50 protein-coding genes and 1 tRNA gene (2 of these 51 cut by a window edge) are annotated in these 57538 nt (G+C 54.7%); 19 read left to right on the top strand and 32 right to left on the bottom strand.

Annotated features, from left to right (window positions below; translation table 11 throughout):
- The 5 genes from G0Q06_RS13970 to G0Q06_RS13950 all read right to left on the bottom strand — a co-directional run.
- Positions 1-2655, bottom strand: the 5' portion of a protein-coding gene (locus G0Q06_RS13970; RefSeq protein ID WP_163967274.1) for an FAD-dependent oxidoreductase. The gene continues 468 nt to the left of window position 1, outside the view; the window shows 2655 of its 3123 coding nt (coding positions 1-2655); it begins with the start codon at positions 2653-2655; the stop codon falls past the left edge of the window.
- A 3-nt stretch (positions 2656-2658) separates the two neighbouring features.
- Positions 2659-3204, bottom strand: coding sequence for an NADH-quinone oxidoreductase subunit NuoE family protein (locus tag G0Q06_RS13965; protein ID WP_163967272.1), 546 nt, complete (start codon positions 3202-3204; stop codon positions 2659-2661).
- 176 nt (positions 3205-3380) lie between these two features.
- Entirely contained in the window at positions 3381-4634 is a 1254-nt protein-coding gene (locus G0Q06_RS13960; protein ID WP_163967269.1) for an NAD(P)/FAD-dependent oxidoreductase, read from the bottom strand.
- Between the two features lie 22 nt (positions 4635-4656).
- Positions 4657-6291: an endonuclease/exonuclease/phosphatase family protein gene (locus G0Q06_RS13955; RefSeq protein WP_163967267.1), complete on the bottom strand. Its 1635-nt coding sequence runs from the start codon at positions 6289-6291 to the stop codon at positions 4657-4659.
- Positions 6292-6352: 61 nt separating this feature from the next.
- Positions 6353-6673, bottom strand: a complete 321-nt coding sequence (locus G0Q06_RS13950; RefSeq protein WP_163967265.1) for a SlyX family protein — start codon at positions 6671-6673, stop codon at positions 6353-6355.
- A gap of 17 nt (positions 6674-6690) precedes the next feature.
- On the opposite strand from G0Q06_RS13950, the gene G0Q06_RS13945 reads away from it, so the two are divergent.
- Together G0Q06_RS13945 and G0Q06_RS13940 are read left to right on the top strand one after the other, a co-directional pair.
- Positions 6691-7959: a BaiN/RdsA family NAD(P)/FAD-dependent oxidoreductase gene (locus G0Q06_RS13945; RefSeq protein ID WP_163967263.1), complete on the top strand. Its 1269-nt coding sequence runs from the start codon at positions 6691-6693 to the stop codon at positions 7957-7959.
- A gap of 185 nt (positions 7960-8144) precedes the next feature.
- Positions 8145-10925 (top strand): Ig-like domain-containing protein, encoded by a 2781-nt coding sequence (locus G0Q06_RS13940; RefSeq protein WP_163967261.1) that lies wholly within the window; start codon positions 8145-8147, stop codon positions 10923-10925.
- Between the two features lie 45 nt (positions 10926-10970).
- On the opposite strand, the gene G0Q06_RS13935 is transcribed toward G0Q06_RS13940, so the two are convergent.
- Complete coding sequence (locus tag G0Q06_RS13935) at positions 10971-11834, bottom strand: LpxI family protein (RefSeq protein WP_163967259.1); 864 nt, start codon at positions 11832-11834, stop codon at positions 10971-10973.
- Positions 11815-14403, bottom strand: coding sequence for a leucine--tRNA ligase (leuS, locus tag G0Q06_RS13930; protein ID WP_163967257.1), 2589 nt, complete (start codon positions 14401-14403; stop codon positions 11815-11817). Before leuS ends, G0Q06_RS13935 begins: the two co-directional genes overlap by 20 nt.
- A gap of 63 nt (positions 14404-14466) precedes the next feature.
- Between leuS and G0Q06_RS13925 the strand changes: the two genes are divergently transcribed.
- Together G0Q06_RS13925 and G0Q06_RS13920 are read left to right on the top strand one after the other, a co-directional pair.
- Complete coding sequence (locus tag G0Q06_RS13925) at positions 14467-15816, top strand: trypsin-like peptidase domain-containing protein (protein WP_163967255.1); 1350 nt, start codon at positions 14467-14469, stop codon at positions 15814-15816.
- A 59-nt stretch (positions 15817-15875) separates the two neighbouring features.
- The gene (locus tag G0Q06_RS13920) at positions 15876-16706 is read left to right on the top strand and encodes a rhomboid family intramembrane serine protease (protein WP_163967253.1); all 831 of its coding nucleotides are present in this window, start codon (positions 15876-15878) and stop codon (positions 16704-16706) included.
- Here the strand turns inward: G0Q06_RS13920 and G0Q06_RS13915 are convergent.
- On the bottom strand, positions 16703-17011 hold the full coding sequence (locus G0Q06_RS13915; protein WP_163967251.1) for a ribonuclease III domain-containing protein: 309 nt from the start codon (positions 17009-17011) through the stop codon (positions 16703-16705). The genes G0Q06_RS13920 and G0Q06_RS13915 overlap by 4 nt on opposite strands.
- Before the next feature lie 97 nt (positions 17012-17108).
- Between G0Q06_RS13915 and G0Q06_RS13910 the strand changes: the two genes are divergently transcribed.
- On the top strand, positions 17109-18473 hold the full coding sequence (locus G0Q06_RS13910; protein ID WP_163967249.1) for a TrpB-like pyridoxal phosphate-dependent enzyme: 1365 nt from the start codon (positions 17109-17111) through the stop codon (positions 18471-18473).
- A gap of 6 nt (positions 18474-18479) precedes the next feature.
- Here the strand turns inward: G0Q06_RS13910 and G0Q06_RS13905 are convergent, their stop codons facing one another.
- The gene (locus G0Q06_RS13905) at positions 18480-20873 is read right to left on the bottom strand and encodes a GEVED domain-containing protein (protein ID WP_163967246.1); all 2394 of its coding nucleotides are present in this window, start codon (positions 20871-20873) and stop codon (positions 18480-18482) included.
- Positions 20874-21138: 265 nt separating this feature from the next.
- Between G0Q06_RS13905 and G0Q06_RS13900 the strand changes: the two genes are divergently transcribed.
- Positions 21139-22299, top strand: a complete 1161-nt coding sequence (locus G0Q06_RS13900; protein ID WP_163967244.1) for a CAP domain-containing protein — start codon at positions 21139-21141, stop codon at positions 22297-22299.
- A gap of 188 nt (positions 22300-22487) precedes the next feature.
- Entirely contained in the window at positions 22488-24029 is a 1542-nt protein-coding gene (locus G0Q06_RS13895; protein WP_163967242.1) for an endo-1,4-beta-xylanase, read from the top strand.
- A 29-nt stretch (positions 24030-24058) separates the two neighbouring features.
- On the opposite strand, the gene G0Q06_RS13890 is transcribed toward G0Q06_RS13895, so the two are convergent.
- A tRNA-Pro gene (locus G0Q06_RS13890) sits at positions 24059-24135 on the bottom strand.
- Between the two features lie 241 nt (positions 24136-24376).
- Here G0Q06_RS13890 and G0Q06_RS13885 point away from each other — a divergent pair.
- A complete protein-coding gene (locus G0Q06_RS13885) occupies positions 24377-26059 on the top strand; it encodes a DUF2339 domain-containing protein (RefSeq protein ID WP_163967240.1) in 1683 nt (560 codons plus the stop codon).
- 32 nt (positions 26060-26091) lie between these two features.
- Here G0Q06_RS13885 and G0Q06_RS13880 read toward each other — a convergent pair whose 3' ends face one another.
- Positions 26092-26433, bottom strand: coding sequence for a c-type cytochrome (locus G0Q06_RS13880; RefSeq protein ID WP_163967238.1), 342 nt, complete (start codon positions 26431-26433; stop codon positions 26092-26094).
- An 82-nt stretch (positions 26434-26515) separates the two neighbouring features.
- Between G0Q06_RS13880 and G0Q06_RS13875 the strand changes: the two genes are divergently transcribed.
- From G0Q06_RS13875 to dsrP, 3 genes are read left to right on the top strand one after another with little or no spacing between them, the layout of a single operon-like run.
- Positions 26516-27055 (top strand): hypothetical protein, encoded by a 540-nt coding sequence (locus G0Q06_RS13875; protein WP_163967236.1) that lies wholly within the window; start codon positions 26516-26518, stop codon positions 27053-27055.
- Positions 27052-27966, top strand: a complete 915-nt coding sequence (locus tag G0Q06_RS13870; protein WP_163967234.1) for a 4Fe-4S dicluster domain-containing protein — start codon at positions 27052-27054, stop codon at positions 27964-27966. Before G0Q06_RS13875 ends, G0Q06_RS13870 begins: the two co-directional genes overlap by 4 nt.
- Before the next feature lie 19 nt (positions 27967-27985).
- Complete coding sequence (gene dsrP / locus G0Q06_RS13865; RefSeq protein ID WP_163967232.1) at positions 27986-29233, top strand: sulfate reduction electron transfer complex DsrMKJOP subunit DsrP; 1248 nt, start codon at positions 27986-27988, stop codon at positions 29231-29233.
- Here dsrP and G0Q06_RS13860 read toward each other — a convergent pair.
- The 10 genes from G0Q06_RS13860 to mbhE form a co-directional block, all read right to left on the bottom strand.
- The gene (locus tag G0Q06_RS13860; protein ID WP_163967230.1) at positions 29180-30460 is read right to left on the bottom strand and encodes an SAM-dependent methyltransferase; all 1281 of its coding nucleotides are present in this window, start codon (positions 30458-30460) and stop codon (positions 29180-29182) included. The two genes, dsrP and G0Q06_RS13860, sit on opposite strands and share 54 nt — an antisense overlap.
- The gene (locus G0Q06_RS13855; RefSeq protein WP_163967228.1) at positions 30447-31259 is read right to left on the bottom strand and encodes a DUF1365 domain-containing protein; all 813 of its coding nucleotides are present in this window, start codon (positions 31257-31259) and stop codon (positions 30447-30449) included. Before G0Q06_RS13855 ends, G0Q06_RS13860 begins: the two co-directional genes overlap by 14 nt.
- Positions 31240-32517, bottom strand: a complete 1278-nt coding sequence (locus tag G0Q06_RS13850; RefSeq protein ID WP_163967226.1) for an NAD(P)/FAD-dependent oxidoreductase — start codon at positions 32515-32517, stop codon at positions 31240-31242. The genes G0Q06_RS13855 and G0Q06_RS13850 overlap by 20 nt, the downstream gene beginning before the upstream one ends.
- 103 nt (positions 32518-32620) lie before the next feature.
- On the bottom strand, positions 32621-32917 hold the full coding sequence (locus G0Q06_RS13845; RefSeq protein WP_163967224.1) for a cation:proton antiporter: 297 nt from the start codon (positions 32915-32917) through the stop codon (positions 32621-32623).
- Positions 32914-33195, bottom strand: a complete 282-nt coding sequence (locus G0Q06_RS13840; RefSeq protein WP_163967222.1) for an MrpF/PhaF family protein — start codon at positions 33193-33195, stop codon at positions 32914-32916. Before G0Q06_RS13840 ends, G0Q06_RS13845 begins: the two co-directional genes overlap by 4 nt.
- Positions 33192-33671, bottom strand: a complete 480-nt coding sequence (locus G0Q06_RS13835) for a Na+/H+ antiporter subunit E (protein ID WP_163967211.1) — start codon at positions 33669-33671, stop codon at positions 33192-33194. The genes G0Q06_RS13840 and G0Q06_RS13835 overlap by 4 nt, the downstream gene beginning before the upstream one ends.
- Entirely contained in the window at positions 33668-35167 is a 1500-nt protein-coding gene (locus G0Q06_RS13830; protein ID WP_163967210.1) for a proton-conducting transporter transmembrane domain-containing protein, read from the bottom strand. Before G0Q06_RS13830 ends, G0Q06_RS13835 begins: the two co-directional genes overlap by 4 nt.
- 15 nt (positions 35168-35182) lie before the next feature.
- On the bottom strand, positions 35183-35512 hold the full coding sequence (locus tag G0Q06_RS13825) for a sodium:proton antiporter (RefSeq protein WP_163967208.1): 330 nt from the start codon (positions 35510-35512) through the stop codon (positions 35183-35185).
- The gene (locus G0Q06_RS13820; RefSeq protein ID WP_163967197.1) at positions 35509-36042 is read right to left on the bottom strand and encodes an MnhB domain-containing protein; all 534 of its coding nucleotides are present in this window, start codon (positions 36040-36042) and stop codon (positions 35509-35511) included. Before G0Q06_RS13820 ends, G0Q06_RS13825 begins: the two co-directional genes overlap by 4 nt.
- A complete protein-coding gene (gene mbhE / locus G0Q06_RS13815; protein WP_163967179.1) occupies positions 36035-38392 on the bottom strand; it encodes a hydrogen gas-evolving membrane-bound hydrogenase subunit E in 2358 nt (785 codons plus the stop codon). The genes G0Q06_RS13820 and mbhE overlap by 8 nt, the downstream gene beginning before the upstream one ends.
- Before the next feature lie 214 nt (positions 38393-38606).
- Here mbhE and G0Q06_RS13810 point away from each other — a divergent pair, with 214 nt between their 5' ends.
- Together G0Q06_RS13810 and G0Q06_RS13805 are read left to right on the top strand one after the other, a co-directional pair.
- The gene (locus G0Q06_RS13810) at positions 38607-39662 is read left to right on the top strand and encodes a DUF481 domain-containing protein (RefSeq protein WP_163967177.1); all 1056 of its coding nucleotides are present in this window, start codon (positions 38607-38609) and stop codon (positions 39660-39662) included.
- A gap of 40 nt (positions 39663-39702) precedes the next feature.
- The gene (locus G0Q06_RS13805; protein WP_163967175.1) at positions 39703-40524 is read left to right on the top strand and encodes a mechanosensitive ion channel family protein; all 822 of its coding nucleotides are present in this window, start codon (positions 39703-39705) and stop codon (positions 40522-40524) included.
- Positions 40525-40601: 77 nt separating this feature from the next.
- Here the strand turns inward: G0Q06_RS13805 and G0Q06_RS13800 are convergent, their stop codons facing one another.
- Positions 40602-41339 (bottom strand): LytR/AlgR family response regulator transcription factor, encoded by a 738-nt coding sequence (locus G0Q06_RS13800; RefSeq protein WP_163967173.1) that lies wholly within the window; start codon positions 41337-41339, stop codon positions 40602-40604.
- The gene (locus G0Q06_RS13795) at positions 41336-42850 is read right to left on the bottom strand and encodes a sensor histidine kinase (RefSeq protein WP_163967171.1); all 1515 of its coding nucleotides are present in this window, start codon (positions 42848-42850) and stop codon (positions 41336-41338) included. Before G0Q06_RS13795 ends, G0Q06_RS13800 begins: the two co-directional genes overlap by 4 nt.
- A gap of 114 nt (positions 42851-42964) precedes the next feature.
- Here G0Q06_RS13795 and gdhA point away from each other — a divergent pair, with 114 nt between their 5' ends.
- Complete coding sequence (gene gdhA, locus G0Q06_RS13790) at positions 42965-44317, top strand: NADP-specific glutamate dehydrogenase (protein WP_163967168.1); 1353 nt, start codon at positions 42965-42967, stop codon at positions 44315-44317.
- Here gdhA and G0Q06_RS13785 read toward each other — a convergent pair.
- The 6 genes from G0Q06_RS13785 to dtd all read right to left on the bottom strand — a co-directional run bounded on the left by G0Q06_RS13785 (position 44314) and on the right by dtd (position 50623).
- A complete protein-coding gene (locus G0Q06_RS13785; protein WP_163967158.1) occupies positions 44314-44721 on the bottom strand; it encodes a gamma-glutamylcyclotransferase family protein in 408 nt (135 codons plus the stop codon). The genes gdhA and G0Q06_RS13785 overlap by 4 nt on opposite strands.
- 24 nt (positions 44722-44745) lie before the next feature.
- Entirely contained in the window at positions 44746-46476 is a 1731-nt protein-coding gene (locus G0Q06_RS13780) for an NADPH-dependent assimilatory sulfite reductase hemoprotein subunit (RefSeq protein ID WP_163967156.1), read from the bottom strand.
- 64 nt (positions 46477-46540) lie between these two features.
- Positions 46541-47149, bottom strand: a complete 609-nt coding sequence (locus tag G0Q06_RS13775; RefSeq protein ID WP_163967154.1) for a riboflavin synthase — start codon at positions 47147-47149, stop codon at positions 46541-46543.
- 51 nt (positions 47150-47200) lie between these two features.
- The gene (locus G0Q06_RS13770; protein ID WP_163967151.1) at positions 47201-48784 is read right to left on the bottom strand and encodes a carbon starvation CstA family protein; all 1584 of its coding nucleotides are present in this window, start codon (positions 48782-48784) and stop codon (positions 47201-47203) included.
- A 46-nt stretch (positions 48785-48830) separates the two neighbouring features.
- Complete coding sequence (gene dgt, locus G0Q06_RS13765; RefSeq protein WP_163967149.1) at positions 48831-50120, bottom strand: dGTP triphosphohydrolase; 1290 nt, start codon at positions 50118-50120, stop codon at positions 48831-48833.
- A 47-nt stretch (positions 50121-50167) separates the two neighbouring features.
- Positions 50168-50623 carry a D-aminoacyl-tRNA deacylase gene (gene dtd, locus G0Q06_RS13760; RefSeq protein WP_163967148.1) on the bottom strand — a complete coding sequence of 152 codons (456 nt, stop codon included), beginning with the start codon at positions 50621-50623 and terminating at the stop codon, positions 50168-50170.
- Between the two features lie 189 nt (positions 50624-50812).
- Here dtd and G0Q06_RS13755 point away from each other — a divergent pair, with 189 nt between their 5' ends.
- The gene (locus G0Q06_RS13755; RefSeq protein WP_163967146.1) at positions 50813-51400 is read left to right on the top strand and encodes a response regulator; all 588 of its coding nucleotides are present in this window, start codon (positions 50813-50815) and stop codon (positions 51398-51400) included.
- A 93-nt stretch (positions 51401-51493) separates the two neighbouring features.
- Here G0Q06_RS13755 and galE read toward each other — a convergent pair whose 3' ends face one another.
- Complete coding sequence (gene galE / locus G0Q06_RS13750; protein WP_163967144.1) at positions 51494-52483, bottom strand: UDP-glucose 4-epimerase GalE; 990 nt, start codon at positions 52481-52483, stop codon at positions 51494-51496.
- A 178-nt stretch (positions 52484-52661) separates the two neighbouring features.
- Here galE and G0Q06_RS13745 point away from each other — a divergent pair, with 178 nt between their 5' ends.
- Genes G0Q06_RS13745 through G0Q06_RS13730 form a run of 4 tightly spaced genes read left to right on the top strand, consistent with a single transcriptional unit; the run spans position 52662 to position 56425 of the window.
- The gene (locus G0Q06_RS13745; protein WP_163967143.1) at positions 52662-53912 is read left to right on the top strand and encodes a beta-ketoacyl-[acyl-carrier-protein] synthase family protein; all 1251 of its coding nucleotides are present in this window, start codon (positions 52662-52664) and stop codon (positions 53910-53912) included.
- 27 nt (positions 53913-53939) lie between these two features.
- Positions 53940-54197: an acyl carrier protein gene (locus G0Q06_RS13740; RefSeq protein WP_163967141.1), complete on the top strand. Its 258-nt coding sequence runs from the start codon at positions 53940-53942 to the stop codon at positions 54195-54197.
- 33 nt (positions 54198-54230) lie between these two features.
- Positions 54231-55658 carry a phytoene desaturase family protein gene (locus tag G0Q06_RS13735; protein ID WP_163967139.1) on the top strand — a complete coding sequence of 476 codons (1428 nt, stop codon included), beginning with the start codon at positions 54231-54233 and terminating at the stop codon, positions 55656-55658.
- An 11-nt stretch (positions 55659-55669) separates the two neighbouring features.
- On the top strand, positions 55670-56425 hold the full coding sequence (locus tag G0Q06_RS13730) for a methyltransferase domain-containing protein (RefSeq protein ID WP_163967137.1): 756 nt from the start codon (positions 55670-55672) through the stop codon (positions 56423-56425).
- Between the two features lie 25 nt (positions 56426-56450).
- Here the strand turns inward: G0Q06_RS13730 and G0Q06_RS13725 are convergent, their stop codons facing one another.
- Together G0Q06_RS13725 and G0Q06_RS13720 are read right to left on the bottom strand one after the other, a co-directional pair.
- Positions 56451-57149, bottom strand: a complete 699-nt coding sequence (locus tag G0Q06_RS13725) for a hypothetical protein (RefSeq protein WP_163967135.1) — start codon at positions 57147-57149, stop codon at positions 56451-56453.
- 71 nt (positions 57150-57220) lie between these two features.
- Positions 57221-57538, bottom strand: partial view of an ABC transporter ATP-binding protein gene (locus G0Q06_RS13720; RefSeq protein ID WP_163967133.1) — the end only. It continues 495 nt past the right edge of the window; the window shows 318 of its 813 coding nt (coding positions 496-813); its start codon lies off the right edge, out of view; the stop codon is at positions 57221-57223.

Here is a 57538-nt window from a genome sequence, read left to right as displayed (position 1 = left end):
GATCGGACGCCTGCGGCCTGAGCGGTCGAAGTCTCCCAGTTTCATCTGCAGGCATTCCACCGCGACAATTTTTCCATCTTCCCGGATGATTTCCGTGGGATTGGTGAGCGTGTGAATCCTGACGCCTTCCTGGAGGGCCTGATCAATCTCTTCCGCATAGGCCGGCATCTCGGCCTGGGAGCGCCGGTAGACCAGATCCACTTCGGCACCGAGGCGGATGGCTGTGCGAGCCGCATCAGTAGCGCAGTTTCCGCCCCCGACAATAACTATTTTAATTCCGACAGGCGCGGATCCGCGCTGGTTGTATTCCTTCAGGAAATTGAAACCATCGATCACACCGGGTCCTTCGCATCCCGGTAAATCAAGCTGGACGCCACCCGGGACACCAATGCCCATGAAGACACATTCAAATCCGTCCTCGTGAAGGCTTGAAAGTGTGAAGTCCTTGCCAAGGCGTTGCTGTGTCCGGATATCAACCCCCATTTGCTCGATCATGCGAATTTCGCGGGCCACCGTTTCCCTGGGCAGGCGATAGGCGGGGATGGCTTGCACGAGCATTCCGCCCGGCCGGGCCTCTGCTTCAAAGACAACCGGCTTGTAACCAAGGCGTGCGAGAAAGTAGGCGCAGGAAAGGCCGGCTGGACCGCCCCCGACAATCGCCACTTTGCGTTTGGCATTGTTCGGGTTCTCGTGGATCTCAGGCATTTGGACGGTGATCTCCTGATCAACCATGAAGCGCTTGATACCGCGGATGGAGACCGCATCGTCAAGGCTGGAGCGACGGCACATGCTCTCGCACGTATGAAAGCATACGCGCGCACAGATCGCGGCGAACGGATTGCGCTCACGATGAAGCTGCAGTGCCTCGGCATACCGCTTTTCCCCGGTCAGGGAAACAAAACCCGGGATGTCGACATTGGCCGGACAGGCGCACTGGCACGGTGCCCGGACAAGCGCGGCACAGGTTCCCGAGCGGCAGAATTTCTGATGAATGTGTTCCTCATATTCCTCGCGGAAATGCCGGATTGTCGAGAGCACGGGATTGGGCGCGGTCTGTCCAAGGCCACACAGGGAAGTGTCCTTGATCTGCTCGCCCAGCTCGATCAGTTTTTCAATATCCCCTTGCTCGCCCTCTCCGGCGCAGATGCGCTCCAGTATTTCCAGCATGCGCTTGGTCCCGACACGGCACGGGACACATTTGCCACAGGACTCTTCCTGCACAAATTCAAGGAAGAACCGCGCCACATCGACCATGCAGGTATCCTCATCCATGACGATCATGCCGCCAGAGCCCATGATGGCCCCGAGCTCTTGCAGGCTCTTGTAATCCAATGGCACGTTGAGGTGCTGACGCGGAATGCATCCCCCGGATGGCCCGCCCATCTGGGCCGCCTTGAAAGGCCGGTCATTCTTTGTCCCGCCACCGATGTCATAGACCAGCTCCCCGAGCGATGTACCGATCGGCACTTCGACAAGGCCGGCGTTTTGAATGGAACCGGCGAGGGCGAATACTTTCGTTCCTTTGCTCTCCTCCGTTCCACGGGAGGCGTACCAATCACTTCCATGCAAAAGGATTGCCGGAATGTTGGCGTAGGTCTCGACGTTGTTGAGGACAGTCGGCGCGCCCCATAAACCCTTTTGTGCAGGGAAGGGCGGGCGAGGTCTTGGCTCCCCGCGACGACCCTCGATGGATTCAATGAGGGCGGTTTCCTCACCGCAGACAAAGGCCCCGGAACCCATCCGGATCTCAAGGTTAAAATCAAAGCCGCTTCCAAGGATGTTCTCACCCAGCAACCCGCGCTCCTTCGCTGAATCAATCGCGGCCTGGAGGCGCTCAACGGCAAGCGGATATTCCGCCCGTACGTAGACAAAGCCTTCCTTCGCCCCAATCACGAAGGCGCCGATCAGCATGCCTTCAATTACGGAAAAGGGATCTCCCTCCAAAACACTGCGATCCATGAAGGCGCCCGGATCACCCTCATCCGCGTTGCACAGGATGTATTTGGTTTCTCCTACAGCCCTGCAGGCCAGCTTCCATTTCATGGCAGTCGGAAATCCCGCACCGCCGCGCCCGCGCAAGCCGGCATCCTCGACCACCTCGATGACCTCTTCCGGTTTCATTCCGGAAAGCACCTTGGCAATTCCGAAAAAGCCATCCACACTGATGTAGTCCTCAATCGATGTTGGCGGGATTTTTCCACAATTGCGCAGAACAATCTTGTCCTGCCCCTTGAAGAAATCGATGGAGGCCTCCGTGGCTTGGGCCGATCCATCCTGTCCTTTCCATAAAAATTCCTCGACGGGCTCACCCCCGAGGATGTGGCGCTCGACAATTTTCTCCACGTCCTTCGGGCTGATTCCCCTGTAAAGTGTTTGGTCCTCATCAAGCGCCAGAAGCGGACCGCCCGAACAGGGACCCATGCAACCGCACTCCATGACCTCCACATCGAGCAACAATCCACGCGAGGAGAGGGCCGTCTTGAGCGCACTGACGATTGAGCTCGATCCGGATGAAAGGCATCCTCCGCCCATGCAGACACGAACCAGTCTTTTAGCCTTTCCGGATTCGAGTGTGCGTGAAGAAAGTACCCGCGCCTTGATGGCTTTCAGTTCAGCGGAATTGTGAATCGGATTTTTTTGTAGTTGCTGAATCATGACTTAGGCTCCTTTTCCGGTTTCTCTTTCGTCGTCTTCGTATTTCTTCAGGATTTCCCCTATCTTGGATGGCTTGACCCGCTGATGGACATCCACGTCAGCCATCAGCACCGGTGCCAGGCCACAGGCCCCGAAGCAGCGGCCTACCTCAAGTGAGTAGCAGCGATCCGGGGTTGATTCACCAATGTCGATTCCCAGCTCTTTCTTGAGCGCGCCCAGGACCTCCTTGCCACCGCGGACATAGCAGGCTGTTCCGAGGCACACCCGCATCTGGTGCCGTCCTTGTGGCGTTCGCGAGAAAAAGGAATAAAAGCCGATGACCCCAGCCACTTCGCTGAGGGGTTTTTCGAGCTTCTCCGCTACGCGGCGGATGACACTATCCGGGAGGTAACCGAACAGACTTTGTGCCATTTGAAGGATCGGGATTAACGAGCCCGGCTTGCCGGCGTATTGCTCGATGATTTCATCCAGTTCGCAAAGCAGGCTTTCCTCGCTGGGTTCGTTTGTAATCAGAGGTTCTTCGATCGGGGCAGCATCTTGTACAGGCATCTGTCTTCGCTTTCGAATGGGGTTAAACTCGAGGAATTTTTTGAATGTTGCCCCGAGTTTATGGCATTCCCCGCGGAAGCTAAAAGATTAAAATTAGATAAACTAATTCTATAAGCGCACAGAATGACAGAAATTAATAGCAAACCTCCTGAGAATTGCCTGCTTCGGCCAGTTCCTCAGCGGGAACCGGGAGCACCAATCTGGAGGATCGCCTTGGCGGTTTGAGCACCGCTGGCGAGTGCGGTATCGAGGGACGCGACACCGGTATAGTCCCCGCAACGGAAGAGACCCGGGGCAAGCTGGATGGCTGGCGGCCTGAATTGGCCCTGTGCCGGGACGGCTTCCGGGATTTGGTAGGTGCGGAGGTGATTCCAATTTTGGGCGCCTTGACCAAACCATGCGGCAAGCTGCTCGCGGACCTGTGATTCGAGTTTATCTGACGCGATTGCGACCCGATCGACAACGCTGACTGAAATCAGGTGCCGTCCTGCAGGCGCGTATTCAGGCGAAACGCTGGTCATGACGGTGAGATTATTGATGGGGCCGTGCCCTTCGCCATTGAGGACCAGCAAGGGTCCCGTTGGCGGCGCGACGGGTGCATCGAAGTAGAGGCATGCCACCTTGTTGACCGGAGCGGGCGGGGTATTCTCTCCAAGCAGTTTCTGAGCGGCCCGAATATCCGTGGCAATAACCGTGATTTTTGGCTCGAGCTTCGTCCCATCTTCCAGATGGACGGCACCATCCTCGAGTGCCGTGGCCCGTTTTCCGAACTGGATTGATTCTGCAGGCAAGTCACCGGCAAGCTGTAACGGGATCTCCTCCATTCCCCGTGCGGGGATTGCCGTGTCTCCCCGGGCAAAGTTTTGCAGGACATCCTCCATCTTGCGAACCGTTGTCTCCAACTTTGTTTCAAGGAAGACACCGCCCAGGAACGGGCGGAAAAAACGCTCAATCATGGATGCGGAGAAACCCTCTGCTTGGAGCGCTTGAAGGGCACTTGTCGAATCCGGGTATTTTGCAAAGCTAAACCCACTTAACCGCAGACGCCCGACGCGGAGCTTGTCGGCGATGGATCCTATCGGGTTGAAGGCGCCCCGGACTCCATCCAAGGGATGCCGGAATGGGTCGGCTACGCGGTGCCATGCATTCCCATGGCGAACCAAGGCCCCTGGATAGATCTTCCTCAAGTCCAGTTTCTTGTAGTCCAGCTGTCGCTGTGCCTCAGGATAAGCCGTGAGCAAGACCTGAAATCCACGGTCAAGCCGGAATCCGTTCACGGTATCGGTTGCCACGCGCCCGCCCACGCGATCGGAGGCCTCCAGGACGGTGACATTCTCCCCGGCCGCACGAAGCGCCCTTGCGCAAGCCAAACCGCTCAGGCCAGCACCGATAACGACAATGTCCGGGGAAGACTGAAATGGCTGTGGCATATTACCTCAATCGTTGCCTGGATTATTTTGAATTATTCCGGTGCAGGTGATCGTACTGCCATTCCTCTCCGGTGACGGAATAAAACCACGGGTAGATTTCCGGGCCAGTCCAGAACCAGGAGCCATCTTCATCGGCGTACCAGAAGCCCTCCGCTGTTTCGTGGAGGCGCAGCCACCCAAGGCGCTCGTGAAGGACGACCGGATAAATAAAGCCATTCAATTTGCCCCACCAACTTGAAAGGCAATCGCCATTGGCAAGCATTGGCGTGGCCTGTAATGCAGAAGGCAGGTGACGTGATGACAAGTCCAGGACCAGCGGCAGGTGATCGGAGACAAAGGTGTCATTTGCCTGGAGGCCCATTGCGGTCAATGCGCTCTGCGGGAGCAGGTCGGTGTCGAGCGTGTAGGCCTTTTGGCGAAAGACGGTTGCTGGATCGAAGAGAAAAAAGTCCAGTTTGCTCGAGCCAAATCTGGACAAGCCGTCGCTACCCCAGCTGTATTGATCGTACTGATACACATGGCGCGGGCTGGCCATCTCAAGAGGCACGATGGTAGTGGTCAAGTCGATCAGCTCGGGGGCAAGCCCGCCCGAGTTAAGATCGCCACCGATAATGATGGACTGTGGGGCAGGAGTTGGGTCGTTCAAGCGGACCTCAATCAAATTGAGTATGTTGGCGCTTTCCTCGATGCGGCCGTCTTCACCACTATTGCAGCACGGGAGATGGGCATTGGCGATGAGCAGACGATAGCCCAGTACGTCCTCTGTTGCATGGCGGCTGACAAGATTGCCATCGACCGACCAGCTTCCTTCAGTGGGGTAGCGGCTCACGGTGATACAGTCGTTGTTGCGGGTGATTGACCATTCTTCCCCAATCGGGATTTGCATGTTCTTCTGGAAGAACTCGAGGACCGTATTGGTCGGGGTATCGTAAATTTCCTGAAGGATGGCGATGTCGGGATTGATTGCGAAAAGGACCCGGCGGAACGGCTCCAAGTTATTTCCTTCAAACGGTGCATCGCGTAAAACATTCCAACTCACAATGCGGACAGAGCGCCGCGACTTTTGCGTGACAATGGGCATTGGCTGGACCGAGAGGGGTCCTGAAAAATTGTAGGCAAGGGATGACCCGATGTCTGGAATCCGGTCCAGGCTATTTTCCTCAATAAGCGCTATGTGAACTGGCTCGCCTGAGCGCGCGGCCGGCAAGGCTTCCAGGCTGACGGCAATTTCATGAATTGTGGAGGAACCCTCCGGAGCAAGCCGCTCGATAAAATTCCCGCGACCAATATCGCCACGGTCGGTAAGGGTACTCGTGCCCCGGTTTAGGTCAAAGTCCCAGCTGAAGTCCATGCCTCGACCGCTGTAAGTGGTGCCCGTTGAAGGGTTATTGTCCGCGTCGATGTAGAGGCGCAGGTCGGCAAAGCGGAGATTCACCGGATTCTCAAATTCAACCAGCAAATACAGGTTGTAGGCATCGTTGGTGACCGAGAGCTTGCGGAAATCCGCGCTGGAAGACTGGCCGTCCCCGGCAGGATCGCTGACGCTGGGCGCATCCACAGGCCAATCTGCGGAAGCTCCATCCACGAGGATAGCCTCGAGCCGATTGGCATGAAATGAAGAGAGGACGAGCCCCAAGAGGCAAATAGAACGAACCATGATAATTGTAGGAAATAAAGAATTGTGGGTCTGACAAGCGAACCTGAGAATAACCGGATTGTTAGTAGTGCGGTGGTTTTTCCGCCTCCGGATCGCGGTCTGGTCCGGGGGTTGCTCCATCCCCGCTTCCCTCAACGCGTGCATCGAGGCGCTTTAAATCCTTTTTCAGGGCATCCAGTTGCTTCGACATGCTGTACATCTCGGCATCCTGCTTTCGGATGTGGTCTTCAAGCCTTGAGACAGCTCGTTCAAGGTGGCTAATGGCTTCCTCGGGGGTCATTGGGTTACTGTTGGCAGGTTTTGCATACTTGTCACGAAGGAACAGACAGGCGACCGGCAACGCCGTGTGGCCTTTTGGGATTGTCTGTGTAATCCAGCGCATCCAGTTTAATCGAGCTAATGGGATCTCCACAACAGGCATCACAGAAACACCCGCAAATTGCCATTATTGGCGGTGGGGCCGCAGGGTTTTTCTGTGCCTTGACGGTGGCGGAGGCAAATCCGGATGCACGGGTGACAATCTACGAGAAGGGGAAGCATTTCCTGCAGAAGGTGAAGGTCTCCGGTGGCGGACGCTGCAACGTCACGCACAGCTGTTTTGATCCGGCGAGCTTGGCCACCTTCTATCCGCGCGGTTCGCGCGAGCTGCGTGGAGCGTTTCATCGCTGGCAACCACAGGGCACAATTGACTGGTTTTCGCAGCGCGGTGTCGAACTCAAGACAGAGGAGGACGGGCGGATGTTCCCGGTCACAGATGATTCGCAGACAATCATCGACTGCTTCATGCAATCCGCCCGGGAGGGCGGGGTAGTCCTTCGCACGGGACTCGCCCTTGAGAAGCTGGCCCCCGCTCCGGATGGATCCTTTACTCTTGGTTTCAGTGACGGGAGCACAGCCCGGGCGGACAAAGCCTGCATCGCATGCGGGTCGCTGAAGGCCTCGCCGCTCAGCCGCATGATCCAATCACTGGGACACACCATTGAGCCGTTGGCCCCGTCGCTCTTTGCCTTCAATGTTTCGGATCGACGGATCATCGGGTTGGCCGGGCTTTCGGTTCAGGATGCCAGTGTGCGCGTCCTTGCCTCGAGCGCTCCCCAATCTGGACCGCTCCTCATCACCCATCGCGGGTTCAGTGGTCCGGCCATCCTGCGCCTGTCCGCATGGGAGGCCCGTGCCCTGCAGGAAGCCTTTTACGAGTTTGAGATCTCCATCAACTGGTTGGGAAATGTATCGGAAAGTCAACTACAGGAATCCTTTAACCGTTATCGAAAATCCTCCGGCAAGGCGACTGTGAAGAACAAGCATCCCGGAGCGATTCCGCGACGCCTCTGGGATCGCTTCATGGAGACAGCAGGCGTTGCTCCCGATACCCGCTGGGCCCAGTTGCCCAAGGATCAGGAGACCGCGCTTGCCAGGGCCTTGCTCGATTCCCGCTTTGAAGTCCGGGGAAAAACCACCAACAAGGAGGAGTTTGTTACCTGCGGCGGGGTTCACCTCAAGGAAATCGATTTTCGCCGGATGGAGAGCCGCCTCGTGCCGGGCTTGCACTTTGCTGGCGAATGCCTCGATATCGATGGCCTCACCGGTGGCTTCAACTTCCAGGCGGCATGGACCGCAGGGCACATCGCCGGCTTGGCGATGGCCGAAGTTGAGGGTCTGTCAAAGTAGGCTGCCACCGCCTTCCAGACCGCTTCTTCCATGCGTTAGCCGCATATTTCCGGCGGGTTCATCAAGGGCTTTTTTTTCTTGGCAAAGCCTTGGATAGCCAATAAGTATTACTTATCGAATGTCAACAAAAATATCTAATAGCTTATATTAGACCCCCTTATTCACCTCCAGCAACCAGGTCCCCGATGAAAGCAGCCACTCCCCTGAACCGCCTTGTCCCTCATTTCTCAACAACCCTGATCTTCGGCCTTCTAGTCACCTTTGGCAGCACTTTGCTTGAGGCCAAGAACCCTTACCGGAAGGAATTCTTCAATTTTTATGGAGGCCTTGTAAATGGCACTCAACTGGACGACCTTCCCAGCAATGCGGGTCATTGTGGCGTCTGCCACTATAATTTCGACGGCGGAGGGGACCGTAATCCTTATGGCTTGGACTTTGAAGCGTCCCCTCACGGCAGCACCTCGGAAATTCACAGCAGTCTGTTCGCCCTTGAGTTGGTCGACTCGGATTCGGACGGATTCGACAACGGCGTTGAAATTGGGGCGATCAGCGATGGGACAAGTTATGTGAACCTGCCGACCTTTCCGGGTCTATCGGGCTCCAACGCAGGCATGGTCCAAAACGTATCGGCGGGAGACGTTTCCCCTTATTTGACGCCCAGCGTAGGGGTGGACACAACACCGCCGACGGTCACGGTGACGACGCCCAACGGGGGAGAGACCCTTGTTGGCAATTCAGCGACAACGATTCAGTGGACCGCGGACGATCCGGAGAGCGGGATCGTCGAAGTGGAGATTTATGAATATGTAGACGGTGACTATAAACACATCGTCAAAGGCTTGGGTAACACAGGCAGCTACACATGGTTTGTGGCCAACCGCCCGCGGACGGATGCCCTGATCCGGATTGAAGTGGTTAATGGAGCCGGGCTCGAAGAGACGGACGAAAGCAACGCCACCTTCACCGTTGAATCGCCTCCCGGGGGATTGGTTGCCACGACGCTGCGGGATTTCGACATGCCGGGAAGCCAGCCATTTGAGGGTGGTTCACTCACTTCTACTCCCGAGAACTGTGCCGTCTGTCATGGTGATTATGACGCGGTAACCGGTGTGGAGCCCTACAACAACTGGAAAGGCAGCATGATGGCGCTGGCGTCCCTCGATCCCCTGTTTGAGGCCAATTTGGCCATTGCGAACCAGGATGCGCCGGATTCGGGTGACCTTTGCCTGCGCTGCCACGACTCCCGAGGTTGGATTCAAGGCCGCTCCGTTCCCACCGATGGCAGCGCGATGCTGCAGAACGACAAAATCGGTGTTTCCTGTGACCTGTGCCACCGGATGGTCGATCCGAATTACCAGGCCGGGCTCAGCCCGTTGCGGGACCTCGAAGTCCTGGGTGGCTTGAGTTTTCCGTCTCCTGACGTGCCGGCAGAATATGGCAATGGCATGTACGTGGTTGATGAGCTGGCCACCCATAAGCGGGGCCCCTTCAATCTTTCCTCTGCCCCCGGTGGGCACGATTTCCTGGAATCTCCATTTCACCGGACGGGAGAATTCTGCGGCACTTGCCACGACGTGAGCAACCCCGCCTTTATCGAGGACGAGTTTGGGGTATTCCAACCGCAAACATTGGACCAGCCCAACACGACCTATTCACCGCACAGTATTGTCCCGGTGGAGAGAACCTATAGTGAATGGAAAGCCAGCATGTATAACACCCCGCTGGGTGTCTACGCACCTGAGTTTGCCGGGAACAAACCCGGTGGATCCGTTTCGACCTGTCAGGACTGCCATATGAGCGACGTTCTAGGCTATGGGGCAAACCCACTCACCAATACTGTTCCCGAGCGACCAAACCTGCCTTTGCACGACATGACGGGAGGCAGCACCTGGATTCCGGAACTGATCGCCAACGGCTCCATCGACTGGATCAATCCTGCCGATTATCCGCATGTGGATCTGGTTGCCGTCCAAGCTGGCATTGCCCGGGCGGAATACATGCTGGAGAACGCGGCTGAGCTGACCTCGGAGCAGACAATCGGGGATCTCGTCGTCCGCGTGACCAATAAGACCGGCCACAAATTGCCAACGGGTTATCCGGAAGGGCGAAGGATCTGGGTGAACGTGAAATTCTTTGATGGCTCGGACACGTTGATTTCCGAGTCGGCGGCTTATGATCCATCAACGGGTGTCTTGGGCCATGATGTCGAGGCGAAGATCTATGAAGTCCATCCGGGCATCGATACCAACGTCGCCACAGCGACTGGCCTCGCTGAAGGCCCCTCGCTGCACTTTGTCCTCAACAACAAGATCTTTGAGGACAACCGCATCCCGCCCTTGGGATTCACAAATGCCGCCTTTGCTGAATTTGGCGGACAGCCTGTCGGCCATACCTACGCTGACGGCCAGAATTGGGACGACTCCAGCTACACGGTTCCTGCCGGGGCCGTGCGGGCCGAGGTAAATCTCTATTATCAGAGCACCAGCAAGGAGTTTATCGAATTCCTCAAGAACGAAAATAACGGACCGGAAGGGAACATCGGTGACAAGATGTATGACCTTTGGAACGACAACGGCAAGTGCCCGCCGACGCTCATGGCCTCGACCGATGTGCCCGTGCTCGAGTCGGGCGGGGACGCTGATAAAGACGGCCTGAGCAATATCGAGGAGCAGGCCTTTGGTTCGGATGCCTGGTCAGCAAACAGTGCCCACCGGCCGACCAGCATGATGGTGGATCATGAAGGCAGCAAATATCTCGCCCTCCAGTTTGTCCGGCTCAAGGAACTGGGTGGCACGCAGATCAACGCCATGGTTTCGAGTGACCTCGTCCAGTGGGATCCGGCGGATTCAGATACCGAGGAGTTCAGCGTGGTCGATAACCTTGACGGGACAGAAACGGTTGTTCTCCGGATGTTGACTCTTCCTGCGCCAGGCGAAAAGCAATTCATGCGCCTCGTGGTCAATTGAGCTCAGGGCCGAACAAACGACCTGAATTATCAGTCGAAAAATTCCCTAGTATCCGATCAGCTCGATTCCGGCCTCTGAAGCTTTTTGCAGAAGGGTGACCTTGTTGAGCATGACGACCTTGTCGGACTCAAGAGCGGCGGTCTTGATCCCGCTGGCTTGCATTGATTCAAGGGTCTTCTCACCGAACACCGGCCAATCAAAATGCGGGTTTTGATCCGGCTTGGCACACTTCACAAAAATAAGCTGATCGGTCTTGTATTTGTTGGCCCGGCTGAGCATGTCGTCGGTCCCTTCAAAAGCTTCCACGGCAAGGACCGTTCCCTTGCGCACGACAACTCCCTGCCCGATATCGAGTGCGGCAACCTCGCGTGCTATCCGGATGCCAAAATCGATATGCGGCTGTTTGGCCTGCTGCTTGCCCGGTGTCATGAGACCGTGGCTACTCAAGTGTCCGTCGAGGAAAGCGCGGGCGTCCAGCATGTTGACCCCGATGCGCTCAATTTCCGCAGTGATGGACCCGAAGATGGTGTGGGCGTTGCGCTCCTTGAGACTCGCCAGCATGGCGAGGGCCTTGATATCCGGCGACAGGTCACGAAAGAGCTTTCCCGGGGAGACCTGCCCCACAAAGAGCGCGTAACCAGCTTCAAGTTTCTGCAGGGCCTTCAGCATCTTGCCGATCTGGCCGACCTTGACAACCTCGCGCTCACCATCCGGGAACGAATCAATCAATTCCGGTTGGGTTTCCCCTTTCAAGGCAATCAGGCGGACCGGGAGCCCGGCGGCCCGTATCGACTCCACCGTGAGAACCGGATAATCCCGCTGGCCGGCAATGACCGCAACCGGCTTGGACGGGTCAAAGCTTTCGGGAAGAAATCTGCTTGTCGGGCAATCAGCCACGAACAACGACATTGAGAATTTTCCCGGGAACGTAAATCACTTTGATGATTTCCTTTCCGCTCAAGTGGGCTGAAACCTTTTCATCGGCCTGCGCAAGGGCAAGAACCTCATCCTGTTTGGCTGTCTTGCTGACTTTCGCTTCTCCGCGAGGCTTCCCGTTCACGAGCAAGCCAATCTGAACCTCATCGGTCTTCAGCAGGTCCTCATTCCAAGTTGGCCAGCCGGCAAAGGCGACCGACCCTTCACCGCCAAGTTTGTGCCATAGCTCTTCAGCCAGATGCGGGGCCAATGGTGCCAGGAGGCGTGCAAAATCCTTGGCTGACTCAACGTTGAGGCTTTCCTCCTTGTTGAGCTGGTTCATGAAAATCATCAACTGCGACAAGGCCGTATTGAAGCGGATGTTGTCGTAATCAGCGGTCACTTTGCGGATTGTCTCGTGGAGGACACGGGTCATTTCGGTCGACTCCGGCTTGTCGGAGGCAATCTTCGGTGGCAATCCGTCCCCGGAACCCACCAGATCCCGGCAGACTCGGCGAAGGAAGCGATGGACGCCCTCAATGCCCTGTGAATTCCACGGCTTCATGTCTTCCAGCGGTCCCATGAACATCAGGTAGGCGCGTAGGCTGTCGGCCCCATGGCTGGCGATAAAGTCGTCCGGATTGACCACGTTGCCACGGCTTTTGGACATTTTCTCACCGTCCTCACCGAGGATGATTCCCTGGTGGAAGAGCTTCTTGAAGGGTTCATCATCCGTGACAACCCCCATGTCCTTCAGGAACAAGTGCCAGAAGCGCGCGTAGAGCAAGTGGAGGACGGCATGCTCGGCCCCACCCATGTAGAAATCGGGAACGCCCCAGTAATCGCGGATTGCCGGATCGAGGATGGCCTCCGCATTAGCCGGATCCAGATAGCGCAGGTAATACCAGCAACTGCCCGCCCATTGCGGCATTGTATTGGTCTCCCGGCGAGCGGGGATCCATGTGCCGGAGGAAGGCTTTTCGCCCGATTGCGGGACGCCTTCACCGGTCTCAAGATTAAACCAGATATTGACCCAGTCATGGTTGTTCGCGAGCGGGCTTTCCCCATCGCCGGCCGGTTCGTAATTATCGGTTTTGGGCAGCTCCAATGGAAGGGCTGACTCTGGAAGCGGCAGGGCGTGATAGAGCGTACCATCCTGATGGTAGGTGACCGGTTCCCCAGGTACAAGGGCGGTGACCGCTGTCTTCAAGTCCTTGATGGAATTCCACGTTTCATCATCCACCCAGACAATCGGGAAGGGCTCACCCCAGTAGCGTTGACGTGAAAAGAGCCAGTCGCGCAGCTTGTAATTGACCGCTGCCTCGCCCTTTCCAGCGGCCTGCAATTGTGCGATAATGCGCTCCTTGCCAGTGACGCTGTCGAGCCCGTTGAACTCGCCACTGTTGATCATTGTCCCGACACCGGTAAAGGCCTCGCCTTCCTCGGGTTCCTCGCCTTCCGGCGGGGAGATCACATCGATGATCGGGAGATTGAACTTGGTCGCGAATTCGTGGTCGCGCTCATCGTGTGCCGGGACGGCCATGATGGCGCCTGTTCCGTAACTCATGAGGACATAGTCCGCGATCCAGATCGGGATGCGTTCACCGTTGACCGGATTGATGGCGTAGCTGCCCGTGAAGACCCCGCTTTTCTCCTTGGCCAGCTCAGTGCGCAAAAGGTCACTCTTGCCCGCGGCTTCCTGGATGTACTTCTGGGCGGCCTTCAGGTTTTCTCCAGTGACCAGTTTGCCGACCAGCGGATGTTCGGGCGCCAAGACCATGTAAGTCGCCCCAAAAAGCGTATCCGGCCGCGTTGTGTAGACCGTGATGCTGTCGTCCCCGGATTCCAGGGAGAAAGTGACATTGGCCCCTGTGCTGCGGCCGATCCAGTTTCGCTGCATGGCCTTCGTCGAATCAGGCCACTCAAGCTTGTCGAGCCCCTCCAGCAGGCGGTCAGCATAGGCGGTGATGCGCAATACCCATTGGCGAAGATTGCGGCGTTCGACGGGATGTCCACCGACTTCTGACTTGCCGTCCACGACCTCCTCGTTGGCAAGCACGGTGCCCAGTTCGGGGCACCAGTTGACCGGGCGCTCATCGACATAGGCCAGCTTGTTCTGGAACAGCTTCAGGAAGATCCACTGGGTCCAGCGAAAGTAATGCGGGTCGGTGGTATTGACCTCGCGCGTCCAGTCGATGGCCAGTCCGAGGGCCTTGATCTGGCGGCGGAAATTATCGATGTTCGTGAGCGTGGTCTTGGCCGGATGGGTGCCGGTCTTGACCGCATACTGCTCAGCCGGAAGGCCGAAGGCGTCCCAACCCATCGGGTGGAGGACATTGAACCCGCGGGCCAGCTTGTAGCGCCCGAGGATATCACTGCCGGCAAAGTTTTCCACGTGCCCGGCGTGGAGGCCTGCTCCGCTCGGGTAGGGAAACATGTCCAGCAGGTAGTATTTTGGCTTTTCGGACTGATTGGGGGCAGTGAAAGTGCCTTCCTTGTCCCAAAACTGTTGCCAACGCTGTTCAATTTCGGTGAATGGGTATTCTTTATTGGATGTCGCCATGGATAACGCCCTGAAATGATGAGTAAAAACTGCGGAGATTGGTCAAGCTCTGGCCGAAGGTCAATGACACAGCTGGTGAAACTGGTTTTCGCCGGTTTTATTTTGCTGTTCATTGGAGGCGGTTGCCAAAGTCCCACGGCGAGTAGCACAGCCGGCTTTCGCAACCTGCTTGATTCGGTGGTCCGGCTGGACGTGCGCGAGGCCAGCTACACCGAGGGAACCCGCAAAATGGTGCGTGGTGTGGGAAGCGGTGTGATCCTTGATGATGACGGCTATATCCTGACCAATGCACATGTGGTCGGGATCAATGCCGAGGAGATCATCATCACCCTGCCAAATCTTGAGCGGGTGGAGGCAGAGCTCATTGGCTGGGACCACTGGACGGATCTGGCGCTGGTCAAGATGGACATGGAATCGATCAAGGAACGAGGCCTGAGCTTTTCCCACGGGGAGTTTGGCGAGTCAAAAGCGCTTTATCCCGGTCAGCCGGTCTTGGCCGTGGGAACGCCCAACGGCCTCACGCGCACCGTGACACGTGGTATTATTTCCAATCCCAACCGGTACTTTGCGGCCTCCAACCAGATTGGCGGCTACGAGACAGGGTATTTCAACACCTGGTTGCAGACCGACGCAGCCATCAATCCCGGAAATAGCGGGGGTCCACTTGTCGATGAGCGCGGGCGCATTGTCGGGATCAATACCCGGAGCTATCTCGGTTCGAATAACCTCTCCTTCGCCGTGCCAGCGAGCATTGCCATGGAAATCCTGCCCCAGCTCAAGGAGCAGGGCCGCGTGACACGTTCCTACATTGGCCTCAAGCCGGGCGCGTTGCAGGATCTTGAGTCCTTTTACGGAATTGAAGCCAACGTTGGGATGCTGGTCGACAGCATTGATCCTGGCTCTCCTGCTGCCGAGGCGGGAATGCGTCCGGGTGATATTGTTCTCGCACTTGACGGGCATCCCCTCGATGTCCGCTTCCCCGAGCAAATCCCCCCGGTCCTTCATGAAATTGCGGAGTATTCAATCGGAGAAACGCTCACTTTCACGGTGTTGCGGAACAGTCGTGAGATCTCCGTGGACGTGATCACGGAAGCTCTCGAGAGCCGGGTTGGTGAGCGTTGGGCTTTTGAAAAGTGGGGGATTAGCGCTGAGGATGTGAGCAAGCCCTATGCCCGCGAAGTCCAGCTTGATTCGGATGAAGGGGTCCTTGTGACCGGCGTCCAGCAGGCCTTTCCGGCGCAGCAGGCCGGACTCAACCGCGGGGACATTGTCCTCTCAATCAACCGGGAAAACCTGGATTCCCTTGATGCGATGAAAGCCTTTTACGACACCTACGAGGAAAATCCTGAGAAGGTGCTGTTTGAGGTCTGGCGCAATCACAGCCTGCGGTATCTTGTCCTGGAGCCGCGGTGAGGGACTACGAATCGCACGAATGCCGTTGATGTTTTTCATGGACGCAGGAATTGAGAGGATTGGGTGCAATTGTGTATCCGGATAATCTGGCGGAGATTGGCCGCTTCCCGGATGAAGCGACTGCCCATGATTACGGCTTGGTCATCCTGAGTGCGGGGGCCGGTTATTGGATTCACACGGAAGAGAGCGGGGAAGTACTGCTCATTGTCGAGGCAGGCTATGCCGGGCGCTTGAGGGAACAGCTTGAATTATACGAGCTTGAATCGGTCAACTGGCCTCCGCAGGAACCGGAGATGCCGGAGCCGCATCCGGGAGCCTACGCCGCCATGACATGGGTGGCTGTCCTTGTCCTTGCCTGGTTGTGTCAATTGCGCTGGCCGATGCTGGTCGAGTGGGGGACCGCCTCCTCCGACTTAATTAAATCGGGTGAGCTTTACCGGACATTTTCCGCCCTGTTTCTCCATGGGGACATCGGGCACCTTGCCGGCAATCTCCTCTTTGGAGCGGTTTTCCTGCATCTTGTGGCGCGGCACATCGGGACTGTTCGTGCATGGCTCGGAGTACTCATGGCGGGTGCCTGCGGGAATTACCTGAATGCAACCGTACACTTCAGCACGTCCCATTATTCCATTGGGGCATCCACGGCTGTCTTCGGCGCAATCGGGCTGTTGGTCGCCCTTCCGCTGGGATTTGGCATCCGGCATTCCTCACGCATGCTGATTCGCGCATGGGCTTTGCCAATCATCGCCGGACTTGTTTTTCTGGCATGGTTTGGAACGGGTAGCGACAGAACCGATACATCAGCGCATTTGATGGGATTTGTTTGCGGGCTTCCTGCCGGCTTGATTGCGGGTGCGCTAGTCCGGGACAAGCCGCGGAAGGCGCGTTAGCGCCGCTTGCCCCGGCGCCCCTTGACGGAATTGTTGAGATGTTTTTTGAAGAGTGGAAGGAGGGTTTCTTCAATATGCTTGAAGCCAGCCTCCAGACCATCGGCCCTGTAGACTTTTCCAATCCCTGCCTCCACGCTCGTTGGCTCCCCGATCGACTGCAGGAAATCGTTCGTTGTGAAGCGAATGAAAAGCTCCTGCCGCGTAAAGTGTGGATGATCCGGTTGTTCCAGTAACCACTGGCGTGCATACAGCGCCAGAACAGCATCTCCAATCCATGCCAGGTCCTTGAGTTCGCGTGGAGTCATTGCGGGAAGATTTGGTTTTAGGGGCCGGCCGAGTCAAGGGCATTGACATTCACATCCGGGGCTGATTTCAGGTATACCCGTCAATCCCCAAAAATTTATGGACTCGATAAAATACCTCCTGAACGACAATCAACTGCCGGAGAACTGGTATAATCTGGCTTCCGACCTGCCCGAGCCGCTGGCACCGGTGCTTCATCCCGGAACTGGCGAACCGGTCGGCCCGGATGATCTGGCCCCGCTTTTTCCACCTGCCCTGATTGAGCAGGAGATGACTTCTGAGCGCTGGGTACCGATTCCCCAGCCGGTGCGGGACATCCTTCTTCAATGGCGCTGCACGCCGCTTTACCGTGCACGGCGTCTTGAGAAGGCGCTCGATACGCCGGCTAAGATTTATTATAAGTATGAGGGTGTGAGTCCCAGCGGATCGCACAAGCCGAACACATCCGTACCTCAGGCCTTCTACAACAAGGAAGCTGGCATCAAGAAGATTACTACGGAGACCGGTGCGGGTCAGTGGGGCTCCTCGCTCTCGTTGGCCTGTGAGATGTTTGGGTTGGAGTGTCTTGTCTACATGGTCAAGGTGAGTTTCGGACAGAAGCCGTACCGCCGGGCCTTCATGGAGAGCTTCGGTGCCAAGTGCATCGCGAGCCCAAGTGAAACAACTGCCTCCGGTCGCGCAATTTTGGAAAAGGATCCGGATTGCACTGGTTCACTGGGGATTGCCATTTCCGAGGCGGTGGAAGTCGCTGCGCAGAATGCCGATACGTCTTACTGCCTTGGAAGCGTTTTGAACCACGTGTTGCTTCACCAGACCATCATTGGAGAGGAAGCGATCATGCAGATGGACATGGCCGGTGATTATCCGGATGTCATTGTCGCCTGTACGGGTGGTGGATCGAATTTTGCCGGTATTGCCTTCCCCTTCATGGGGCGCAAACTCAGGGGGCAACAGGATGTGCGTATTGTGGCTGTCGAGCCATCCGCCTGTCCAAGCTTGACCAAGGGACGTCACGCGTACGATTTTGGTGACACCGCCCACCTGACCCCGTTGGTCAAGATGCACACCCTCGGGAGCACCTTTGTTCCACCGGGATTCCACAGCGGGGGTCTGCGCTATCATGGGATGGCCCCGATGGTCAGCCATGCCTTGCAGCTTGGAATGTGTGAAGCGACTTCATACAATCAGCTGGAATGTTTTGCCGCTGGCGTGCAGTTTGCCCGGGCCGAGGGAATTCTTCCCGCGCCGGAGGCAAACCATGCCGTTGTGGGCGCCATTCGCGAGGCAGAGCGTTGCAAACGGGAAGGCAAGTCCGAGACAATCCTGTTCAATCTGTGCGGGCACGGGCACTTTGATATGCAGGCCTACATCGATTACAATGCGGGAAAGCTCAAGGACTACGCCTATCCGGAAGATGAAATTGCCATGGCCCTTGCCGGCTTGCCCAGTTTCGGGAATAGCTGATCGTCGTTAAGGGCGGTCTTCCCAGAGATTGAGGCGGACAAACTGCCGGGGCGAAGTGTCAACCGGGACAACCACCTCTGCGGAGTTGTCTGGATCGAGAAGCAGGTCACCCCATGTGGCCAGGTCGGGACTGCCTTCAACAGCGGCGCGCAGACCATCGACCAGTAAACCCGGTGTGAACCGGAATTGGAAATTTGATCCGCCAAGAGATTCCCACAGCAGGTAATCCGAAGCAACTTCAGGCGTGGTTGCACTCAGTCCGAAGTAATATTCCTCACCAAGGGACAGCCCATCCTGATCCAAGTCCTCATCCGTTTCTGCGGTTGGCAGACCGAGGCCGATCCTCCATGCATGGAAGGAGGGGGCAACGTTGAATGACCAGGAATCCTGGGCAGTGTTACCGAAGGCATCGGTAGCTGTTGCGCGGAGCGAGTACGACCCTGCAGGCAACTGTCCTGAATCAACCAGGGTGGTATGCCCGTCGGCAGAATTCGAATCAGTCCCGATGGCGTACCAATCCGTTCCATTCCTCGAGAGCTCAAGCAGTGTCGTCAAGTCATCACCCGTATCCGTATCCACTTGCACTGGGATTATCCCTACATGTGTTGAGCCGGCAACAGGGGTGGAGAGCGTGGGTGTCGGTGCGCTGTTGTCGACCCAGACGATAGCTTCGTATTCGCCGGAAAACTCGATATCAAAGTCGAACATCAGGACCTTGAGGCGCACCATGCCATCGGGAACTCCGGTCGTATCGAAATTTGTAATATATTGGCCTCCATTAAATACGCCATCTCCTATCTCGACCCAGGTGCTACCGTCGGTTGAGTAAGAGAAAACCGCGCCGAACGCCCCGGGTGAATCTGTCGTGGAGGCAATTGGCACGGTACCAGTGAGCACTTCACCATCAACAGGACTTGCCAGGATAGGAATGATGAAGCCAAACGGATCCAGGGCATTGATTGCCGTAATCAGATCCGTTGTTGTCCCTCTAAGGCGTGTTTCTTCTCCCGATGTGATATGCCCGCCTGTGGCGAGAGAAGCCAATTCGGTATCCAAGTCACCGAGTTTGCTTGTACTCGTGCTCAAATCCAGATTCACGTATGCGCTTTTTGCAGCTGCGAGATGCCCCAGCGCTGTTGCCTGTTGGCCTGCAGGAACGGTAGCTGAAATGTCATTCAGGAGAAATTCAAAGTGCGTTGTGATTGCCCATGTTCCGCTCCAGCCATCGTGCCAGATGCGAACAAGAGTCCGCGCAGTTTGCGTGTGGAACCCATCCCAGCGTGCGCGCACACGGATGGGCCATTCCTCGTAAGCGGGAGTGCTCGAATCAACAACTGAAGAGACCGTGATTGACCCCAAGGTCGGGAGGGTTCCCCCGGAAGTGGCGGTGGCGGTAGACCCTGATACCGAATAGGATCCGCCAAAAGCCTGTTGCGACAGTCCGGGATCGAAAGTTGAACTACCGCGTTGTGCGGGATCAATGGCCCATTCAAGGGAGTCTGGTGCAACGCCTGTATCCAGGTTGACCAGCACCGTCGCCAGCGTCCCGTGTGGGACACTCTGATTGCTTGGAGTCAGGGAAATAGAAGGGGGAGGATTGTCCGGGACTGTTCCAGGTGCCGGACTCATGGGAGCGCTCCATGGTGAGTTTATGGCATCATGGCGTGCGTTTGGATGGAAGAGGAAATCCTCTGTCTCGCCATACGCGAAGCTGCCTGAGCCGTCCCACCCGTCCGCCGGGATTGTAGCGGTGATCGTGGATCGCGTCAGGGTCAAGCGAGTCCAGAATACCTGCGGGAATATGTCTGCGCCCATTCCCCATGTTATTGGAATGGAAAGGAGCTGGGTTGATCCGGGAGTGACATTGACACTGTAATTTTGAATGACCCATTCAGGTTCGCCAGTGCCCGGGTTTTTCCAGTCACCGCTTTGGTCCCAATCGACAAGCATGTTGAGTGTGCGTGGCAAATCCGGGGCTCCCTCAGGAACAGTGACCCTGACTGTTACCGTTGCCGTCGCGGTCGCTGAATCCAAATCCAGGTAGAAGGGGATAACAGGGAGACCCTCATCACCGGCATCGTTATTGACCAAATTGGCAAGTCCATCGGGATCCGAACCATCGTTGGCATCCGCCTCCGAGCTCGGGGCGGAACCGGGTCCGCCCAACCAGCAGTCAGTCAGGTCGGCGTGGCGTGCTCCGTCACTCGCCAGCAGGGTGGGGAACTGACCAATAATGGCCGGGTTGCCCGGAAAGACGGGATAAAAGGCATCCGTCCCATCCGGGGCATCACCAAAGTCTGCGGCAAAGAGCGATGAAGCCATTAACAAACCAGCGAGCAACATGTGCCGTGTCGGATTGAAGATTAAGTTGTGTGTCGGGTTCGAAATGATCTTTTCCATAATGGGTGATGAGCGGGTACGAAAACAGGGGTTAATGGTCCAACGGTTGAGTTGAAGCAAAGACCCGTTATGGAGTCAATTCTTGAGAAGGTTCCATGTCTTTCAAAAGTCTTCGAAGAAGACAGATCTTTTTATACTCTTTTGACATGTTGTGCGCTACCCTGTCAAAGGCTTGTCAAAATGCCTCATTTGGCGCGAGACAAGCGGTTATGCATTGATCACTGGCTGGGCCAATTCATAATGGTTATTGAGTTGTTAACCCATTATGTCCGTTCGACCACAGTTTCATTTAGTGCTTGTTTGCTTCGCGCTCTTCCTTTCCGGAAGTAGAACCGACGCTGTACAAAGCGCTTATTATCAAGGTGACCCCACTGATTGGGAGCAGTACCTGCTTGAATTGGTCAACCGTGCCCGGGCCGACCCGATCGCCGAAGCGAGCCGTTACGGGCTTGCCGACTTAAATGAAGGTCTGACGGAAGGCGCGATCACTTCGGCACCGAAGCAACCACTAGTCCTGAATCCATTTCTCATTGTCTCATCACGAGCACATAGCCAGTGGATGGTCGATAATGATACTTTTTCCCACCTTGGGCAGGACAACACGTCACCGACACAGCGTATGATCGACTTTGGCTACCCGCTTGAGGGGTCATGGGGCACCGGTGAGAATATCGCTGCCTTCCTTGGATGGAAATCAGGACAACGCACTTCGACGATAAATTTCCATCATGAGGGCTTGTTCCTCAGTGCCGATCACCGCGAAAATATCCTTGGACCAGAATTCGATGAGGTTGGAATTGGCGAAGCTATTGGAGCCTATGTCCTTGACGGATCCGAGTATCCGGTCAGCTCCCTCATGACACAGAATTTCGGATTTAGCGGGGGATCCCCTGTGCCGGATAGTCATTTCCTAACTGGCGTGGTCTATGAAGATCTTGATGGGAATGGATTCTACACACCCGGTGAAGGTGTCGGGGGAATTGAAATTGTCCCCGATTCGGGTTCATGGTTTGCCGTGACGAGTTCCTCAGGTGGATATGCCTTCCCAGTCGGTCTTGGACCCAAAACCCTTGAAGTGGTATTTTCAGGTAATGGATTAGTGACTACAATCAAGTCTGTGGATTTGCCGGGTGGAACTAATGTCAAATTGGATTTTGTGATTGGTGTTGATGATGTGGTGGACCCCTTTTCACTCGCTGTACCCCAAACGGAAGACTGGTACTCCCTTGATTGGTTTGGCTTGTTCACGCAGCCTGAATCGAGCTGGGTCTACAATAGCAAATCCGGTTTCCGCTTTCATTCTCTCAGCGCATCCGGGGATCTTTACTTCTTCAATCCATACACCGGCACATGGGCTTGGTCATCCACCAGCCATCCGGATATCCTTTACCAGCTTGGCGAGAATGCTGGTTGGGTGGGTTACTGAAGCGGGGCAACATTGCCTCCGCAACAGTGTGCATTACGGAAGGATTTGCACGTAAAGGGAATTCTGAAAGGCTTGTTCCTTCGATGTTGAATACCCCTTTACTCATTCCCTTTGTCAGCCTGCTAATCGGCTTATCCGCCCCATCAATGCTCTTGGGCGGAACCTTAAGTCCTTGGGAAATAGAGAAGATGGAGAGCGATCTGGGCATCAGGCTGAGTGCCGAAGAAATTCTCGAGCTTGGATCCATCGTCAAGCCTGACGGCCAGAAGCCGCAGTGGCGCCGCGACGCGGAGCAACGCATCGAAACCCATCGCAGGGCTGACTTGGCAATTGAAGTCCTTGATCGCAACGGGATGCCTGTTTCCGGCGCAGTGGTTGAAGTCAAGTTATTGAGTAATGGCTTTAACTTTGGCGGAGTCCTTGGCCTGCGGGACATGTTCAACGAAACAGGAAATCTACGGATCACGACGGAACGGTACCAATCCCTGGCCCTGAAGATGTTTAATACTGCCGGATTAAACAACGGACTCAAGCCGAAGCTCAGGAACGGGAATGAGTACTTGCTGCCCGGCTTTTTCGAATGGGCCCAGGCGAATGACCTGCCTGTGCGCGGGCATCTTCTGATCTGGCCGGGAAATACAGGCAACAATCATTTGCCGGCGGATATCCTCTCGGATGTCGAGGATGTCGAAGCGGCCATCGCCAATGGGGAAACTCCCGGGACTGTCGATGCGCTCAAGGCGATCCTGAAGGCAAATATTGATGCAATGATCACCGATTGGGCCTCAAAGTGGCCCGTATATGAATGGGATGTCATTAATGAACCGCGAGGAAACTTCCGCGTACAAGACTTGCTGGGCTATGGAGAGATGGCCGAGTGGTTCAAGATAGCCGAAACTGAGGCAGTGCTTCCAGGGTGTGAGTTCTTTCTCAACGAGAACCAGATTATTTCAGCCAAATCAGAGTCGCTGGATTTCGACTATTACACGACTCGTCGCGACATCTACAAGGCCAGCGTTGACCGGATAATCAGTGACGGTGGACCGATCAGTGGACTTGGTTTTCAATCACGTTTCAAATGGGAGCATATTGATCCAGGGATCATCTACGATCGTTTGGAAGAATTCTCCCAAGCCTATGGGTTGGAGATGGCAGGGACGGAGTTTGAGATTAAGGAAAATGACCGCGCAGGGTTTTATCCTGACGAGCAATTACGGGCGCAGATGACGGAAGAGATCATGACCGCCTTTTACAGTCACCCGATGGTGACTGGTCTGAACGCGTGGACCTACATGAGCGATGATTCATCCGCCCTGTGCGACTACGATGGCTCAGTCAAACTAAACGGTCTTGTCTGGTATTATCTCAACAGGATACGGTATTATACGGAGAGTATCCAAAGTACAGATACATCGGGAAGAATAGAGCTTCGCGGGAACAAGGGTGAATATGAAGTTACGGTCCGCAACGGCGAGGAAGTGACGGTGAGCCGCTTTAATCTGGATTCCAGCAAGACAATGCAAGTCCACCTCAGCTCGGATACTGGTGCCTCAATGTGGGGAAGCTTCCCCCTCCTGTTGGATGAGTATGTGGACAGCGGTTCCTGGCTGGGATTGCTCCATGTACGAACTGCCCCCTGGATCTGGTCATTCTCCCTTTCATCCTGGCTATACGTCCCAGGCATAACTGCGATGGATGGAATGGGCTGGGTTTTTGTCCCTATTCCCTGAGCCACGGCGGTTGGATTGGTCGGAGGCAATGGTCGGGCTGACTGGATTCGAACCAGCGACCCCTTGCACCCCATGCAAGTGCGCTACCAGACTGCGCCACAGCCCGCCTTAAAACGAACTCTTAGCTTGAATGGATGAGTGAGTCGGGGTCAAGGCAATCCTGCAAAATGGTAATATGGGATTTGATTTCGGTAGAGGGGGTGCAAGGGGCGGTTATGGGCTTGAAGAGTGACAAGGCATTCGACATTCTAATGCCTGCCTTAAGGCTTTGGCATTGATTCTAATATCCCAGCCCCGAGGTGAAGTGTTCCATACTATAGTTGCCCCCATCGGACTCAACCCCGCCGATGACCTACCAAGAATCAGACTATTCCTCCGAAAGCGACTTGAGGGCCGCAGTGGTGGAGTTGTGCCGACGGATGAGGCGGGTGGAGGAGCGACTGGGGTTGGAACCAGTGGAAGCAAGGTCTCATAGCGGTGTTCCTGAGGAGCGGGTCTCGGACCACCCTGCGGCAGAGATGCTTCAGAAACGCGAATCCCTCGAATTTGAAGTTGGTCAGAACTGGTTTGCCGTGATCGGAATTGTGGTCATGGCGATTGGCGTTGGGTTTGCGCTTTCTTTGCCCTTTGAGGGCTTGCCATCCGCAGTGCCATCTGCGGTTGGGGCAACCCTGAGCCTTTTGACGTTCGGTTTAGCAAGGGTGGCCCGAAAATCGTTTGAAACGATCAGCAAGTATTTGCGAGGGGCTGGGATGCTTCTCCTCTTTTTTTCAGCTTTGCGCTTATTTTTCTTCGGCAATCCACCTGCCATGGAGACGAGTTCTCTGGCTGGCCGGGGCATTCTTCTAGTGGTGCTGGGAATCAACCTTGTTCTAGCCTGGAGGCGTAGTTCACCTCATTTGTTTATCCTTGCCCTGATTACCGGGTTTGGAACGGCTGTGGTGAGTGGCTCGACCTTGTTTTTACTTTCCCTCACAACGCTGTTGGTGGGGGTTGCGGGATGGGCGCAATTGAAATGCGGATGGCGGATGCTTGTGCCCGTGAGCTTCATGTTGGCCATGGCTACCTATGCGGTTTGGGCGACAAATAACCCGGTGCTCGGGAATGAATTTAAAATCGTAGACGAGAGTCGCTGGGCCCTCATCTTTGTCCTGATTTGGATTATGGGTTCGACGGTTATCGTCATGATGCGGGAGCATCGAGAGGTGGAGGACGCGCCCGTCCAGATTACCGGGCTACTGATCTGCGCCTTCGGATTTGGCCTCTTCTTCCTGCATAACCTGTTTGCCTACAAAGAGGCCTTTCTGGTTTCACACATTGCGGCGTTCATCCTGTTTCTTTCCCTTTCATTGGTTTACTGGAAGCGCGAGCAGAGCTGGTTTTCGACATTTATCTATGCGATGACCGGTTACATGGCTCTGAGCTTTGCACTGATCAAGGCCTTTCCGGTTCCCGAGGTTTTCGTCGCTCTATCGCTGCAAAGCCTGGTGGTGATCGCCACAGCCATCTACTTTCGTTCACGGTTCATTGTTGTGAGCAACTGCCTGATTTTTATCAGTATCCTTATTGCCTACACTGCCCTGACCAAGCAGGAGCAGGGGATGAGCATCGGGTTTGGCGCGGTGGCACTATTCAGTGCGAGAATCTTAAACCTGCAGAAAGACCGGCTGGCATTGAAGACTGATCTGATGCGAATTATTTATCTCGTTATCGCCTTTTTCGCTTTCCCATATGCGCTGTATTATCTGGTACCCGGGGCTTATGTGGTCGTCGCATGGGCGGGAGTGGCTCTCTTTTATTATGCGATGAACTGGATTATCCGAAACAGGCGGTATCGCTGGATGGGACATCTGACACTTCTGCTCACAGCCCTCTATGTGATGATTGTCGGGACCCGCCAGCTTGAGCCGCAGTACCGAATTCTCTCCTTCCTTATCCTCGGGTCCCTGATGCTTGTCGTATCACTAGTTTTTACGATCTCGCGTGCAAAGCGAAAGGCCAGGGAAGGCACCAAGGAGGAAGCAGAATGATCGTACTTGGATTGTCCTTAAGTCAGGGATGGTTATTCGGGGGAAAGGGTGCGGACGTAAGCCGCAACACTGGAAATCTCCTCTTCAGTGAGTTTGCTTCCGAAAGCCAGCATCACTTTTTTGCCCTTCTCATTTTTCAAGCCATCGGTGACTGCGGCAACAATATCCTCGTCGGTTATGCTTTCCTGGACTGCAGGATCGGTATAGTCACGGATGGAAAACTTTTTGCCCATTACTGTGTCACCGTCGCCGTCCTCGCCGTGGCATTTCTTACAGTTTTTCATCCACAGCTCCTCTCCAGAATTTGCATTGGCAACAAGTGGAACGGAGGCCAGAGCCATAAGGGAAACGAGGCATATAAATGGAGTCTTCATAGATTCAGCCTGTTGGGTTCTCGGTTTCCTGTCAATGCTGTTGATCTCTCGCGCATTGCAAGGGGCCAGCCGTAACTTTACCATGAACTTATCACAAAAGATTATTTTTACCTGCGGAATAGTGACAGTCGCTGTTTCCGTTTTAAGCGCTTTCAAAGAAGCGGTTCCTTCCGATCCCGAACCATTGCTTCCGAACGAGGAGGAATTGATTGCAGTGGCTCCCCCGCCTTTCTCGGAAGGCATCTTTCCCTGTTCAGATTGCCACATGGAAGATGATGAAGTAGACCGTACCCCTCGCGTAGTGGACTTTCATGACACAGTCGACTTCGATCACGATGAGGAAAACCGATGGTGCCTTGACTGCCACGATGCGCAGAACCGGGACATGCTCCACCTTGCTGACGGACGTCTTCTTCCCTTTGATGAATCCTATCGCCTTTGCGGGCAATGCCACGCCCAACAGCTCAAGGGGTGGAAGGCCGGCGACCATGGACGCCGGACCGGCTCGTGGTCGGGGAAAAAGGAATATCTCCTTTGTGCCAGTTGCCATGATCCGCACTCTCCGAGTTTTAAGCCAATTGCGCCCCTTCCAGCCCCGGTGCGCCAGGAGGAAATACGATGAACACACCCGAAAATAAACAGAGTGAAAAGGTCAACCGGCGTGACGCGATCAAGACCCTGTTCACCCTTGCGGCGGCCTATACGGCTACTGGATGCAAACGGGATGCAGATGCCCTGAGGTCATTCTTTCAGACCAACTTCAGGGAGATGTCGCCGGAGCAGCTTGCCTCCACTGTGGAAAGATGGGAACGGCGATATGAGAAGCGCTTTGATCGTGAAGTTAAAGTTTCCACCACGCCTCCCCAGGAGGATGTTCTGTTCGGGTACGCGCTTGATGTCTCGCGTTGCATAGGTTGCCGTCGCTGTGTCTACGCCTGTGTTGAGGAAAACAATCAATCCCGCGACCCGCAAATTCACTGGATACAAGTGTTGGAGATGGACAAGGCCAAGGGGATTGATCTCATGCATGCAGATGCCTATTATGATGCCGAGGAGGTTCCCCAGGAAGACAAATTCTATTTTCCGGTACAATGCCAACAGTGTGAAAATCCGCCCTGTGTGAAATCCTGTCCAGTTGGGGCGACATGGAAAGAGCCTGATGGGATCGTTGTCATTGATTACGACTGGTGTGTTGGATGCCGCTGTTGTGTGACAGCCTGTCCATACGGCGCGCGCCATTTCAACTGGACGAAACCAAGCCTTCCGGTGAATCAGTTGAATCCTGATACGGAGTACCTTGGCAATCGTCCACGTCCCCAGGGGGTTGTGGAAAAGTGTACATTTTGCCTTCAGCGAGCGCGCAAAGGCCGTTATCCGGCCTGTGTTGAGGTCTGCCCTGTCGGTGCCCGGAAGTTTGGCAACCTTCTCGATCCCAAAGGCGAGATCCGCTACATTCTAGAGAATCATCGGATCTATATTCTGAAGGAGGAGCTTAATACCCAACCGAAGTTCTTCTATTATTTTTCAATCTGATTTCAAAGAGGGAACAGACATGCGCACAATCTTTCGAATCATCTTCAATGGAAGTCCGGCTTATTTCATCTGGGTGATCTTCCTTCTTGCCTGCATTATTCAGGGGCTTCTGGCCTATGCCGGGCAATTCACTGAAGGACTGATCGTCACCCACATGCGGGATTCAGTTTCATGGGGATTCTATATTGGCAATTTCACCTTTCTCGTAGGTGTAGCCGCATCAGCCGTCATGCTTGTGATCCCTGCCTATGTCTATAACTGGAAACCAATCAAGGAAGTGGTCATTTTCGGTGAGCTCCTGGCAGTATCAGCCATTATCATGTGCCTTCTATTTGTCCTTGTTGACATGGGGCACCCGGAACGCCTTTGGCACATGATTCCCTTCATCGGGCGGCTCAATTTTCCTTCATCCCTGCTTGCATGGGATGCCCTCGTCCTGAACGCGTATTTGGCGGTCAATACATTTGTCGTGGTCTATCTGCTATGGTCGGCCTACAAAGGAGAGCATTACAACACGCGCATTGTGATCCCGCTTGTAATTCTATCGATTCCATTGGCTGTTGGAATCCATACGGTGACGGCGTTTCTTTACAACGGAATGGCGAGTCGTCCTTACTGGAACTCGGCGATTCTTGCTCCGCGCTTTCTTGCCTCAGCCCTGTGTTCTGGGCCAGCAGTTCTGCTTATCCTCTTCCAAGTTCTCCGGCGCATCACCAGTTTTGAAATAAAGGACGATGCCATTCACAAAGTGGCGGAGCTGATGGCCTATGCGATGGGCTTCAATCTATTCCTCTTTGGAGCAGAGATTTTCAAGGAGTACTATTCGAACACGCACCATGTTGTTCATTACGAGTATCTCTTTTTTGGTCTGCATGGTGAGCCGTCGCCTATTGCTTGGTATGCATGGACTTCCCTGGTATTTTCAGTCGTCGCATTTCTCTTGTTTGTTGTGCCAGCAACCCGACGCAACTTTTTCACGATGAATCTTGGCGCTGTGATGATTTACTTCTCCGTATATATTGAGAAGGGGATTGCCCTGATCATCCCAGGATATACCCCGGACACGCTCGGTCAGATTTACGCCTATACTCCCAGCATAACTGAAATTCGGGTAGCTGCAGGAATATTCGGCATCGGCTTCCTGATCTTTACCCTCCTCGTCAGGATTGGGATATTCCTGCTTTTTGAGAAAGACAACCTTGTGCGGGAAGATTCAGCCCTCGAGAACAAAGTCGGTGTTGTTCGGCCGGGAGAGGATCAGCTGTGAGACATTGATATTGCGGGATGCGAAAGCCGCTTCGCAATACGCCAGATAGTAATTCCATTTACGGAAAAAAGTTTCATCAAATCCCAGATCCATGACGGCATCCCTTTTTTCGTTAAATTGATCGCGCCAGATGTTGAGCGTTTTCGCGTAGTGCATGCCAAAACTCTCGAGATGCTGCAGGTATAGATCGCCAGTCGCATTGACTGAATCAATGAGGGCCTTGATAGAGGGGAGCTGGCCACCCGGAAAGATGTGTTTCTTGATCCAGTCGACTGACTTGCGCATGGCGTCATAGCGTGAATCAGGGCAGACAATTACCTGCAGGCCAACCCGGCCGGCCGGCTTGAGCAGGTGATGGCATTTCGCGAAGTAATCCTTGAGATATTGGTGCCCGACCGCCTCGAGCATCTCAATGGAGGCGATGGCATCAAACTGCCCTTCGATATCCCGGTAGTCGCTGAGAAGAACCGTGACCGAATCCTTTAGACCCTCCTCAAGCACTCGCGCACTTGCTTTTTCAAATTGAGCTTCCGAAATGGTGATTGCCGTCATCTTCACCCCGAAGTTGCGTGCGGCGAAGATCGAAAAGCCGCCCCAACCACAGCCAATCTCGAGAACTTCCATGCCCGGTTTGAGCTGCATCTTTTCACAGAGGCGCTGATATTTGTTTTCCTGGGCCGTCTTCAGGTTCTCATCGCCCATAAACCACGCGCTTGAATAGGTGAGGGTCTCATCAAGCCAGAGCGAATAGAACTCGTTGCTCAGGTCGTAGTGTTCACTGATATTGCGGCGGCTGTTATTCCGTGTATTTCGACGCGTCCAGTGGGCGAATTTATTCAAGGTCCCCAGAAGGTGAAACGCCAGGGCCTTGGCATGGCTTCCCGACATCTGGGGAATGTGTTCCAGATTGTCGATGAGTGCGGCAATCACGTGTGTCAGCTCGGGCGTGCTCCAGTCTCCTTCCATGTAGGCTTCACCAAAACCGATCTCACCATTGATCAGGATTCGCCGGAAGAATGACTTGCTGTGAATGTTGAGGATTGCTGTTTCCGTGTCTTGGGACTCTTTTCCGAACAGTATTTCCCTGCCTTCAGGAAGGCGCAGAAGAATCGGCGATCGGTCAAAGCGTTCGAATACGGAAAGGACGGTTTTCCGTGCGATTCGGTCCAGCCATGAGGACTGGTCGACTGCCTGGGCTGGCATTGTGTTGGAATCAATGGGTTTCATTGGGAGAAATGTTAAGCGATTGTCCTTTTTTTGGGAGGATTCCCTTTTGAAGATGCGGGTCATCCGATTTTTTATGAAACGGAACCTTTTTCAAATATAATTTCAAGGCGTGCCAGTGAATGAGGATGATCACTTTTAATGTGATAAAGGGAAAACGCAGGCTGTAGGCAGCAAGGGACCGGTTATTCAGGGGCACCGCGTGACCGGTCAAGCTTGAGCGAAAGAATGGCTTGCTGGCCCCTTTTTCTGAATTGTTGACATACAGTGCCAGGCGATCGCTTGGCAATTCGACCTTGATCTCGAGGCGTTGGTCGAGATCGGAGAATGGGGAAATGTAGAACAGCTTGGGATACTCTTTCTTGAACTGGCTGGCCTGCAGATCCGCCTGCGTCAGGAGGAATGGCTTGAGCTCACCGAACGTGTTGTGAACCTCGACGATTACCGCAATTGCTTGTCCGCCTGAATCATAGCAGAAATAAAAGCTGACCGGATTAAAGACATATCCCATCGTGCGAAGATTCGTGAGGAGCGATATACGGGCAGGTTTCTCATCAATGCCTTCCTTCGACAGGTAGGCCTCCACATTTTCGCGGAGTGTCGATTTCCCCAGATAAAGGTGATCGTCATCACGAAATGAATACACATTGAAGCGGTTGCGACTAAAGAACCGATTGGAGCGCGCAACCTCATCAATTTCATCCAGGTCAAGCATCCACATGAAGATCCGGCTGGTGAAGCCGTAATCAACCGGTGAGACCCGTTTGTGAAATACGTGGCAATTATATAGCGAGCTTTGCATAGGCGGCAGAGTGCGTCAGCAGACGATCTGCGGCTGCATAGCCGGAGAGGATGCCATCTTCATGAAACCCGTACCGGAAATAACTGCCGCAGAAATATAGCTTCCGGTTTTCATTGAGGTGAGGCAATTCAAATTGCGCATCGACGGACTTCTTTGAGAACATGGGATGGTCGAAGGTAAATTCCCTTGCGACCTTCTCACGGTCGACGATGTCCGGCTCGTTGACAGAGACCATGACCGTCTTGTCAGTGGGAAGCTTTTGCAGCGCGTTCATCCAATAGTGGGTGCTGGCCTGCCGTGCGCCTCCATTGACTTCATCGATGCGGTAATTCCATGAGGCCCAGGCCTTTATCCTCTGTGGAAGCACTGAGGCGTCGGTGTGAAGCGTGATTTTATTTTTTCCGTATTCGAATGAGCCGAGGAGTTCACGCTCCTTGTCCGTAGGGTCTTCAAGCAGCTTCAATGTCGTATCCGCATGGGTTGCCATGACTACCTTGTCAAAGCAGCGTTCTTCCCCGCTGGCATCTCTGACCCGGACCCCGTTCTCATCCCGCCGCACGGATGTGACCGGTGCGTTACAGCGAATTTTATCCTTGAACGGTGCAATCAGCTTATCGCGATATTGGCGTGAGCCCCCCTTGACCGTCCTCCACTGGTGATGGGTGCGGACCCCGAGGAGGCCATGGTTGTACATGAAGCGGATCAGCGTGTGTGCGGGAAAGCCCAGCATTTCGTCCGGAGGTGTTGACCAGATGGCCGACGTCATGGGGACGAGGTAGTAATGCATGAAGGCCTGGCTGAAGCCATGCTTCTGAATGAAGCCCTCCAGGGTTAAATCGAGGATCTCCGGATTCGCCAGCTCGCCGACGGCAAGTTTGTTGAAGCGCAGAATGTCGCGAATCATGCGAATGAAACGCGGACGAAGCATATTCCGACGCTGGGCAAAGAGCGCATTCAGACTTGAGCCCGAATATTCAATTCCGTCCGGCCTGTATTGTACGCCAAAGGACATGTCTGTTTCGAAAGTCTCCACCTTCAATTCAGAAAACAGCTGTGTGAGCAGGGGATAGGTGGTCTCGTTGTAGACCATGAATCCGGTGTCTACAGGAATGCCGCTATCCCCAACTAGATCAACCGTGTGGGTGTGTCCTCCGGGCTCCTTTTGGGACTCATAGAGCGTCAAATCAACCTGTCGGTGAATGCGATGGGCGCATGACATGCCCGCAATCCCAGTCCCTACAATGGCTACAGTTTCCATATCTTCAAATTACTAATGCCACTGGAGTTGGCAATCCACTCGGTTTGGATAGCAGAAAAGCTGTTTAAACCCATTAAAATCCGGTTGAACGGTAATCGGCTGGCTACTTTTGCTCCCGGCTTTTGGTATTTCGGTAGGCCTGTCGAACGAGAAGATGGCTCGCAATGGGGATTGTCAGGAATTGGAAAATCACGGCGAGGGGGACTTTAATTCCGGCGACTTCAATTCCGAGGTAAAACCAGAGTCCGATGAGCACCAGAATCAGCCCGGCCGTCATTCCTTTTCCCAGGGCATGCCCGCGGCAAAGGGCATCCGGCAGGCGCAGGATACCGATTGCGGCCAGCAGGATGACACCGCTTCCCAAGACGAGGAAAAAGGCGGTTAGAATCTCTGTGATCATTCAACTTCCTCCGTGTTTTCAGTGGCTCCCATGGCCTTTATGAGGGCGATTGTCCCGAAAAATCCAAGCAGGGAAATGACCAGTATCAGCTCGAGAAAGTGTTCCGTTCCCTCCTCGATGGAAAGGAGCGCCGTGAAGGCAACGATCGTCAGGACAATCAAGTCAAAGGCGATAATGCGGTCAACGGCAGTCGGCCCCTTGGCCAGGCGGTAAAACCCGATCAGGACGGCAATGGAGAGCATGATCTCGCAGGCTTGAATGGCGGTGTTCAGAATCATGGTCGAGTAAAGGCGAGGAGGGGTTTGAGAAGAGTTCTTTCAATTTCCGAAATGGCGTCCTCCGGACGGTCTGCTTCAAGGGCATGGACAAGTAGAACTTGTTTCTCCGGATCGACTTCCACGCTGGTTGTTCCCGGAGTCAGGCTGATGGAGTGGCTCAGCATCAGGATTTCCAAGTCGGAAAGGTCGCGAATGGGAAATTCAAAAAACCCGGGCTGGATAGGATTGTTGCCAGGGAACAGGATGAGCCGGGCAACGCGGAACTGCGAGAGGACAAGGGCCTTGAAAAAAGCCCATAGCCACTTGAAGAATGCGCTGCTCCGCCTCAAATACTTGTCATCGGGAAGGAGAGGGCGGAAGGCGACCAGAAGGATCCATCCAATAATGAGGCCCACCATCAAACTCGGCAAATCACGCTTTGGATTCAGGAACATCCAGACAAAGGCGATCCCAATGTGGATCAAAGCAGTTTTCATGGGGTTCCTCCCTTCGACAATACCTGTTCAATGTAGATGGATGGGGTGAGCATTTCCGAGGCCGCCGCCATGGACGCATTCCAGAGCGGACCCACTGCCAGAACCACGCCAAGTGAGACGATGGTCATCAGGCCAAGGGCGGTCCAGAGAGCAGCTCCCATGGGCATTTTGTCGGGACAATTATCCGGTGCAGGCTGCCAGAATGCCCCAAACCAGATCTTGAGCATGGAGGCCAGGGTGAGAACCGAGGCAACAAGGCTGATCGCTACAAGGCTGTAGTACTTCCCGGATATGCCTTCCATCAGGATCCAAAGCTTGGCCCAGAATCCGGACAGGGGTGGCAAGCCGGCAAGTGAGAATGCCATGATCAGAAAAACCACGCTGAAAAGAGGCGCCTTTTTCCAGAGTCCCCCCGTTTTCGTGAGGTTGTCTGTCCCGAACTGTTTGAGAATACCGCTGGCCGTCAGGAATAGCGCAGACTTAACAATGATGTGGTGCACCATGTAGAAAATAGTCGCCGCAAACGCAACCGGCGTGAAAAACCCGATGGCGAGAATCATGAACCCGACCTGACTGACTACGTGAAAGGCGAGGATTTCCCGCACACCCATGCGTGAAACGGCACCGAGAACACCAAACAGCATGGTGGCCCCACCTAACCAGGCAATTGTCAGATAAAGGCCCTCCTGGGTGTGGGGCATGATTGTCCCGAGCAAGCGGAGCAGGACATAAATACCGACCTTTGTCAGCAAGCCTGAATAGAGGGCTCCGAGGGATGGTGGCAAAACCGGATAACTGTTGGGTAACCAGTAATAAAGCGGAAACATTCCCGCCTTGATGGAGAAGACAAGTGCCAGCACAGCAGTGAGAATACTGATCCGGGCAGCACCACCGGGAGCATCTGCCAGCAATTGCGCCGCCTCAGCCATGCCCGCATAATTGAGCGTGCCAAAGAGGGCGTAGGCGTATCCGCAGCCGGCAAGGAAAATGGCCGAGGCAAGCAGGTTCAGGATGACGTACGGATAGGCTTGCTTGATCCGTTTGGGATCCGCCTCAAGGGTCATGAGCCCATATGAGGAAAGCAACATGACCTCAAAGGCGACGAAGAGATTGAAGAGATCTCCGGTAAGAAAACTCAACTGGATGCCCGTGACAAGAAACTGCACCAAGGGCAGGCGCATGGGGTTATCGCCTGCCGCGCTCCGCTCGGAAAACCCGGTCAAGGTGGAGGCAAGGGCCACCAGCAGGGCCAGGATGACGAGGATCGAGGCAACCTTGTCACCGACAAGGACAATGCCCAGCGGAGCTTTCCATGATCCCAAATGGGTGATTGCCATACCGCTGGTGTAGGCTTCACGGGCCAGCATCAGGCCGGCAAGGATTTGAACCAGTAATGAAAGAATGGATACTCCACGGTTTAGTTTCCCGCGGCTTCCCATGAGAAGCAGGAGAATCCCCGTGATGAGTGGAATTAAAATGGGCAGTGCTGGAAGCATTGGTGCGGAGCCGGTCTACCGGTCGAATAGTTCTCCAAGATCAAGATCACCGTTATCGGAAAGAATACGGTAGACCAGGGTTATGAAAAAGGCGACGACAGCGAAACCGATAACGATTGCTGTGAGTAACAAGGCCTGCGGGAGTGGATCCGCAAGGTTGGCCTCACCCCCGGTAATTGGCGGAAGCTTTCCTCTCGGGTCACCGGAAGAACTGAGGATGACCAGGTTGGCCCCGTGTCCGAGCACCATGACCCCGAAAATGATCCGGAGCCAGTCGCGGTGAAGGATCAGCCAGGTCGCAAGTGCAAAGAGGAAGCCGGCCAGCAGTGCAGTGATCCAGATCATGAGTGATTGTTCTCCTCTTTGTTGAAATCCGAGTCTTCAAGAATTGTGTCATCACACCCGCGGGCGATGAGGAAGGCAGCCTCTCCAGACTGCTTTTGCATTTGCAGGGCATCCATGAGAACGAGCGTCACCTTGAGGATGACCCCGAGGACGACCAGGAAAACGCCCAAATCGAAAAGAAGGGGCGTCCCGAGGTAAAGGGATCCGAGAAGCGGGAAATCCGGATCCTTGTAATGATAATGAGTGAGAAAACTTCCGGAAAAGGCCAGTCCTGCCAATCCGGCCAAGGTGGCAATGGCCAGTCCCCATGCACATAGGCGGATCGGATCAAACGGGCACAGGCGGGTAATGATGGCACTCCCGTTGGCAAATATCAGGATCAGGATCCCGATAGCACTGGCTACTCCAGCGATAAATCCTCCACCGGGCAGATTGTGTCCGCGGAAAAACAGGTAGACTGCGAAGATCTGCACGATCAGGCCAATCAGGGTGGCGGACTTACGCAGGATGAATGAATCGGGCTTAAGCATTTTTCTTCAGCTCCTTTCTTCGGATGAGCAGTCCCAGGATTCCGAGCGTGGCAATGACAAGCACCCCGACTTCAAGAAGGGTGTCAAATCCCCGGAAATCAACGAGAATAGTGTTCACCGCATTGGTGCCTTTCGCCTTGGGCAGGCTTGCCGCAAGATACTCAGTGCCCAATGGTTCGTTGATTCTCGCACCCGAAAAGGCGAGGGTCATCAGGAAGACAAGCAGGCCAATCCCGGCTGAGAGGAGGAAATTGACAAGGCTGGTCGCCCGAGGAAGCGGCCTTGGTGACTTTTGGAGCTGTGGGAAGCGTAGCAAAAGGATTAACAGGAGGACGAGGGAAGCCGCCTCGACAAGGATTTGTGTCAGGGCCAGGTCTGGTGCGCGGTAAAGGACAAAATAGAAAGTGATGAGGAACCCGATGCCACCCATAATGATCACTTGGGCCATCCATGATTTGAGGAGCGCAAGGCAGAGTCCGGCGCAAACCAGCAGGAGGGCCGCCAACCAGACAACCAGGAGCCCGTTTGCGGTAAAGGCGGGCAGTGCAAGATCGTTCCAGCCATTGACCAGGGGCAGCGCCATCCAGATAAGGGCGGTGATCAACAGGACCGGACCGTGAAACTTTGGATGCTCTACCCCGAGCCCCCGGGAAACCCATCCGCCAAAGCGTGGAAGGTTCTCAATTCCGAGGGTGAAGAACCGGTCAAATTGGGCCCAGTTTGGAATTTTGGCCCAGCGCCATTCCGTCTTTTCGGCGATCCGGTAAAGCGCGTAGCCTGCCAAAAGGATCGAGCAACTGATAAGGAAAGCAGGGCTGGTCCAACCGTGCCAGATTTTCAGAGTGGGCGAATCCGGGGCGTGCAGTCCGGGAACACTGAACAATTTCAAGGCAAGGGTGGTAAGGCCCGGGAAAAGCCCGCCAAGGACTGTGAAGACGGTTAGGAAGAGGGCAGGGAATTGAATAAGAAAGGAGGGCGGATGAAAGTGTGCAACCGCCTTTTCAGATTCGCGCCCATGGAAGATATGCAGGACAAAACGTAGCGAAAATGCCACTTTGAGTATGGAACCGATCACCACGACAATGATCGGAAAGGCATTCAAAAAGGCTCCGTCGGTGAGGTAATCGAGCTTTTCCTTGAGCATGTATTCCTTGCTCAGGAATCCGGTCGTACCGATCACACCGGCCATCGACGCAGCCGACAGGAGGGTGATTCCATAGAGTAGCGGTAGCCGCTTTCTCAACCCACCGAGCTGGCGGATATCCTTGATACCGGTGGAATGGTCAATTACCCCCACGATCATGAAAAGCGCACCTTTGTAGAGTACGTGGTTCATGATGTGCAGAAGGTCCCAATGCGCCCCTTCAACCGGGGTAATGCCATAAAAACCGACCAGAAACCCCAGCTGACTGACAGTTGAGAAAGCGAGGATGGCCTTCAGCTTGTGCGAAAGGAACGAAAAACTGGCTCCAATGAGGAAGGTGGTAAAGCCGATCAGGACCAGAATTGGCATCCAGGTGTCAAGGGGACGGAAGATCGGGAAAATACGGGCGATCAGGAAAATCCCGAGTTTGACCATCGTCGCGCTGTGCAGATAGGCTGAGACGGGGGTTGGGGCCGACATGGCATTCGGCAACCAGTAGTGAAAAGGGAATTGGGCCGACTTTCCAAAGGCCCCTATGAGAATGAGAATGAAGCCAGCTTGCCAGGCGCCTGAATCCACAAAGGCAGGAGCTTCTTCAATCAACTCGACAATTTCAAAGGTCCCGGCAGTCAGGCCGATCAGTAGAATTCCCGCAAGCAGGCACATGCCGGTGGTGATCGTGGTGATCAGGGCCATCCGCGCACCGTTGCGGGCTTCCTTGTCATCATGCAGATAGCCGATGAGGAAAAACGAGGCGATGCCGGTCATCTCCCACCAGACATAGAGAATGAGCAGGTTTCCCGAAAAGACCGTCCCCAGCATCGCCGCCAGAAATAACAGCAGGTAGGTGTAAAATTTCCTCAGTTCCTTCGGCTTTTCCGCGAAATAGCCTGCCGTGTAGGCAAAAATCAGTGTCCCCATGCCGGCGACCACCAGTCCGAAAAAGAGGCTCAAGCCATCAATTTGCAGGCTCACATTGATCCCCATCTCCGGCAGCCATGCCAGAAGCTGTAAGGTTTCAATGTTCTGCCCGTTCCCGATGCCAGCCTTCCAGAGGATGATTCCGGTTATCGCCGCCGGGATGGTCCAAAGCCAGCGCCCAAGCGCCTTCCCGCGCGTCCAACGCCACCCGCCCAGCATCAGGATGAGCACTGCCCATGGCAGCGCCAGTCCCAATGGTAGCAGGCTGTCGCTCAATTCATGCATTCTCTATCCCGAAAAAGGTTCTCGAAAGGTGGATCAGGCGGGCCATCTGTCAACCGATTTATGAAAATTATTTCGTGAATAATTTGTCATGTCTTTTTTGTAATTATGATAAATTAGGTGAAATGCTTTGAAATTTTAAGGAAAACAGGCAGAGTATTCGGGTGCTGTAGGGCAGCGCGCAATAGTAATCAAACCAAACAAGAAAAAGCAAAAGATGACTAGGAAACTTATAACAATTGGCTGTTCAGTGTTACTGTTGGCGGTAGCGAGTGACGGGGCGACGCTTCGGCTGAATGACGGTTCAAGGATTGAAGGCGAGCTGGAGAAAATCCACGAAGGGACCTTCTATTTTCGGACGAGCTTTGCCGGGGTGATTGAAGTCCCATTGGAGCAAGTGAGCGGGCTGGACAGTGCGGACGCGGTAAGCGTACGGACCTCCAGCGGTGAAGTCTTTCAAGGTCCGGTTCGGACGGAGGGCGGCGAGCTCGAAGTGACTTCGGCGGCGGGGACAGTCCGGACAGGATTGGACACGGTCGTATCGGGCTGGGAAGCGGGGGGACGTGATCCCATTGTGGCGACCCGGGAAGCGGAACTGGCGGGCCAGTTGCGCAAGTGGACTTACATGGCCGGGGTAGACCTTAGCGGCAAGGATGGGAATTCCGAAAATTTTGCCTCAGCCATCGTGGCGGAAGCCAAGTTGGAAGGTCCATCAGACCGGCTGACGATTTACGGCAGTTACAAGTACAAGGAATCCGATGGCATTCGTTCCGAAGACGAGCAAAAGGGCGGTATTAACTACACGAACTTCTTCTCCGAGAAGTGGGGCTGGTATGTCCGCGAGGAACTGGAGCGCGACACCTTTGAAGGGATTGAATTCCGCACGACAACAGCCGCGGGTCTCACGCATCGCTTCATTAAGGAGGAGCGTCTGACCCTTGAGGGGAATGCTGGTCTCATTTACCGCTACGAGAGTTACCAGGATACCGGGGCTGAATCGGACGGGTCAGCAGGCCTGGATTTGGGTCTTAACCTGATGTGGCAGTTCGCTGACTGGGGTAAGCTCGTGAGCTCGCTGGAATACACGCCCAGTTTCGATGACTTTGGCAGGTATCTGCTCGATCATGAATCCGGGATTGATATCCCGCTTGGCACATCGGACAAGTGGACGATGCGGTTCGGTGTCAGCAACCAATACAACAGTGAACCAAGCGGGGGCCGTGAGGAACTCGATACAAGCTATTTTGCCCGACTGATTCTCCTTTGGGATTAAGTACAGGGGTACATACAACAACTAAAACAAGGGTATAACAATGGAACTATCACCAGAACAAATAGACGCTCTGATTGCGGCCGTCACCTACTACGGGCTGAAGATCGTGGTCGCGCTCCTCGTCTTTGTAATCGGTAAATGGATTGCCGGCCTGTGCCGCAAGCTGAGCCGCCGGGCGATGGAGAAATCAAATGTGGATCAAGTCCTCGTTGGATTCCTCTCAAACATCGTATTCTACTTGCTCATGGTTGCAGTGATCATCGCTGCAGTTTCGCAGTTGGGGATACAGACGACCTCATTCGTTGCCGTTTTGGGTGCTGCCGGTCTCGCGGTTGGCTTCGCCTTGCAGGGTTCACTCTCGAACTTTGCCAGCGGTGTGCTCATTATTCTTTTCCGGCCATTCAAGATCGGCGATTTTGTCGAAGCCGGCGGGGTGACTGGAGTGATCGATGAGATTGGAATTCTGGTCACGCTGATGCACACACCTGACAACAAGAAGATTATCGTTCCGAATTCTCAGGTCATGTCAGGCCACATCGTGAACTTCAATGCGCTTGAAACCCGTCGTTGCGACATGGTCTTCGGCATTGGATACGGGGATGACATCGACAAGGCCAAGGGCATATTGATGGACATCATCGGTTCTGATGAACGCGTCCTCAAGGATCCTGCCCCAACGGTGACTCTTTCGGAGCTGGCTGACAGCAGCGTGAACTTCAACGTTCGCCCGTGGGTCAATGCCAGCGACTTCTGGGGTGTCTACTTCGACACACAGGAAGCCGTGAAGAAGCGTTTCGACGCGGAAGGAGTTTCGATTCCGTTCCCGCAACGCGACGTGCATCTGTTTCAGGAACAAGCCTGATTTTAGATCAACCCGTTGATTCAAAGCCCTGGTTCGCTTCCGCGAGCCGGGGCTTTTTTTTGCAAGTCTTCCGGTGCCTAGATGCCCATGATGGACTTGAAGGACTGGGCCGCCCGACGGGACATCTGGATTTTGTTGTCATCCTTGAGGGTGACAAGAAGACCGCCGTTGAACCATGGCTGGATATTGCGGATCCATCGGAGGTTGATAATCTGCTTTCGGTTGGCTCGGAAGAAGAGCTTCGCGGGTAGTTTCTCCTCGAGGTAATTGAGGGTCCGGCTGATCAGTGGTTTTTCCTTGTCGAAGAATACCCGCACATAATTGTCCTCCGATTCAAGAAGCCGGATTTTCTCATATTCGACAAACCAGCAGCTTTCCCCGTCCTTGATGAATATCTGGTCATATTCCGGATTGTCATCGGCCTTGAGCGCGGCCTCGGAAATGAGCTGATACTTGTTCAGGCGCGTCTGTATGGAATCGAGTAGATCCTCCTGTTCAAAAGGCTTTGTGATGTAGTCATCGGCCCCCAGGCCCAAGCCCTCGCGAATGTCCGAAGGATCGGTTTTGGCGGTAAGAAAGATAAACGGGATAACCGCTGTGATCGGATCCTTTTGGAGGGCTTCAAAGACACCATGGCCATCGATCTCCGGCATCATGATATCGGAGACGATCAAATCCGGTTTTTCCTTTTTGGCCATTTCGATGCCCTGTTTTCCGTCAGGTGCGGAGACCACGGTGTAATTCTCGGCCTCGAGCAGGTCGATCAGTGGCAAGCGCACTGTTTCATCATCTTCTAGAATCAGGATTTTACTCATTGGTTTTCCTCTTTGGTATTTTTTTCAGGAAGCAAGACAAGGAATGTTGAGCCTTCGTCCTGTTTGGATTGAAATTCAATGGACCCATCAAGCAGCTCAATTGCTCGGAGAGCAATATTCAGCCCGAGTCCGGTTCCTTGACGGTTGCCGACATTATCCGCCCGGTGAAAGGCCTCGAATAGTTTCTTCTGGTCGGCTTCGGGAATGCCGATCCCTGTATCCCGGACAATTATTTCGACCCCCTCTGGCTTGCGGGATGCTGAACAGCGGACAGGGTTACCCACTTCCGAGTACTTCAGGGCGTTCCCGATAAGGTTGTGGAAAATATGATCCAGAAGGTGCTCATCGAGAAGGAATGATTCGTTGTCCTCGAGGGTTGATTCAAAACGAATTTTCCGGTTCGGATAAATTGAGCCGAGATTTTCGATCAGGCGCTGAAAGTAGGCATTCAAGCGGATATCACTGCGCTTCACTGGGATCTTGTGTGCCTCCGCCCGGCTGAAGAACAGCACGTCATCTAGAAGGCGGTTCATCCTTTTCAGGGAGATCTCAATATTGGTCAGGTGGCGCTCCTTTTTTTCGGGTGCCAGTTTTTCCCCGAATCTCCTGAGCAGGGCAGAAGAGGCTTGGATTCCGGTCATCGGGGTCCGGAACTCGTGGCTGACCATGGAGATAAAGCGGGTCTTGATGTCATTCAGCTCGCGTTCCCTTTCGAGAGCTTTACGGACTCGTTTTTCACTCCTTTCAAGGGTTTCCCGCGCTTTCACCTCCTCGGTCACGTCCAGTTGGATACCCACAAAGTGGGTCAAGTCACCCTCTTCATTATTCACGGGGGAAATGTGGAGTTCGTTGTAAAAGAGGTCACCGCTCTTCTTGTAGTTGCGCAACTGGACAATGCAGGGCTGGCCTTCGCGAAGAGCCCGGCGAAGTTCGATCAGTCCCGGCTGGTCACGATCTTCACCCTGAAGAAACCGACAACTGCGACCAACTGCCTCCCGCGCCGAATATCCAGTGATCTTCTGGAAACCCTGGTTGACATAAATGAGGGGCAGGTCGGGTTGGCGCGCATCGGCAATCGTCACACCTGAAGTCACGTTGGCGATGGCGATGTTGCGGAGCTCAATATCCTCCATCGCCCGGAGCCTTTCGGAAATATCCTGGAAGGTGAACAGGAGAAGGGTTTCCCCTTTCAAGGGCAATGGCTGGAGGTTGACCTCGCAGGGGATGGGCTCGTCGGACTTGTTCTGCAGTTGTATGGTCAGTGAATGCTGAACGGAGCCTGTGCCGACGCTGGAAATGAACTCCTGGATGCGGTCTTTGTTCTGCTTTCTGGTCAACCGGGTGACGGGCATATCTTCCAGCTCCTCCCGGCTGTACTCCAGAAGTTTGCGGGCGCTGGGATTTGCCTCCAGGATTTTCAGGGAACCCGCGCGGGCAACAATAACGGCCTCCCGCGTATGCTCAAACAAGGCGCGGAATGCAGGGTTCTCCAGTTGTTCAGTCAGGTTCATGCGGTTGCTCTTGAAAGGATTTACCCGAATTTTGAATTTTCGCAATCTTTGAGCGTTCCTTCTTGCTTTGGCTGTTGCCAAACTATTACGGACCTCATACTTTTAAGCAACTTTATGAAAAAGTTACCCCAACCCATTAAGGATACAATCAAGTGGGTTCATGAGCGTAATCATGGTGAGCCAATATTTATCCAGGCAGTGGATGAAGTGCTCTATTCCCTTGCGCCAGCCCTTGACGCGTATCCGCAAATAATCGAGACCAATCTGCTGCAACGGCTTTGTGAACCGGAGCGGCAACTTATGTTCCGTGTCGTCTGGCAGGACGACAACGGAAAGGTGCATGTGAACCGTGGCTTCCGCGTGCGGTTCAGCAGCGCACTCGGGCCCTACAAGGGCGGGCTCCGCTTTCATCCGACTGTCAATTTGGGGGTTATCAAGTTTCTCGGATTTGAACAGATCTTCAAGAACAGCCTCACGGGCCTGTCAATTGGTGGCGGAAAGGGTGGAAGTGACTTTGATCCGAAGGGTCGCTCGGAAAGTGAAGTGATGCGCTTTTGCCAGTCCTTCATGACGGAATTGTACCGGCATATCGGTCCCAGCGAGGATGTTCCGGCTGGTGATATCGGCGTCGGGAGCCGTGAAGTCGGGTATTTGTTTGGTCAATACAAACGCCTGACAAACCGCTACGACCTGGGTGTCATCACTGGCAAAGATACTGCATGGGGTGGTTCACTCGGTCGCAAGGAGGCTACCGGATTCGGTGCTGTCTACTTCATAGATGAAATGCTCAAGACCAAAGGGGAGAGCGTTGAAGGGAAAACGGCGGTTGTCTCCGGTTCGGGCAATGTGGCCCTTTACGCGATCCGGAAGCTGATGGACATGGGGGCAACGGTCGTGGCTTGTTCGGATTCCGATGGCACCGTTCATCAGGCGGGTGGCCTTGACTGGGATCAGCTGAGGGAAATCAAGGAAATTGAGCGCGGCCGCCTGCGTGAATACGCGGAACGCTGCCCAAAGGCAAAATTCATCAGTCGCAAGTCCGGAAAAATCTGGGATATTCCCTGTGACCTGGCACTTCCCTGTGCGACCCAGAACGAGTTGGATGGCGAAGATGCGCTGAAACTCGTCAACAACGGCTGTATTGCGGTCAGCGAGGGGGCCAACATGCCTTCAACGCCAGAGGCCATGAAGGTTTTCCTCAAGCGGAAGATCCTCTACGGTCCGGGCAAGGCAGCCAATGCCGGAGGGGTTGCGGTATCCGCGCTGGAGATGCAGCAGAATGCCTCCCTCTCAAGCTGGACCTTCTCGGAGGTTGACGGGCGCTTGAAGGAAACGATGGCGAGCATTCACGGCAGCTGTGTGCACTACGCACGCAAGTTCAGCCGGCCTGGACACTATGTGGACGGGGCCAATATCGGGGGATTCCTTCGCGTCGCCCAGGCCATGATTTCCCACGGGGTGATTTAGGGACGGAAAGTTGGCACCGGCTTCAGCGCCGGATCAAGCAAGTCGGGCCACTGGTAGAAGTAGGTCCATGCAAGGAGTGTCTGTGAATCGGTTTTGACCGATTCAAGGCGCCGGGTGTATTCGCTCGGGTAGCCCTCCAGATGGTCAATGGATTCCCAGTCGCCGGGCTTTTTGATTTCATAAATCTCCCCTGTCACGGGAAACCCTTTCCCGGGCTGGTCGAGCAGGCAGGGATAGTCTGCAAGGATGAGGGGGTAGGGCGTCGTCAGCGTTCCCGGTGACACGAAGCGTGCCTCGCAACGCTCAAGGAAATAATGATACTGACCCCCTTGTTGTAGCGTGCCATAAACGAACAGGAGGCTATTGGCCGCGGGAAACCCTTCTTTCGAACGGGGTTTTGTCATGGAAAAGTGAGGACAGCCAATTAACTACCCGACCATCGGTTCGTGGTAGTTGGTCCCTGCCTCGTATGGAGTGACCACACCAGTCCGCACGCAGAAATCGCCAAACCGTTCACCGGATTCTCGCTCCTTGGCGTAACGGTTGATGATCGGCGCCAGCTCATCGACAATCTCCTCCGACTTGACCGATGTCTTGTAGAGGCGGTTCAGGCGGGACCCGTCAAAGCCGGCCCCGAGATAGAGGTTGTACTTGCCCGGTGCCTTGCCCACGAGACCAATTTCTCCCAGATAGGGCCGGGCACATCCGTTGGGGCATCCTGTCATGCGGATTACGATCGCATCATCGCGCAGGCCGGCCGACTCGACCACCTGCTCCAGATCCGTAACAAGGTCAGGCAGGTAGCGCTCCGATTCGGCCAGGCTGAGTCCGCATGTCGGAAGGGCCACACAGGCCATGGAATTCAGTCGCAGGGCGGAACTTTCCAAGCCGGCGCTCAGGCCAAATTTGCTGATTAGCTTCTCAATTTGTGGACGATCTGCCTCGGCAATTGCCCCGATAATGAGATTTTGATTATTGGTGAGCCGGAAGTCGCCCTTGTGGATCTTGGCAATCTCACGCAGGCCTGTTTTCATCTTGAACTCCGCCGTGTCCTTGATCCGTCCATTCTGGATGAAGAGCGTCAGGTGCCATTTGTCATCGGTTCCCTTGGTCCAGCCGTAGCGGTCGCCGGTATCTTCAAATTTAAACTCACGTGCTTCCTGAAGCTGGTAGCCAAGGCGTGCTTCCACTTCCTTGCGGAACCATTCAAGCCCGCGGTCCTCAATGGTGTACTTCAACCGTGCATGGGCCCGGTTGGTCCGGTCGCCGAAATCGCGTTGCACGGTCACAACTGCCTCCGCGACCTCAATGGCCTGTTCAGGCGTGCAGAAGCCCATAAGCTCCGCAAGGCGCGGGTGAGTGGCCGCATTTCCGTGCGTCATGCCCATGCCACCTCCAACAGTAATGTTGTAGCCGACAATCTTTCCGTCCTCGATAATGGCAATGTAGCCGAGGTCGTGTGCATAAATATCCACGTCGTTGCTCGGGGGAACCGCCACGACAATTTTGAACTTCCGCGGGAGGTAAGTCTTCCCGTAAATGGGTTCCACTTCTTCCTCGCCCCCGGCGACCTTTTCCCCGTCGAGCCAGATTTCATGGTAGGCCTGCGTGGCCGGGGTCAGGTGGTCCGAAAGTGCTTGTGACAGTTGCAACACTTCGGCGTGCGCCTCGCTCTGGTACGGGTTGGGGTTGCACATCACGTTGCGGTTGACGTCACCGCAGGCCGCAATGGTGTCCATCAGGGCTGCATTGATCCCCTGGATCGTCGTTTTCAGATTGGCCTTCAAGACTCCATGCAGCTGGTAGGCCTGCCGGGTCGTCAGTTTCATCGTCCTGTTGCCGTAGCGCTCGGACAGCTCGTCCATTGCCAGCCACTGCGCGGAAGTGGTCACCCCGCCCGGTACGCGCACCCGGATCATGAAGCTGTAGGCCTTGTCCAGTTTCTTCTTCCGCCGCTCCGATCGCTCGTCCCGGTCGTCTTGAAGGTAGATCCCGTGGAATTTGGTCAGCTGCGCATCGTCTGCCCCGATATTACCGGTCGTCGGGTCGGCCAGCGCTTCCGCCAGCGTCCCGCGGAGGAAATTGCTCGCCTCCTTGATGCCTTCGTTCTTGTGCAGTTTGGCCTCCTTGGCCGCGCTTTCACGTCCATTCTTATTCATAGATGCCGGTATGTAAGGTCAGTTGGGCAGAAAAGTAAAGTAAACTGTCGGGACTTGCAGCTACTTAGCTGCGTTCGATTGGCCGGTTGCCGGGAAAGAGGCGTTCGAGGGTCTTGGCGAGGAGGTCAAACTCCAGATTGACGAGTGAGCCGGGAGCCTTTGCGTGCAAGTTAGTGACTTCGAGAGTGTGTGGGATGAGCCAGACGGCAAAGCCGGACTGATCGACCTCTGCGACGGTCAGGGAGACGCCATCAATGGCGATGGAGCCCTTGTAGACCAGATACTTGAGAAACGCTTCCGGTGGTTCAATGCGGAGGAAGAGGTCCTTTCCTCGCCTCTCGGCATGACTGACCTTTCCGGTGGCATCGATGTGGCCGGTGACAAAGTGTCCACCGATTTTGCCATTGAAGCGAAGGGAGCGTTCCAGATTGACCGGATCGCCCGCCTGAATTGTTTGAAACGAGGTGAGGCGGACAGATTCCTGGAGAAGATCGAAGGAGACGGACTCCTGATCAAACTCGATGGCGGTCAGGCAGCAGCCATTAACCGCGATGGAGTCACCCATTTCGAGTCCTTCAAGCACGCGTGAAGCGGCTAATTTAAGCCGGTATGCGGCTTCCTGCTCGGAGAACTCAAGGACCTTTCCTGTTTCTTCAATAATTCCGGTAAACATGAAATCATGTTGATTGGGAGAAGGGAAAGAATGCCAGAACAAAGTTTCGGATCAGGAGGATTTCAGGACGTACCTGACAGACATCGTGGTCACAAAGCCCCCGAGGAGGAACATGGCTGCAGAAACTCCACCGAGGAGGGAGAGAACGCCATTGGAGGCAGCCATCAAGGCAAGCGCGGAGAGGGGCATGACGACCATGATGATCACGGCGGGAATGACGAATCCGTAGCGGATCTTCTTGGATTTGAGAAAGACCATGAATGTGAGGAGGGCGAGGGCGGCCATGAGTTGGTTGGTGGCGCCAAAGAGCGGCCAGACAGCCTTCCATGCAGGCTCGCCACCAATTGTCTGTGTCACGGCGATGGCGGGCAGGATGAGCACTGCGGCCGTTCCTATCCAGCGGGTCCTGGAGGAGCGCGCCTGGAGAAACTCCTCGAGAATGAAGCGGCTCAGCCTGGTGCAGGTATCGAGGGTGGTGAGGAGGAAGGTGCTCACGGCAAGGAGGGTGAACTCCATGGCCAGGTCCTGAGGCAACCCGAGTGAGCTCATGAAGCGGGCCGTTCCCGAGGCGAAAATCCCAACCGGTGTGCCGGCGGCGGCCCGCTCGGATTCGGAAAGGATGGCGATCGTCCCGAGGGCAAAGACCGCGACAACACCCTCGACAAGCATGGCGCCGTAATTGACCCGCTTGATATCGCTTTCGCGGGAGAGTTGCTTGGAGGTTGTGCCACTGCTGACAATGCTGTGGAAGCCGCTACAGGCACCGCAGGCCACCGTGATAAAGAGGATTGGAACGAGTGTGCCGACCTTCGGATGGTTCCATCCTGTGAAGGCCTCAATCTGGATGGTGTGGCTTGAGAAAAACACGCCCAGGATGCCTGCGGCCATGAGGACATAAAGAAAAGTTGAGGAAAGGAAGTCCCGGGGTTGAAGGAGTAGCTGGACTGGCAGGATGGCAGCAATGAAGCAGTAGACAATGATGATGGCGGCCCAGGCGTTATTGCCAATGGCGGGAGCCGGGAAAAAGTGACCGATGGCAAGCCCGGCATATGTCACGGGGACAAAAATGGCGATGGAGAGCAGGAAGGGGAGCTTTGTGCGATTGAGAACAAGCCCAAAGCCCAGAGCGACAAAGATAAACCAACCGGATGCAGTGGCGACCTCCGGCTTGCTGGTGAAAGTCGATGCCGTCAGGTCAAGGAAGACGATGATGACATAGATCAAAGCCAGGAGGACAAAGAGAGCAAAGAGGCGGCCCGTCTGCTTCCCGACAATTGAGCGCATCGCTTCAGCGATGGATTTGCCACCGGTCCTCGTGGAGATGAAGGCCGCCCCGTAATCGTGGATTCCCCCGACAAAGGCTGCCCCGATCAGGATCCAGAGCCATGTTGGCCCCCAGCCAAAGTACATCGCGGCGAGGATCGGGCCGACGATTGGTCCGGCGCCGGCGATTGAGGAGAAGTGATGGCCAAAGAGGATCGAGGCGCGGGTGGGAACATAGTCGACGCCGTCCTCCAGCGTGTGGGCGGGTGTCTTGTTTGAATCATCAATCCCACATCTCCGGTCCATGAAGGTGCCGAAGACTCGATAAACGATTGCAAAAAAGACCAGCGAGATAAGAAGCAGAGTGATCATGATTCGAGAGGGTTGAGGTCAAGAAAGTGGGATCGCTGCGACGCGCCTAATACAGGTCCATCAATGTGCCGAAATCCGGCTCGAAAAGCCTTTTGTAGGCGCGAATGGCCTGTCCGTCAGTCAGGGAAGCGAGATGATCGCACAGAAGGCGGCGTTTGCCTTCCGCACTTTCTTCATTGCGGACCCACTGGCTGATTGGATCGGGCAGAAGGCGCAGGGGTTTGGATTCCTTGCCCAGGAGATGGGTCGTGTAGGCGTCAAAGAGCCGCGTGAGAAGATATCCTCCCTTGAACTCAATCTGCTGGAGTGGGGGTGACTTGAAGATCAAGTCGAAGGCGATTCGCTTGTGCAAGTTGCAGACCTCGCGCACATGCGGATCCACTTCGAGGCGAAAGCGATGCCGGTTGGATTGCCCGGCGAGGATTGAATCCTCGGGCACGAGCCGGCAGGCCTGGATAAACTGTCCTATCCAGAGACTGGTGCGAGGTTCGTAGCCGCCCGATCGGATTTCATCAATCAGGTCATCCAGGGTCTGCAGCTGGTAGCTGGTCAGATCATTCTGCGCTTCGCACCAGATTCGGAGAGTGTCAGGAGTGATGAAACGTGCCTTGATGCCATCCACGATATCATGAAGCGAGTAAGCAGTATCATCCGCCCAATCCATGATCTGACACTCGATACTCTTCAACGCGTTCAAGTCTTCCGGACTGAGGGATTGCAAATCCACTTCCGGAAAGACGAAGTCGCGAATCTTCTCCTGGTCATCATACAGAAAGTGATTTTCTGGATACGGTGCGTCGGGTTTCTTCCCTTCGATAAATTCCTTGTGGAGGGCCTTGTACTTCAAGATGCCGTCCAGGAAAGCCCGGGTCGGTTTCATTCCCGAGGGCCGGTCAGGACGCGCATAGATGAGTTGCGTGAGGATACGGAGAGTCTGGGCATTGCCTTCGAAGCCTCCATGCGGTGCCATGAGCTCATTTAATTTTCTTTCGCCAATGTGCCCGAATGGAGGATGGCCGAGGTCATGAGCGAGACCGACTGCTTCAACAAGGTCCGGGTCAATCTGGAAGTCCGGACGAAGACGATCACTTGTCTGGTTGAGATACTCCGCGATGGAACGGGCAATCCGCGCAACTTCAATCGTGTGGGTCAGGCGAGTGCGGTAGAAATCGTATTCGCCGGATTGAAAGACCTGGGTCTTTGACTGCAGTTGGCGGAAGGCGGAAGAGAACAAAACGCGATCCCGGTCAATTTGGAAAGGGGAGCGATGATCATTTTCCGGGCGTTTGCCGGGAAGGTGTTCGCTGTCGAATTCACCGTAAAAGCGGTTTTCCATAATCCCCAGTAGAGCGTTTATTGGGCGGAGGACAAACCGTAAAGGGACTAGAAATCACGGTTTTTTGTGTCGATGACGAGGGTGACCGGCCCATCATTGACAGCGCTGATCTCCATTTCTGCCCCGAAAATGCCGGTGGCGACCGGTTTGCCCAAGGTCGTTGAGAGCCTTTCGACAAACTCCTCATAGAGCGGAATAGCCTGTTCCGGGTCGGCCGCACGGTTGAAAGAGGGCCGTGTCCCTTTCCTCAGGCTTCCGAAGAGGGTGAACTGGCTGATCACCATGACTTCTCCGCCGGTCTCCTCCAGGTTCCTGTTCATGCGCCCCGCATCATCCTCGAAGCAGCGGACTCGTGGAAGCTTGTCTACCAGCCACTCCAGATCGGAATTTGTATCGATTCTTTCAATTCCCAGAAAGACCAGAAGTCCCTTGCCGATACTTCCGACGCTTTTGCCTTCTACTTTGACAACAGACTTTTTTACGCGCTGAAGAACCGCTCTCATGATCTGTTCCTTATCGCAGCGGTGGCCATTCTGACAAGAATCTAATCCTGTGGAGCAAAGCACATTGATAAAAATTTATCCACTTCCCGTGGGTTATTGTCCTCATGCGGAGGTAATGAACTCCCTAAGCCTTTGGGGTTGCAGATAGGTGCTGGAATCCCATCTTTACTTAATTGTAGTTGCTGGCCCATGAATATCCTTATCGCTGAAGACGACTTTATTTCGCGTAAGCTCCTGATCAATATCCTGGAGGAGCTTGGGCATGTCGTATCGGTTGCAGCAGACGGAAAAGAAGCATGGGATGCCTATCAAGCGCAACCTACCCGGCTTGTCATTACAGATTGGCTGATGCCCCAGATGGATGGCTTGGAGTTGGTCCGCAAGATCCGGGAGAACGACAAATCCGACTACACTTACATCATTTTATTGACGGCGAATATCGGGCAGCGGGAAAACTACTACAAGGCGATGCAGGCTGGTGTGGATGATTTTCTGGCCAAGCCGCTGGACCGGCTTGAACTCGAGATCCGGCTACAGGTTGCACAGCGAATCCTCAAAGCGAGTTCGCATATTGAGTCGCTTGAAAATGTCCTGACCATTTGTGCCTACACGAAGAAGATCAAATTTCCCGACGAAGGCTGGCAGACGATCGAGGAATTCATGCGCAGCCACCTTGGCCTGACCATTTCGCACGGGATAGAACCGGAATATTACGATACGGTAATCAAGCCCCAGTTGGATGACCTGAAGGCGAAGCATCAGGCAGGCGAGGAGTAGTTCCTCGTTGTAGCGGGAATTTCATGTCTTCCGTTCCTGCCGCATAATGTCGGTGCAAGGCGAGGCATATGACAGGCTTTTCAACCGGAATTTTCAGTTATCAAATCCCCCCGGATGGGATTTGTGCCATTTCCAGGCGGTGGCGATGGTCTCCTTGATATCCATGAACTGCGGCGTCCACCCAAGTTCGGCCTGCGCCTTGGAACTGTCAGCGTAGAGAGCAGGGGGATCACCTGCCCGTCTTTCCCCCATTTCGTATGGAACATTGAGACCAGTCACCTCCTCGACAGCTTTGATGATTTCCATGACACTGACCGGTTTGCCGGTTCCCAGATTATAGAAGAGAGATTGCCCGGGCTTTTTCAGTTTGTCGAAAACGGCAATATGGGCGCGGGAGAGATCGTCGATATGGATGTAGTCGCGCAGGCAGGTTCCATCCGGTGTATCATAGTCATCACCGAAAACCGTTAATTTGTCCCGTTTCCCTTGGGCGGCCCAGATCGCGAGAGGGATCAGATGGGTCTCCGGGTCGTGATCTTCCCCGATCGTCCCGTCGTCAGCTGCACCGGCTGCATTAAAGTAGCGGAATGAGGCGGAGCTGAGCCCGTAGGCTTTAGCACATGCCTTGAGGATTCTTTCAACGTCCAGCTTGGTCTGGCCGTAGGGATTGATCGGGTTTTGCGGCAAGGATTCAGTCATCGGCATGGATTCCGGAATGCCGTAGCTGGCGCAGGTGGAGGAAAAAACAAAGCGGTCGACTCCGGCATCGCGCATGGCTTGGAGAAGGCTGATCGTCTTGCCCACATTGTTCTCGTAATACTTGAGAGGATCCTCGACCGATTCCCCAACATAGGCGAAGGCGGCAAAATGCATGACCAGTTCAATCGACTCCTGACGGAGGATTTTGGCCACGGCTTCCCGGTCCCCCAGATCCACTTCATGAAAAGGGATTTCAGGGCTGACAGCATCCCTGTGCCCGAAAACGAGATTATCCATAACGACTGGCTCATGCCCGGCGAGGACAAGTTGCCGCACACAGTGACTTCCGATATAACCGGCTCCTCCAATGACTAACACCTTCATGTTTCCGGAATTTAGGTCAGCCCTTCAGGATGAAAAGCCTTTTCCAGATTTAATTTCCCCGGTTGTTTGACGCCAATCGGTTTCTGTCCAATGCCTTAGCATTGACATGCTCAAGATTGCCCTTTGAGACTGTATTTTTAGCTGGAGATGCTGAATCTCCGCGCCTCCCTTAGCTTCAATGACCTCCACAGAATCCAGTCGAATTGTCATCACGGGTGTCGGATTGACCGCACCGAACGGTAACACCCTTGCCGAATTTCGCGAAAATCTCCTGCAGGGAGTTGCCCGCATCTCCAATATTGAGATGCGCTACATGGGACAGGTCCATGCCGGTGTCTGCGATTTTGATGCCAAGAAGTACCAAGCCCGGCGCGAGCTCAGAAACAGCACACGAGCCGGGAGCATAGCCATTTTCTGCAGCCGGGAGGCCGTGGCCGATTCCGGGGTTGAATGGGAATCGGTCGACACAAGTCGCGTGGGAGTCTATATCGGGACGACTGAGCACGGCAATGTTGAGACAGAAAATGAAATCTATAATATTTCCCAATACGACTACGATGTCCGGTTTTGGTCCCATCATCACAATCCCCGTACGGTGGCCAACAATCCGGCTGGTGAGGTGACCCTGAACCTTGGCATCACGGGACCCCACTACACGATCGGGGCCGCTTGTGCCGCTGGCAATGCCGGCATTATTCAAGCTTGCCAGATGCTTCGCCTGGGCGAGGTGGACTTCGCCCTCGCAGGGGGAGTGAGTGAATCCATCCGGACATTTGGTATTTTTGCCGGGTTTAAAAGTCAGGGAGCATTAGCCGTGCATGAGGATCCAAACAAGGCCAGCCGTCCATTTGACCGGGCCCGCAACGGGATTGTGGTCAGTGAGGGGGGCGCTATTTACACTTTGGAGCGTTTGGAGGATGCCCAAAAACGCGGTGCCAGGATTTATGGGGAGATTGTCGGGTACAAGATCAATTCCGACGCGACTGACGCGGTCTTGCCAAACAGTGAGCGGCAAAAGGAGTGCATTGAGGCGGCCCTTGCCAAAGCTGGCATGAAACCGGCGGATATCCATATTGTGAACACCCACGCCACTTCGACGCCCCAGGGTGATGCCCAGGAATGCAAGGCCATCCGGGAGGTTTTTCCAGCCGAGACATGCCCCGAAACGCGCGTCAACAACACAAAAAGTTTCATTGGCCACGCCATGGGAGCAGCTGGAGCCCTCGAATTAGCCGGAAATTTGCCATCATTTGAGGATGGAATGGTCCATCCAACCATTAATGTGGATGATCTTGACCCGGAGTGCGCCCTCCCGAATCTTGTGAAAAACACGCCGGAAAAGCGCCCGGAAATAACGACAATTTTGAACAATAGCTTCGGAATGCTTGGAATTAATTCCTGTCTGATCGTTAAAAAGTTTGCAGAATAGACTGAATTATCTACAACCCCGCAAAATATGACTAAGGAAGAGTGCAAGCAGGTGGTTTTGGACATTATTGCCGAAATCGCCCCTGATGAGGATTTGAGCAGCGTCAAACCCGATGTACGGCTGCGTGACCAGCTGGACCTGGATTCGATGGATTTTCTCGATATCGTGATGGAGCTGCGCAAGCAGCATGGAATCGAAGTGCCGGAGGAGGATTATCCTCAGCTGGCCAGTCTGGACAGTTGTGCAGAGTACCTGACGCCGAAGTTCCAGGCGGTTCAGGCCTGACGCTGATCGCCCGCGGGAACGGGGTTCCAAAGGATGGATTCTATCCAGGGCGAGACAAGCTACGACACCATCATCATTGGCTGTGGCATGGCTGGTCTGGCTGCCGGTATACGGCTGGCCATGTTCGACAAGCGTGTCCTTATCCTTGAGAAGCACAATGCCCCGGGCGGGCTGAACAGCTTCTACTTTCAGGCTGGACGCAAGTTCGACGTTGGTCTTCATGCGGTCACGAACTTTGTCCCACCCGGCGTAAAGGGAACCCCGCTGGCAAAGATTTTCCGCCAGCTTCGCATTCCACGGGAGGCCTTTCAGCTAAATCCACAGATGGGAAGCCGCGTGGCTTTCCCCGGAGTGGATCTTCGCTTCCAGAACGGCTTTGAGTTGATTGAGAGTGATGTGGCGGATGCATTTCCCGGGCAAATTGACGGATTCCGCCGTTTGCGGGCAGCTGTCCTGGAGTTTGATGCCCTCGATCTTGATCGCCCGGTGGTATCGGCCCGAAAGGTCGTTTCGCAGTACCTGAGTGATCCGGTTTTGGAGGATATGATCTTCTGCCCCCTCATGTATTATGGAAGTGCCCGCGAGCGGGACATGGATTTTGATCAATTTGTCACCCTTTGGCGGGCCGTTTTCGAGGAGGGCTTCGGGCGCCCCCTTGAAGGCGTCCGTGTCATTATCCGGGCCCTTCTCGACAAATACCGCTCGCTTGGCGGGGAGCGGCGCATGCGTTGCGGGGTGCGCAGGATTCTCACGGATGGTCCAGAGGCGAGGGGCGTGGAGCTCGAGACGGGAGAGCAGCTCTTCGCAAGGCAGGTGATTTCCACTGCCGGGAAAGCTGAGACAGTGGTACTTTGTGGCGAGTCAGAGGAAGCGCCTGCTGTTCGCCAATTGGTGGGTCGTCTAAGCTTTGCGGAAACGATCAGCGTTCTTGCGCAACCGCCGGCAGCCCTCGGGGCAAACGAGACCATCATATTCTTCAATGACAGCCCGAAGTTTCATTATGAGCAGTCACAGGAGCCGATTGACCTGAGGAGCGGTGTCATTTGCATGCCCAATAATTACCTGTATCCGGACGGGGAAGCCCTTCCCGAAGGGTTGTTACGTGTGACCAGCCTGGCCAATCACCGCATTTGGAAGGACTACGACGAGGACACTTACCAACAGGAGAAGGCCGCTTGGTATCCGCGGATTGTCGACAGTGCCCTGCGCTTTCTTCCGGGCCTTGAATCCTCAGTCATCGAGGCAGAGACTGTTTGCACGGACATGTTCACTCCGCGCACAGTAGAAAAGTTCACGTCCCATTTTGGGGGAGCCGTTTACGGTGCGACCGAAAAGTCCCGCAATGGCCAGACTGAGTATGAGAACCTTTTTCTGGCGGGCACCGATCAGGGCTTTCTCGGAATTGTCGGGGCGATGCTCAGCGGAATTAGCATTGCCAACCGCTACGGACTGACTACCTGAAATGTTCTGCAATGTGCGCCGCTGAAAAAGTTGAATCCAGTTGGGTGAAATCCTACTATGAGGATCCGGAAGTCGTGGATCACTACCGACGGGCGACAGCCAACATCGGCCTCTGGCAGTCAGAGGAAGTCCTCTTTCGCCGTGTTTTTGATCAAAAGGATCGCATCCTTGAACTGGGTACCGGAACGGGCCGGATTGCCATCGGGCTGGCCGAACTGGGCTTTGAGCATCTGCTCGGAATCGAGATCTCCAAAGGAATGGTCAAGGAGGCACGAAGAATTTCAACTGTCCTTGAGTTGTCGGTGGCTTTTCAACAGGGAGACGCCACTCATCTGAAGTTCGAGGACGAGCTCTTTGACGGCGCCATCTTCGGGTTTAATGGCCTCATGCAAATTCCCGGGAGGGAAGCCCGCCAGAAGGCGCTTGCGGAAATTTTCCGCGTCATCAGGCCCGGCGGGGCATTTGTCTTTACCACGCACGATCGCCACAACCCACGATTTAAGAAATTCTGGCGTCAGGAACAGGACCGCTGGAACAAGGGCAAGCAAAAGCCGGAGCTGTTGGAATTCGGGGACCGTTGGGAAGAGACTGAACTGGGCAAACTTTATATCCATGTGCCCACTCCGGAAGAAGTCCGTAAAGCCCTTCAGGAGGCTGGCTGGAAATGCGAATGGGACAGCCTCCGGTCATCAATTGCCAAAGAGCCGATTGGTACACGGGAATTCTCCGACGAGTGCCGGTTCTGGGTTGCCCGCAAGCCGCTCTGAGAAAAAGAATCAGGTTGTCTCTCGCTCAACCCCCGGGAGTAGTGGAGCCAGCAACGCGTTCCTTGAAGTAAATGGCCTGGCGCCGCTTGACGTTGGGGGAGCGAATTTCCGGGTAGGGAATATCCACCTGCCCACCAGCTTTCATGATCGCCTCCTCGGTGCGCATTTGCTGCTCTGTGAGGGTTTGCTGGCGCAATTTCAAGGACTGGTTTTCCTCCTCAAGTGAAGCAAGGAGCTTTTCCTGTTCGATCAGTTTCTGCTGCAGGGATTCTTCCTCGGGAGCGTATGAGGCTCCCCCGCCACGGGTCTTTTGCAGTTCGGCCAAAGCTACTTGCGCTTCCTTCTGGGCGAGCTGGAGGGACTCCATCTTTTCCTGCAATTCAAGTTGGGCGGCTTCCGCCTGACGGCGTTCCTCAGCCTCCTTTTGCAGGCGGGCATTCAGCTCAGCAACCATCTTTTCTCTTTCAAGGCGTTCTGTCTCTGCCTGTGCCTCGGCCATTTTCCGTGCTTCGACTGCCTCTTTGGCCAACCGCTCAGCTTCAGCTTGCTTGGCCGCGATTGACTCCTCGAGCCCGGCAATTTTCTCCTGTTCATTGAGCAGGAACTCCATCTGCTCCTGCATGGCTTGCTCCTTGTCAGCAAGCCTTCCCTGATTCCAGAAAAAGAGGACAAAGCCCACGACGGCCACAACTGCAAGGACAACAATTAACGGTAGTGATTTCATAAATATCAGATTCTCCTAGCCGCCTTTTTACTTCATTGAACCACTGGCCGCAAGGGAAAACAGCGGGCGGGTCAGCGGCGCAACTTTGGCAGGGAATCCAGCAATTGGCGCGTATACGGATCCTTGGGGCTTGTCAGAACTTTGCCCACCGGGCCGCCCTCGACAATACGCCCTTCTTTCATGACGAGGATTCTGGAGGCAATGTCCTTCAGTAAACCAAGGTCGTGCGAAATAAAGAGAATGGCCATATTTCTTTCCCGGTTGAGCCGTTTCAATAAATCGACAATCCGTTTCTGGGTCGAAGCGTCCAGCGCGGTCGTGGGTTCATCGGCAATGAGAATTCCGGGCTCAGCCAGAAGGGCGCAGGCGATGGCCGTGCGTTGAAGCAT

It is taken from the genome of Oceanipulchritudo coccoides, from assembly GCF_010500615.1.
Taxonomy (GTDB): Bacteria; Verrucomicrobiota; Verrucomicrobiia; order Opitutales; family Oceanipulchritudinaceae; genus Oceanipulchritudo; species Oceanipulchritudo coccoides.
This window is presented reverse-complemented; position numbering and strand designations above follow the sequence as displayed.

Coding starts and splice junctions, on each gene's coding strand:
- G0Q06_RS13965 (WP_163967272.1), bottom strand. CDS start 3,204: ATGCCTGTACAAGATGCTGCCCCGATCGAAGAACCTCTGATTACAAAC.
- G0Q06_RS13960 (WP_163967269.1), bottom strand. CDS start 4,634: ATGCCACAGCCATTTCAGTCTTCCCCGGACATTGTCGTTATCGGTGCT.
- G0Q06_RS13955 (WP_163967267.1), bottom strand. CDS start 6,291: ATGGTTCGTTCTATTTGCCTCTTGGGGCTCGTCCTCTCTTCATTTCAT.
- G0Q06_RS13950 (WP_163967265.1), bottom strand. CDS start 6,673: ATGCGCTGGATTACACAGACAATCCCAAAAGGCCACACGGCGTTGCCG.
- G0Q06_RS13945 (WP_163967263.1), top strand. CDS start 6,691: ATGGGATCTCCACAACAGGCATCACAGAAACACCCGCAAATTGCCATT.
- G0Q06_RS13940 (WP_163967261.1), top strand. CDS start 8,145: ATGAAAGCAGCCACTCCCCTGAACCGCCTTGTCCCTCATTTCTCAACA.
- G0Q06_RS13935 (WP_163967259.1), bottom strand. CDS start 11,834: ATGTCGTTGTTCGTGGCTGATTGCCCGACAAGCAGATTTCTTCCCGAA.
- leuS (WP_163967257.1), bottom strand. CDS start 14,403: ATGGCGACATCCAATAAAGAATACCCATTCACCGAAATTGAACAGCGT.
- G0Q06_RS13925 (WP_163967255.1), top strand. CDS start 14,467: ATGACACAGCTGGTGAAACTGGTTTTCGCCGGTTTTATTTTGCTGTTC.
- G0Q06_RS13915 (WP_163967251.1), bottom strand. CDS start 17,011: ATGACTCCACGCGAACTCAAGGACCTGGCATGGATTGGAGATGCTGTT.
- G0Q06_RS13910 (WP_163967249.1), top strand. CDS start 17,109: ATGGACTCGATAAAATACCTCCTGAACGACAATCAACTGCCGGAGAAC.
- G0Q06_RS13905 (WP_163967246.1), bottom strand. CDS start 20,873: ATGGAAAAGATCATTTCGAACCCGACACACAACTTAATCTTCAATCCG.
- G0Q06_RS13900 (WP_163967244.1), top strand. CDS start 21,139: ATGTCCGTTCGACCACAGTTTCATTTAGTGCTTGTTTGCTTCGCGCTC.
- G0Q06_RS13895 (WP_163967242.1), top strand. CDS start 22,488: ATGGAGAGCGATCTGGGCATCAGGCTGAGTGCCGAAGAAATTCTCGAG.
- G0Q06_RS13885 (WP_163967240.1), top strand. CDS start 24,377: ATGACCTACCAAGAATCAGACTATTCCTCCGAAAGCGACTTGAGGGCC.
- G0Q06_RS13880 (WP_163967238.1), bottom strand. CDS start 26,433: ATGAAGACTCCATTTATATGCCTCGTTTCCCTTATGGCTCTGGCCTCC.
- G0Q06_RS13875 (WP_163967236.1), top strand. CDS start 26,516: ATGAACTTATCACAAAAGATTATTTTTACCTGCGGAATAGTGACAGTC.
- G0Q06_RS13870 (WP_163967234.1), top strand. CDS start 27,052: ATGAACACACCCGAAAATAAACAGAGTGAAAAGGTCAACCGGCGTGAC.
- dsrP (WP_163967232.1), top strand. CDS start 27,986: ATGCGCACAATCTTTCGAATCATCTTCAATGGAAGTCCGGCTTATTTC.
- G0Q06_RS13860 (WP_163967230.1), bottom strand. CDS start 30,460: ATGAAACCCATTGATTCCAACACAATGCCAGCCCAGGCAGTCGACCAG.
- G0Q06_RS13855 (WP_163967228.1), bottom strand. CDS start 31,259: ATGCAAAGCTCGCTATATAATTGCCACGTATTTCACAAACGGGTCTCA.
- G0Q06_RS13850 (WP_163967226.1), bottom strand. CDS start 32,517: ATGGAAACTGTAGCCATTGTAGGGACTGGGATTGCGGGCATGTCATGC.
- G0Q06_RS13845 (WP_163967224.1), bottom strand. CDS start 32,917: ATGATCACAGAGATTCTAACCGCCTTTTTCCTCGTCTTGGGAAGCGGT.
- G0Q06_RS13840 (WP_163967222.1), bottom strand. CDS start 33,195: ATGATTCTGAACACCGCCATTCAAGCCTGCGAGATCATGCTCTCCATT.
- G0Q06_RS13835 (WP_163967211.1), bottom strand. CDS start 33,671: ATGAAAACTGCTTTGATCCACATTGGGATCGCCTTTGTCTGGATGTTC.
- G0Q06_RS13830 (WP_163967210.1), bottom strand. CDS start 35,167: ATGCTTCCAGCACTGCCCATTTTAATTCCACTCATCACGGGGATTCTC.
- G0Q06_RS13825 (WP_163967208.1), bottom strand. CDS start 35,512: ATGATCTGGATCACTGCACTGCTGGCCGGCTTCCTCTTTGCACTTGCG.
- G0Q06_RS13820 (WP_163967197.1), bottom strand. CDS start 36,042: ATGCTTAAGCCCGATTCATTCATCCTGCGTAAGTCCGCCACCCTGATT.
- mbhE (WP_163967179.1), bottom strand. CDS start 38,392: ATGCATGAATTGAGCGACAGCCTGCTACCATTGGGACTGGCGCTGCCA.
- G0Q06_RS13810 (WP_163967177.1), top strand. CDS start 38,607: ATGACTAGGAAACTTATAACAATTGGCTGTTCAGTGTTACTGTTGGCG.
- G0Q06_RS13805 (WP_163967175.1), top strand. CDS start 39,703: ATGGAACTATCACCAGAACAAATAGACGCTCTGATTGCGGCCGTCACC.
- G0Q06_RS13800 (WP_163967173.1), bottom strand. CDS start 41,339: ATGAGTAAAATCCTGATTCTAGAAGATGATGAAACAGTGCGCTTGCCA.
- G0Q06_RS13795 (WP_163967171.1), bottom strand. CDS start 42,850: ATGAACCTGACTGAACAACTGGAGAACCCTGCATTCCGCGCCTTGTTT.
- gdhA (WP_163967168.1), top strand. CDS start 42,965: ATGAAAAAGTTACCCCAACCCATTAAGGATACAATCAAGTGGGTTCAT.
- G0Q06_RS13785 (WP_163967158.1), bottom strand. CDS start 44,721: ATGACAAAACCCCGTTCGAAAGAAGGGTTTCCCGCGGCCAATAGCCTC.
- G0Q06_RS13780 (WP_163967156.1), bottom strand. CDS start 46,476: ATGAATAAGAATGGACGTGAAAGCGCGGCCAAGGAGGCCAAACTGCAC.
- G0Q06_RS13775 (WP_163967154.1), bottom strand. CDS start 47,149: ATGTTTACCGGAATTATTGAAGAAACAGGAAAGGTCCTTGAGTTCTCC.
- G0Q06_RS13770 (WP_163967151.1), bottom strand. CDS start 48,784: ATGATCACTCTGCTTCTTATCTCGCTGGTCTTTTTTGCAATCGTTTAT.
- dgt (WP_163967149.1), bottom strand. CDS start 50,120: ATGGAAAACCGCTTTTACGGTGAATTCGACAGCGAACACCTTCCCGGC.
- dtd (WP_163967148.1), bottom strand. CDS start 50,623: ATGAGAGCGGTTCTTCAGCGCGTAAAAAAGTCTGTTGTCAAAGTAGAA.
- G0Q06_RS13755 (WP_163967146.1), top strand. CDS start 50,813: ATGAATATCCTTATCGCTGAAGACGACTTTATTTCGCGTAAGCTCCTG.
- galE (WP_163967144.1), bottom strand. CDS start 52,483: ATGAAGGTGTTAGTCATTGGAGGAGCCGGTTATATCGGAAGTCACTGT.
- G0Q06_RS13745 (WP_163967143.1), top strand. CDS start 52,662: ATGACCTCCACAGAATCCAGTCGAATTGTCATCACGGGTGTCGGATTG.
- G0Q06_RS13740 (WP_163967141.1), top strand. CDS start 53,940: ATGACTAAGGAAGAGTGCAAGCAGGTGGTTTTGGACATTATTGCCGAA.
- G0Q06_RS13735 (WP_163967139.1), top strand. CDS start 54,231: ATGGATTCTATCCAGGGCGAGACAAGCTACGACACCATCATCATTGGC.
- G0Q06_RS13730 (WP_163967137.1), top strand. CDS start 55,670: ATGTGCGCCGCTGAAAAAGTTGAATCCAGTTGGGTGAAATCCTACTAT.
- G0Q06_RS13725 (WP_163967135.1), bottom strand. CDS start 57,149: ATGAAATCACTACCGTTAATTGTTGTCCTTGCAGTTGTGGCCGTCGTG.